The following is a 57,498-nucleotide window of genomic DNA, read 5'->3' as shown; positions in this document are numbered from 1 at the left end:
AGCATTGCTTGCTGATCCTGATATCGAGGTGATTTACAACCCGCTCCCAAACCACATGCACGTGCCGATGACCATTGCCGCGGCGAAAGCTGGTAAGCATGTGCTTTGTGAAAAGCCTATCGGGCTTGATTCAACTGAGGCTCGCCAGCTGCTGGAGATCCCCGATGATCGTTTTGTCATGGAAGCTTTTATGGTTCGCGCTCACCCTCAATGGCAACGAGCTTTGGAAATTGCGGAATCGGGCGAACTTGGCAAGCTACAGTCTATTCAAGCGTTTTTTGGCTACGACAATCAGGACCCACTGAATATTCGCAATAGGGCTGAGTTTGGTGGTGGCGGTCTGATGGATATCGGTTGCTACCCAATCGTGGCCTCGCGTTACTTCTTTAATGCTGAGCCTTCGCGGGTTGTGAGCCTTGTTGATCGTGATAGGAACTTTGGCACAGACCGTTTGAGCAGTGTGATGATGGACTTTGGTGAGGGACGGCAGGCGCAGTTTACAGTCTCTACGCAGTCAGTTGCTTATCAACGTATCAACCTTGTGGGTACTGCAAAACGGCTGGAAATTCTCATTCCGTTTAATGCGCCAGCGGGCGAAGAGACAATCCTGCGTCTCGATTGTGGAAGCGTGCCGGGTGATGGTGCACTCGAAGTGGAGCGTATTCCGGCCTGTGATCAATATACCTTGCAGGGTGAGCTTTTCTCGCGTGTGGTCAAAGGCCAAGAGGATTTGCCATACGGGATTGCTGATGCGATCCAAAATATGGAAATTTTGGACGCGATTGTGCGCTCTGAACGAAATAACAGCTGGGAGAGCGTTGCGCCTCTCAGCTGATCATATGTGTTGCGTTAGACTTTGACGCCGTCGATGGAATACAGGTTGTCACGATTGAGTGTATTTAGGTCGCGACGGCCACATAGGGCCATGGTGGTATCCAGTTCCTTTTGAATAATCTCCAGCGCCTGAGTGACGCCTTTTTTACCACCAGCGCCCAATCCATACAGGAAGGGCCGGCCAATATAGGTGCCCTTAGCGCCAAGGCATATGGCTTTAAGCACATCCTGTCCGGAGCGAATGCCGCCGTCGATGTGGATCTCCACCTTATCACCCACCGCATCTACGATTTCTGGCAGAATCTCGATTGAAGAGGGAGCCCCGTCCAGCTGACGGCCGCCGTGGTTGGAGACGATAATTGCGTCGCAGCCAGATTCAGCGGCACAGTGAGCATCCTCCTTGTCTAAAATACCTTTCAGGATGAGCGGTCCGCCCCACTTCTTCTTGATCCACTCGATGTCATCCCAACTTAAGCGAGGATCAAACTGCTCGGCTGTCCAGGAGGAGAGAGAGGACAGGTCTTCAACGTCTTTTGCATGGCCGACGATATTGCCGAAGCTGTGATTTTTTGTAGTGAGCATTTTCATGCACCACGCGGGACGCGTTGCCATTTGCCAGATGTGTTTAGGGGTGAACTTGGGTGGGGTGGACAACCCGTTGCGCAAATCTTTATGGCGTTGGCCTAAAATCTGAAGATCGAATGTGAGTACCAATGCAGAGCAGCCTGCATTCTTTGCGCGGTCTATCAATGCGTTGATGAAGTCGCGATCCTTCATCACATAAAGCTGGAACCAAAATGGCTTTTGGGTCTTTGCTGCAACCGCCTCTAGAGAGCAAATGCTCATGGTTGAAAGAGTGAAGGGCACTCCGAACTCTTCCGCCGCCTGTGCTGCAAGGATCTCGCCGTCTGCATGTTGCATTCCGGTGAGGCCGGTGGGTGCCAGTGCGACAGGCATGGATACGTCTTGCCCGATCATCTTGGTGGCAAGGCTGCGGTTGGTCATGTCGACAGCAACGCGTTGCCGGAGCTTTATCTTGCCGAAGTCAGTTTCGTTCGCCTGATACGTGCTTTCCGTCCATGAACCAGAATCGGCGTAGTCAAAGAACATTTTTGGTACGCGTTTGCGTGCAAGTTCTTTCAGGTCTTTAATTTCTAGAATTGGTGCCATCTACGAGCCTCCCCCCGAAACACTAGTTTCTATCTATAGAGGGATTGCACGTCCGAGTGATATGTCAACAAAACAAGCCTTAGACTTGCGTCTACCAGAGCGGTCATCAGTGCTCGAGTTGCCAAATAATCTGGCTGTGGCGCCCAGCTAAACCAAGTAACTGAATTCCGGCTCTCGCCTAAATACCTAGGCTAAATCTGGGGCACGATCTGCTGCGCTTTATTCGTTATTCCAAAAGGAACAAAGGTTTTGTGATTTTACTATCTTGAAATGGGGGCGGGCAATGAAGGTGGTAGGTGCAGTTCTGGATTGGCTTCGTCCTTCGCAGCATATTCTTCAAAAAGTGCTTGGAGTGATTATTTACATTACCGTTTTAGGCCCCGCAGCTGCTGCCCCCATTGAGCGGATCAGTGTCAATGAAGCTGGAGAAGAGGCCAATGGCGAGAGTGCGTTTGCGGTTGCCTCCCGTGATGGTCGCTATGTTGTGTTTGTCTCGAATGCCACAAATCTTGTTGAAGGAGATGTAAATGGCCATCCCGATGTTTTCCTGAAAGACCGCGAAACTGGAGAGGTCGAACTCATAAGTGTTGCCAGTGATAACACTCAGGGAAATGACTGGAGTGGCCATAGCTTTGCAGGTTCTTTTAGAAGAATGGACATAACTCCCGATGGCCGGTTTGTGGTTTTTGAATCTGGAGCATCAAACCTGGTACCTGGTGACAATGCAGATAGTTTATCAGGTGTTTACCTGCGTGACCGCGAGACAGAACAAACAGAACTTATTAGCTTTACAGCGGATGGAGATCCTTCTCCGGCCTTTTCCAATGATGTTGTTGGGATAAGCGATGACGGCCGGTATGTCGTCTACCTGACTGCGGATAGTTCCTACGATACTGGAGACGATGTTACTTTCATTGATGCGGTGATGAGAGACCGGCAAGAGGGAACCTCAGAGCTTGTAAATTTGAACAGCGCGGGGGAGCAATCGGCTCCCGGAGGCGACACCAACGTAAATAATATCGTGAATCTGGATATATCCGGAGATGGACGCTACGTCGTTTTTGATACTCGTGCGCCAAACTTGGTGCTTGATGATACGAATGACGCCAGAGATATCTTCTTACGAGATACTTTAAGTGCAACCACCATCCGGGTGAGTGTTGCGCATGATGACTCTGAGGCTAACGGCCCGAGCCACCTTGGATCGATTGGAGCTGATGGACGGTATGTGGTCTTTACCTCCAGTGCAACTAATCTGGTACCTGATGCAGAGGAAGGGGAGATCGGTCTTTATGTTCGTGACCTGGTTGCCCAAACGACAGAACGAATATTGCTTGATCCAGAGGAGCTCATAGATGGAGAGCTGGATACAGCCTCCCTAAGTTATGGGAAAAACATATCGCAGGATGGGCGCTTTATTATGTTTGATTCTGACTCCGACGCCCTTGTGGACGAGGACGAGAATGAAGAGCGGGACGTATACCGGCACGAACGAGCTACCGGAGAGACACGGCTTTTGAGCCGGGGGCTATTGGGAGGTGCAGGGAGCGAGCAATCAGAGGATACCTCAATCAGTGAGGATGGCAGAGTTGTGGTTTTTGCCAGTGCGGCAGACAATCTAGTCCCAGACGACAGTAATAACCTGCCTGACGTTTTTGCAACTGGCGACATTCTTCCGTCTGCTCACCCATATGAATATGCAGCCAAGATTGTTTGCGGCGATCAGGCGGATGCGGAAAACTTGCAGCTAACCCAAGGCCGTTATGCAACCACTGTGAATGTTCATAATCCTAAGCCCGCAGAGGTCGCTTTCTCTAAGAAACTAGCGCTTTCAATTCCGCCTGGAAGGCAAGAGCCAGGCGCGATTATGCCAATTGATGTTCATGAACTTGAATATGATCAGGCGTTGGCCGTGGATTGCGATGATTTGCGTTTGCGGCTCTTCTCACAGGGGTTCCCTGAGGATTTCATTGAAGGCTTTCTTGTGTTTGAAAGTCAGGGGCCGCTGGATGTGATCGCGGTTTATACTTCTGCGCAAATGGACCCTGAAGCACCTGAACGTGTTTTACAAAGCAGTATCGATATTGAACAGGTCGCTGAACGGCAACGTAGCGCTGACCTTATGGTTACGAAAACGGCTTTTGTGGCACCTTTTGCTGAAGTGTCGGATCAGGCGACCTTTTATATTGCGCTTTACACGATCGGGATCAGTAATACAGGACCTGATACGGCGAGTGGTGTCATATTGCGTGATGAGCTGTTGCTTGACGTTACAAATGCTTTGGGGGCATCAGCAATAGCATTTGATGCGATAGATCTGCCGCCAGGAGCTTCTCTCACAAACTCTGAAATTGTGTCGCCTTCCTTGTCCACTTTTGAAGTTGAAGTTGGTGAGCTTGCGCCTGGTGCTACTAAAACAGTTAACTTTGGAGCGCTGCTGCTCGTCTTCGAGATAAATAATCTTGAACCGAATGCGGCTTTGCGTGACATCGCAAATGTGAGCAGCCTCGCCCAAGACGCCAATCCCGGCAATAACACCAGCGTTATCGAGACGGTCGTCGTGCCTTAAAGCACTATCCTTGAAGTGAGTGATAAAGGAGCATGTAAATGACTGTAAAACCTAAGAGGACTCTTTTTGTGGTGTTGGCGCTCTTCTGGGCAGGTAGTGCAGCTGCGAGTGAGACGAAACCTGGTACCCAGTTTAACGGGGTGTCACAAGAGTGTCAGGACTTGCATGACCGTCTTACCAGTCTCTTAAAGTCGGCAGTTGATCCTTATACTGGCTCAGGCGTTGGCCGAAAAGAAATGGCCACGATCATAAGGAAAGCAGCCGATTTAAAGGAGCTTTCGGAGTATCTTGAGTGTATCCAAGTGACCGACGATTAGTTCTCTCAAAGCTGGCTGCACGGCATGTCTGTCTCGTGTTTCTATCGCTCTACGGGGCGATACGACCTGAAATGCGACAGCCAACCTACAATGACAGGATAACAATCAGCTGACACACTTACTGCGTCCAATGTAGTTTGAGAGTTCTAGATGGGTTCAACGATGTTCTGCGTCGGACGCTGTATGCACAAAGTGGTGACCCCGACAGGATTCGAACCTGTGACCTGCCGCTTAGGAGGCGGCCGCTCTATCCAGCTGAGCTACGGGGCCAAGATACAGTCAGTGTCTGTATGAAGCCGAGATTTTTCAAATATCACGAAAACAATGGGGATGCGAGACTGATTGCTCGGCTGTGAACAGGCTAGGTTTCAGTTGAGTGAGAAGGAGCTTTGCGGTCAGGTTATGAGAACTCCGTTTATCGAGTTCTGAGGGGCGCTCCAGCGCGGTTTGCTTGGTATTATTAGCACCTATCTATGCAGGGAGGGTGCTTATGCTCAAGCAATGCTTAGCTATGGTCAGTTTGATTTTCCTATCTTGGGCTGAAGTTCATGCTGGCCCGTGTGAGGCGGGGCTAGGTGATGAGCAGGTGATGCCGCGTGTCTTTATGGAGGCAGTTTTTGAGAATCCTCAAAGATTCGTGGCAAGTGACGGGGCACCCTATTATCTTTCAGACTTGAAGGTTATCGGGGATGACTCGCCTGAGGTGAAAAAGTTCACGGCTAATAACTTTGTATCTGTGAAACCTTTGGCAGATGAGATGGATCGGTGGGGGCGTAGACCTGCAATTCTTCTTGATCAAAATCGCAGAGACTTGTCGAGTGAGCTCGTGGAAAGTGGAATGGCCATGGTTAGGCCACAATTTAGAGCTTTCAATTGCTTGAAATTCCTTATTAATTTAGAGCGGACAGCACGGCGGGAAAAAGCGGGAATATGGGCCGTTAAAAATGTAATTAATGACTATTTGTCAATAGGCTACGAGCGTTTTGGACTCTATGAGATTTTAGAGGTTAGGTTGATTTCCGTCGGGCAAACACGATCTAAAACCTACCTGAATTTTGGAGAACGCTGGACAGAGGATTTAACCGGGATTATTCAAAGGGGAATGTTGGAAGAATTTTTGGAATTCGGGCATGATCTTTCAGCAATGAGTGGTAAGCGGGTTCGCCTTAGGGGCGTCTTGCAAATGGACCAAGGGCCAATGATTGAGCTTAGACACCCAGCGCAGTTGGAGCTTCTGGATTAGGGTAACAGCCGGAAACAACGATGACATTGAGTAGTGCATTGTCTGGGCTACAGACAAGCCTGAGAATTTTAACGGTATCTGCAGTGGCCGCAACGCTTGTTGCGTGTCAGCTGACCGGCTCTACCAATCTCGGCGCACAAAAACCTGGAAGTTTACGTAGCGGTCTGGCCAGTGATGTTGGGGCGCGTGAGCACCCACGCGTTGTTGCCACATATGGTGGGGTGTACAAAGACGCCAAAGCTGAAACAGCGATTGCGCGTGTTGTTGGCGGTTTGGTTGCCGCATCCGAGGACCCTGGAGCACACTACCGCATTACTCTACTCAATAGCCCTGCTGTGAACGCATTTGCGCTTCCTGGCGGGTATCTTTATGTTACGCGTGGATTACTGGCCCTGGCGAATGATAGGTCTGAGCTTGCTGCTGTTCTTGCGCACGAAATGGCACACGTGACAGCGCGTCATGCTATCAAGCGCCAGCGTCAGGCTGAAGAAGCTGAGTTTGTCACGAAAGTGATGACAAAGATTGGTAAGGACCAACAGACGATTGATGCAGCTGTTAAAGAAAAACAGGTGCAGTTTGCTCGGTTCTCTCAGGAGCAAGAGCTTGAAGCTGATGATGTGGGCGTGAGAACGCTCGCCGGTGCTGGGTATGATCCTTATGCTGCGTCGCGCTTCCTGAATACGATGGCGCAGTTTGCTCGCTATCAGCAATTGGGTGGGCAGAGTAGTTCTGCGCCAGATTTTCTATCTTCCCATCCTAATACGCCAGAGCGTATTCGTCGTGCTGTTCGCAGTGCGCGGCAAATTGGAGCTCCTGGCATTGGCCTGAATGGAAGCGAAGAGTACCTGATAAGTCTGGATGGGATGCTGTTTGGCGACGACCCGCTGGAAGGCTATATTCGTGGTCGCCAGTTCCTGCATAAAGGACTTGGCATCTCCTTTAGTGTTCCCAACGGGTTTGTTCTTGAGAATTCAGCCGAGGCAGTTTTGGCTAGTAATAATTCAGGAACTGCCATGCGCTTTGATGGCGCTGACCTTACCGGATATGCCAGCTTAACCGATTACATGTTATCTGGCTGGATCAACGGTCTGATCGACAACAGCGTTCGGCCAACTACCATTAACGGATTACCAGCGGTGATTGGTTCTGCAATTACAGATGGTTGGTCTTTCCGAATTGGTGTGGTGCGGATAGGGTTAACTGGATATAGGTTCATTTTTGCAAATCGCTCCCCAACAGCTGTATTTACAAGAGATTTTGAAAAGGTCCTCGGTAGTTTCAGGCAGCTTAGCCCGACCGAACAAGCGCGTCTTAACCCACTTCGAGTTAAGATTATTCAGGCGTCGGGTGGAGAGACCGCTCGTAAGCTGGCTGTCGGTATGAGCGGTGTAGAGCCGTCCCGCCGGTTGGAACTGTTTACAATCCTCAATCAAGTGAAGGCAAACCAGCGTATGAAGTCGGGTGAGCTCTTGAAAGTTATTACAGACTAAGGACCTGCTGCCTTGGCGTGGGTTCGCCATCTGGTGATTTATTGAGCGTCCGTAAGCACAAGGGCTAGTCTGAGCTTATCCATTGCTTTCACTTCTATCTGACGAACTCGTTCTTTGGATACACCCAATTCTTTTCCCAGGGCTTCTAAAGTGATTCTCTCTTCTTTGAGTTTGCGATCACGGATTACGCGTTGCTCACGGGGCAGCAATGTACCGAGGGCGTCGTTCAACTTGCGCTGTGAGCGCTCTGCGTCCAGTTGTAGTTCTACAATCTCATCTGGGAGAGGATCATTTGTTGCAATCGTGTCCTGAAGTTCAAGTTTTGCGTCGCTGTTTTTTATGGCTGCATTTAGGGAAGTATCTGTTTTTAACCTGGCAGACATCATACTAATCTCATTGACTTTAATGCCTGTCTTTTTTGAGATCTTGTGGTGCAGTTGTTCCTCGCAAAGATCAGGATGCTTGGCAGCAGCGTCTGCATGCATGCGTTTGTAACCGAAGAACAGCCTTTTCTGCCGCGAAGACGTACCGCTTCTGACAATGGATTGATTGCGGAGAACAAAGTCTTGGATGAACGACTTGATCCACCACATCGCGTAGGTCGCGAACCTGACGTCTTTTGACAAGTTAAAGCGATTGGCGGCCTCCATGAGACCCATATGGCCTTCCTGAATCAAGTCGGAGAGGGGAACGCCGAAAGACCTAAAACGCAATGCTTGTGCTATCACCAACCGGGAATGTGAGAGTGATAGTTGATTAAGGGCGTCATCGTCTCTGTCCATAATCCAGCTTTCGAGCAGCTGGTACTCTTCTTCCTTAGTCAGATAGGAAGCTTTTCTTGCTGTAAGAGCAAGGCGGCTGAGCATTGTATCTCTGTCATATTGTGCCATAAAAGCCTCCATCAATGTTTTAAATACGACAGCTGCTTGACTTTGGATCTCCAGAGACAAAAAAAGCCCCGCACAAAAGGCGGGGCTTTTAAACCGGTAGCAAGTAAGAAAGCGCTGATTAAGCGGCTTCTTCCTGACCTCCGCCTTCACCGTCGGTCGTAGGCGCAACTTTCGCTGCACGACCTGGAGATGTGGCAAGGACACCTTCAATCTGACGAACTGCTTCTGTATCAGTTTGCTTTTGAACTGCAGCAATTTCACGTGCCATGCGGTCCAAGGCAGCTTCATAGAGCTGTCGTTCAGAATAGGATTGCTCTGGCTGAGACTCTGAGCGGTATAGGTCCCGAACAACTTCGGCGGTTGAAACGAGATCGCCAGAATTGATCTTTGCTTCATATTCTTGAGCGCGACGGCTCCACATGGTGCGTTTTACACGCGGCTTGCCAGCAATGGTTTCAAGTGATTTTTTAACGGTAGATGCTTCAGAAAGCTTGCGCATTCCAACCGATGCAATTTTTGCAACAGGGACGCGGAGCGTCATCTTATCCTGTTCAAATTCGATTACGAGAAGTTCAAGAGAATATCCAGCTACGGTCTGCTCTTCGAGTGCAGTAATCAATCCAACACCGTGAGATGGATAAATGATGTGCTCGCCTGTTTTAAACCCCTGACGCTGCGCGGTCTTTTTTGCGGGTGTGGCCATACGCTATACTTCTCCTGCGCAGTGGTTGCTCATTGTCCGGGAGACAAAAACAACCTAGATGCAGCGCGTTCGCCGCATCTTTCTCCTAAGAAAAACGTGAAACGTTCAATATGTGCGAAAAGCTTCCTCTCGCACTATTTGATTCCGCGTTCAGATGTGATCAGTCGAATTCTCTGTGTTGGCTATTTCAGCGAATGCCGGGCTCAATTCTTGACCGCTTTTCTGCTGAACTGCGATCATAAAAAAACCTCCGAGCGGGAGGATGCAACCAGCCTGCCAAATGACTGTAAAAAACTGTATAGCACATTATCCACGGATTTCCAACCTCTCTCAAGAAAGAGAGGAATTCGGACACCCGCGGATACTGTTTGGCAAATGATAAATATCTGGTCAGGCCAGGGATACAGCGAGCTTAGTCGCCAGCGCCTGGTTTTTCAGAAAAGTGCTTTTCCAGTTTTTCTTTAACGCCATCAAACTCAGCTGCTTCTGGAAGCTGCTCTTTCTTGACGGTCAGATTCGGCCACTTCTCAGCATACTCTGCGTTGAGCTCGACCCACTTTTCTAATCCAGGCTCTGTATCTGGAAGAATCGCGTCCGCAGGGCATTCGGGCTCACATACGCCACAGTCGATACATTCATCTGGGTGGATGACGAGCATGTTCTCGCCTTCGTAAAAGCAATCGACCGGGCAAACTTCAACACAGTCGGTGTATTTGCACTTAATGCAATTGTCTGTGACGACGTATGTCATCGCAATCCTCTTAGTCTTTGGCGCTGCATGCTTGTCTGAAGACAAATGGCATGGGCTTTCATCGCCCTGACGGTTTTTTCGTCCATTAAACTTTGTGCTCTTTGCTACCGGTTTTCATTAGGTAGCGCAAGCGCTGAACTGAGCGAAGAGATTGTATTATTGGGGCAAAATTTGCGCAAAATCGGCACTAAAAAGGATCGATTTCGTTGAACCCGCGAATACGTGCGATCTGGCGGCGATCTTTCTTGGTTGGACGTCCTGCACCAGCTTCTCGCTTGGCAACTGGAATGGCTTCTTCTTTGGGGGGAGGCGGCGGTGACATGTCTTCGTAAAGCGTCTGCGCTTCGGGGGCAGGGCCTCGACGAGTTCCAAGCTGCAAAACCTTAAGGACCAAAAGGCGCCGAGGCATGGTGATCGTAAGGATATCACCGGGCTTGACGGCTTGTTTTGCTGCCGCGATCTTCTCTTTGTTTAGTCTCACATGCCCGGACACTGCCAGCTTTTGTGCCAGTGTCCGTGACTTTGTAATGCGCGCATACCAGAGCCACTTGTCTATACGAATAGTGCCTTGTGGCTCTGGATGTGTCATATGCCCTGTCCTGATGGGGTGACTATTTGTCGCCCTTTTCCAAGTTTTGTTTTAGGGACATTAGCGCTGCAAATGGAGAATCCGGATCCAATGGCTTGTCTTTGCGCGGAGCAGGTTTCGTCGCCTGATGGCTACGGCTCTGGTCCTTGCTAAATCCACGGCCTTTGCCGCCCGGTTTACCAACGTTGCGACGCTGCTGGTTATTGTTGCTGCGCGGCGTTGCAGCACCGCGGCGTTCGGGTGCACCGCGCGTATTGCGTTGCTGACGCTCGTTGGTGTTGCGACGGCCTCCGAAGCGACCTGGACGCCAGATTTCAACGGTAACCGTTTCCATTTCTGGTTCGTCTGAGCTGCCTTCAGAAGCAACATCTGCAGCCGCCTCATCAGAAGCCACTGTCTTTGCTGTTTCGTCCGCTGTCTGCACAGCACTCTCTTCAGCAGCAGGACTAGCTGGCTCTGCGTCGGTCTGCTCTACTGGTTCTGCATCAGCAACTTCAGTTGCATTCGCCGAAGCTTCAGCAGGCTTGATGACCGGGCGCTGTTCTTCGCGTGTTTCCAAACGATAGCCGAGAGATTTCAAAATACTCGAGAAATCTTCGCCAGCGCAACCCAGCAGGGAGGTCATGGAGACTGTGACAGTGAATGCACCGCCAGCTGCCAATGCGCCTTCAGGGGGCTCAACGCCTTCTTCGAGAGGCTTCCAGGCAACCAGCGGACGAATGATGTCTGCCAGACGCTCCAAAATATCAACGCGAACTGCACGTGGGCCACAGACGCGGAAACCAACCACACGATAAAGCGCAGCTTCGATTTCAGGGTCTACAGGTACCGATGTGCGGCCAGACGCAGACAGTTGAGGGAGTTCAGTCAGGCCTTTGATGTCGCCTTTGCCCTCTTTCAGTGCCCAGAGCTGAGCAAGCAGCTGGCTTGGCGCTGGTTTCAAAAGAGCAGGGACATAGATGTGGTAAGCGCCAAAACGAACACCGAGTTTGCGGAGTGAACCGCGCATCTGCTGGTCGAGCTGACGAATATCATCCGTAATTTCCTGGCGCTCTAGGATCCCGAGATTCTCGGTTAGGCGGAATGCCACTCCACGAGCAATACCTTCGACTTCCTCAGCCTGTTCCAAATCGAAAAGCGGCTTGAGCAGCGTTTCAATTTGGGTCTTGATCCAAAGGTCAAGCCGTTCCTGCACTTGGTCGCGCGCAGGCCCTGTCAATTGCTCATCAGCAAGAATGATCAGGGTCGGGCGTAAAGTCTGTTCACCAGCTGTCAGGCGGGCGATAGATTCGCCTTGCCATCTTAATGTGCCGTCTGCGGAGAGAATGAACTCTTCGTTAGGCGCGCGAGATAACCGCTCGGCGCGGTTTTCTATCTCACTAGCTAGTGCTTTTTGTGCCGCAGCACGGACAGCTTTTTCTTCCTGTCCTTCTGCCGTTGCATCCGGAGCAAATCGGAAACCATGAAGCTGGCCGATGTGCTGTCCTTCAACAAGGACGTCTCCGGTTGCGGTGATCTCCGCTTCGAGCATTTTGTTCTCTCTCAGACGTCGCATCAATACGCTGGTTCGCCGGTCCACAAACCGCTGTGTAAGCCGTTCGTGAAGGGCATCTGATAAACGATCTTCTATGCCGCGCGTCACGCCTTGCCAGTGAGCAGGGTCGTTCAGCCAATCGGCACGGTTTGCCACAAAGGTCCACGTACGGATATGTGCTATCCGGTTCGCCAATGTGTCGATATCCCCATCTGTCCGATCTGCCAGTTTTATCTGACTGTTGAACCATTCATCTGGAATGGCCCCATCTTTGACCAGATGAGAATATATCCCTGTGACGAGATCTGCATGGTTTGCCGGGGCTATCTTGCGATAGTCTGGAACCTGACAGGTATCCCACAGTAATGAAACTCTCTCTTGTGTTGTCGCAAGGGAAAGAATGTCCCTGTCACGATTGGCAAGTTCGAGAACTCCGATATCCTCCGCCGGAGGGGCTTTGGTCAAGCCCTCTTCTTGCGGAGAATGCTCCAAACTGCGCAAAAGTGCACGAATCGAGGAAAAATCTAAGTTTGGGTTGCGCCACTGCAGCACTTTAAGTGGGTCAAACTGATGAGATTCGAGTTGATGGACGAGTTCGTCATCAAAACCAGGGACTCGCCCAGTTACTCCAAAAGTACCATCTCGCAGATGTCGTCCTGCACGACCGGCAATCTGTCCCGTTTCTGCAGGGGTCAATTGTCGGTACTGATAGCCATCGAATTTGCGGTGCCCTGCAAAGGCAATGTGATCCACATCCAGATTCAAACCCATACCGACGGCGTCGGTGGCAATCAGCCAATCAACGTCGCCATTTTGGAAAAGGTCGACCTGGGCGTTTCGTGTTCGCGGAGAAAGGGATCCGAGGACAACAGCGGCTCCACCACGTTGGCGGCGGACCAGTTCTGCAATGGCGTAAACTTCATCTGAAGAAAAAGCGACGATTGCGGAACGGCGCGGCAGACGGGTGATCTTTTTTGAGCCTGCGTATGTCAATATGGACATGCGCGGTCTGGTAATTACATCCAGCCCTGGGATCAGCTTTTCAAGCAGCGGGCGAATTGTTGACGAGCCGAGCAGGAGTGTCTCTTCTCTTCCGCGCAGGTTTAGAATGCGATCTGTAAAGACGTGGCCGCGTTCCAGGTCGCCCGCAAGCTGCACTTCATCGATAGCAACAAAGTCTACGTTCAAGTCTTTGGGCATCGCTTCCACGGTGGAAACCCAGAAGCGAGGAGACTTGGGGATGATCTTCTCTTCACCTGTGATCAGTGCAACAAGATCAGCGCCTTTTTTCTCGACGAGGCGGCCATAGACTTCCCTTGCCAGCAAACGGAGCGGCAATCCGATCAATCCAGATGAGTAAGCGCTCATCCGCTCGATGGCCAAGTGCGTCTTGCCGGTGTTGGTTGGCCCCAAGATTGCTGTGACGGATCGGGATCGGTTCGTTCTGTGCAGCATGTTTTTATTCATCTAGAAATGCAGTTCCGTATTCTATGGCCAAATGTATCTCGGCACTTAAATTTTTGGCTGGGATACTGAAAATGCCCGTGCGGTGCCTCGCCCAATGAAGTGGCATTTATATGGCAGAGAAAAGCGCTGTAAAGCTCTGGAATGAAGAAAGCCCCAAAATGCTGATGATGAATGCTGGTATGAACGGCAAGATTAATGGCGTTTCAAAAGCGCCTTTTAAGTATACGTTATATTCGCTCCGCAGTTGTAGCTGAATATGATGTGACCTTTTAATGGAGGCATGTGACCTATTGGTCATGCGAAACTGCGCGATATTGCGCCAGAAATTCAAGCGTTCTTGAGGTTGCGCTCATTGCTCTATAACTTATTGCTAACCTATTTTATTAATAATTGCTTAGTATTAGGTAAAATTTCTCTAATCCAATTTGCCTATGAATAAGTAAGTAACGGGGGCAAGTTGCCACTTCTGTTTTAACCAGTAATTTTTTTCGGGAAGAAGTTATCCCCGCTTTCCCCTTGGATCTATCGTTAAATTTTTTGCATCTATGCAGGGCGAAAAGAAACATGAAATTCAACCGAAAACTACTGCGAAGTTGGAGAATAATATTCCCAAATTACATGCGCATGCATCTTCTTTTGCTGCTTAAATATGGTTAATAAAATGTTAAACCGCTTCTAGCAATGACTTTTTCGGCCATGCTCCATATTTTTATTTTAACTTTAAAGGTTTGGGACACGCGATTTTCAGAAAAAAACATAGTGCAATTTTACAATGTTAAAATATTTGGACGTAAATATACGGGTAGTTTAGATAAATCGAATAGATTTATTTCCCTATATGAAAGCAACTAACCAAGAATTGAAGATGGGTTATAGATACACCTTCTATATTAGGTGGATATTGCGTAGAGTAAGGTTGTTGGAGGCATAATATGTAGGGGTGTATAAAATGAATCCGTTGACTGCTGCACTTGAATTTGTTGAATCTATTAATAACGAAGAAACTCCTGATGGTGTTTCAAAGCGAATTGGGGAACTTGGTCAATCTTTTGGCTTTACGAGTTTCTGTCTCGCTGCGATCCCGGAATCCGGCGCATCTTTTGATGGGTCTATTATGTTGAGTGGTTGGCGTCCTGAGTGGCAGCAACGTTATCTCGACCGTGACTATGTACAAAACGATCCTATTGTTGCGAAAGCACGGACAGCCAGTCGTCCATTCTTATGGTCCAGCGTAGCTCGTGATCGCAATCTTTCCGCTGCTGCACAGCAAGTCCTAACTGAAGCCCGTGATTACGGAATGTATGACGGTGTTTGCGTACCAGTTCATGGCCTGCAAGGTTATCAAGGTATGCTTATCTTTGGCGGGCCGGAAGTGCGTCTGAATGAGCGTGAAATCAGCGTTCTTCATCTCGTCGGCATATATGCGAGTAACAAGGTACGTGAGCTGGTTGGTGCCAACACCAATCGCCCTCGCCATCGCCTTACACCTCGCGAGCTTGAGTGTCTGAAGTGGTCTGCTGCTGGTAAGACAAGTTGGGAGATCAGCCAGATCCTTAGTATCTCACAGCATACTGCCGACTGGTATCTGGCTTCGGCAGCTAGGAAATTGCATGCTGCAAACAGAACTCATGCAGTGGCAGAAGGATTCCGACTAGGCCTTATTCGGTAGGCTTGATTGGCGTCTTATAAAGTGCTTGGCAGGTTTCGCATTGCGAGGCCTGCCAAGCACACGTGGCGAGCTCTATTCAGCCCGCTCATCTTTGTTGGGGGAAGTAGAAATATCTACTGAGATATATTAACGAAGACAAAATTTGATGTATCTGTGTATATATTTTTACGTGTTTAGATTTTCTCAATGGTACGGCAAAATCCCTTGGACTTCGCCATTTCTTCAGTGATTTTTGCGGCATTAAATATAGTAATGACAATAGTGACTATAAATTAATCTTTTCATAGAGGTGTTTACTCGACTATAAAGCCCCAAAATACATAGAGACTGGGGGACATACTTTGACTATTCAACGAATATTGGTCGCTAACCGCTCAGAGATTGCAATTCGCGTTTTTCGGGCAGCTAACGAACTTGGTCTCCATACAGTTGCTATATTTGCAGAAGAGGACAAGCTCGCTCTTCATAGGTTTAAAGCAGATGAGGCTTATCAGGTTGGCAAAGGCCTTGGACCTATCGAAGCCTACTTGTCTATCGACGAGATTATCCGTGTTGCGAAAGAGCAGCGCGTAGATGCAATCCACCCAGGTTATGGCTTCCTCTCCGAAAGTCCGGAATTTGCCGAGGCTTGTGTTGAGAACGGCATTATCTTTATAGGCCCATCGCCTGAAACAATGCGCCGTCTTGGAAACAAGGTCGCTGCGCGTGAGCTTGCTGTCAATGCCGGTGTGCCTGTGATGCCAGCGACTGATCCTCTCCCTGATGACATGGAATCTGTAAAGCGGCTTGCTTTAGAGATCGGATATCCGGTGATGCTGAAAGCATCCTGGGGCGGTGGCGGCCGTGGTATGCGCGTTATACGCGACGAGCAAACTCTGGTTCGTGAGTTTGTGGAAGCGAAGCGTGAAGCAAAGGCGGCATTTGGTAAGGACGAGGTCTATCTTGAAAAACTCGTTGAACATGCCCGTCATGTTGAGGTCCAGATCCTGGGTGATCAACATGGCAATCTTGTTCACCTTTTTGAGCGTGATTGTTCTATTCAGCGTCGACACCAAAAGGTCGTTGAACGTGCACCTGCTCCCTATCTTGATGATGAGCAGCGTCGTGAGTTATGTGACTATGGACTGAAGATCGGCCGTGAAGTCGGCTACTGCGGTGCTGGGACTGTTGAATTCCTAATGGATACCGATAGTGGGAAGGTTTATTTCATTGAAGTGAACCCGCGTATTCAGGTGGAGCATACGGTTACCGAAGAAGTTACCGGGATTGATATTGTTCGTGCGCAGATTCGGATTGCGGAAGGCGGCCATATTGGTGACAAAGCTGTTACCGGCGTGCCTGAGCAAAACAAGATTGAGCTGAATGGCCATGCTCTCCAGTGTCGTATTACAACAGAAGACCCTGAGCATAACTTTATTCCAGACTATGGCCGCTTGAGTGCTTACCGCGGAGCAACCGGTTTTGGAATTCGTCTTGATGGCGGCACCGCTTATGCGGGGGCTGTGATTACACGTTATTACGATCCTCTGCTTGAAAAAGTGACCGCCTGGGCACCTACACCTGAGGAAGTTTGTGCACGTATGGACCGCGCTTTGCGTGAGTTCCGTATCCGTGGTGTTGCAACGAACCTGATTTTCCTGGAGCGGATTATCACTCATGCCTCCTTCCTGAATAACTCTTACACAACACGCTTTATTGATAATACACCAGAGTTGTTTGAGAATATTAGGACGGCTGACCGTGCAACCAAACTGCTGAACTATATTGCAGACGTGAGTGTGAACGGGCACCCTGAAACAAAGGGGCGCGCCAAACCACCGGCAGATGCTGTGGTGCCAGTGGCGCCGAAGTTCAAACTGCCAGTGATGGACGGTACACGTCAGAAGTTGGAAGAGCTTGGCCCGAGGGAGTTTGCCAAATGGGTGAAAGCCCAACCTCAGGTTCTGGTGACTGATACGACTATGCGCGATGCCCATCAGTCTTTGCTGGCGACGCGTATGCGCACCTACGATCTGGCGCAAATCGCTAACAGTTATGCGGAAGGCCTGCCAGAACTGTTCTCTCTGGAATGCTGGGGCGGTGCAACATTTGATGTATCCATGCGTTTTCTGACAGAGGACCCATGGGAGCGACTGCGTCTTGTGCGTGAGAAAGCGCCAAACCTTTTGATGCAGATGCTTTTGCGCGGCTCCAATGGGGTGGGCTACGCAAATTACCCGGATAACGTTGTCACACACTTTGTACAGCAGGCTGCGGAAGCTGGCGTGGATGTTTTCCGTGTGTTTGACTGCCTCAACTGGGTTGAGAACATGCGAGTGTCGCTTGATGCGGTTCAGGAACAAGGCAAGCTGTGTGAGGCGGCACTTTGTTATACGGGCGACATCTTAAACAGCGCTCGGCCTAAATACGATCTGAAGTATTACGTCAATCTGGCGAAAGAGCTTGAAGCTGCAGGTGCGCATATTCTTGGCATTAAGGATATGGGCGGCGTATTGAAGCCGCAGGCTGCGAAAGTTTTGGTCAAAGCGTTGAAGGAAGAGATTGAAATCCCGATCCATTTCCACACGCATGATACATCCGGCATTGCAGCTTCAACTGTACTGGCTGCGGTTGAAAGTGGTGCTGATATTGTTGACCTTGCGATGGACTCCTTGTCTGGCCTGACGTCTCAGCCTTGCATGGGGTCTGTGGTAGAAGCGCTCAAAGGTACATCTCACGATAGTGGTTTGAACACTGACCGTATTCAGCAGGTTTCGTTCTACTGGGAAGCTGTCCGCACACAGTATCGTGCTTTCGAAAGCGACCTGCGTTTTGGCGCTTCTGAGGTGTATTTACATGAAATGCCGGGCGGTCAGTTCACAAACCTGAAAGAACAGGCGCGCTCTCTTGGCCTTGAAATGCGCTGGCATGAGGTGGCGAAAACCTATGCCGACGTAAACATGATGTTTGGTGATATCGTGAAGGTTACGCCAAGTTCCAAGGTTGTTGGTGATATGGCTGTGATGATGGTTTCGCAGGGTATTACGCACGAAGATGTTCTTGATCCAAACAAGGAAGTCTCGTTCCCGGAATCCGTTGTAAACATGATGCATGGTGATTTGGGCATCCCTCCTGGCGGCTGGCCTGCTGAACTGCAAAAGAAAGTCTTGAAAGGACAGAACCCAATCACCGTTCGCCCGGGTTCTTTGCTCGGCGCTGAAGACCTGGATGCGAAACGGGTTGAGCTTGAAGGTGTCTTGGGCCGTAAAGGCTCCGAGCAAGAGCTGTCTTCCATGCTCATGTACCCGAAGGTGTATACCGAATTTGCCAAGGCTCAGGACAAGTATGGTCCAACGAGTGTTTTGCCAACGCCTGTTTACTTCTACGGGCTCAATGTTGGTGATGAGATTATGGCTGAGCTGGAGCCGGGCAAGACGATGGTTATCTCTTGCCTCGCGATTGGCGAAACTGACGAAAAGGGCGAAAAGCGGGTCTTCTTTGAGCTCAACGGTCAACCGCGTAACATCCGTATCATTGACCGTGCACACGGAGCGTCAAGCACGCTTGCACGGCGCAAGGTTGATGAGGACAATGAGCTTCAGGTTGGCGCGCCAGTTCCAGGTGTGATTTCCACGTTGACTGTCAAAGCTGGACAGAGTGTGAAAGCTGGCGACCTTCTGGTTTCCATTGAGGCGATGAAGATGGAAACATCCGTTCATGCGGAGCGGGATGGGGAGATCAGCGAAGTTTGCGTTAAACTGGGTGACCAGCTTGATGCGAAGGATTTGATCGTGACTTTTAAGGGTTAATCGCTCTCACGCGAGACACCATTTGGGGCTCAGACAATTTGTTTGAGCTTGTTAATTGCAAATAGCCAGCAATGCGTTTGGTGCATGGGCACTATGCGTTGCTGGCTATTTTGTCTTGTGTTTAAAATTATCTATATTTTACAATCTATTAAAAGGAATAGAGTTGCTCTTTTGTGAGTTAGGTATTGCTACGTTACGTAGTAGTGCGGTTGTCGCTATGTGAGCCCTTATGTATTGAGCGCCCCAGCTAAATAGAGAGTTTTTCCCAATTTCTGTTGTCAAGGAGCTTACGTCCTACCACGATGGGGTTGGGTTTTTTATTGAGGGTGCGAACGTGCAAACTAAAACAGGAAACCCAGCAGTTATTGGTCTGGCTGGATTTGGTATGACGACCTTTGTTCTGCAAATGGCAAACATTGGTCTCCTACAGAATATGGGGCCAGTTCTCTGGTTGGGTGTCTTCGTTGGTGGACTGGCACAGTTGGTTGCAGGCTTCCAGACAGGTAAGACTGGTAACAATTTCGGCTACAGTGCATTTACGATCTACGGCGCCTTTTGGCTGGCTTTTGCAGGTATTCTTACAGGCAATGAGCTGGGCTTTTATGAGTCAACGCACGCCGATATTGGTTTCTTCCTGATTCCGTTCACCATCTACACTGGCATTATGTTCTACGGTGCATTGCATGTGCACAAAGGTGAAGCTTCTATCTTTGGCAGCCTTTTCCTTGGCTTCTTCCTGCTGGTTCTTGGCCACTTTGGTCCAGCGTTCTTTAACGTAATCGCAGGTTATGTGCTGATCGTATGCTCTTTTTGTGCCTGGTACGTGATGGCGCACATCATCTACAAAGATGTATGTGGTCGTGATGTCCTGCCTGTTGGATCTCCAATCTTACAACCGGGTGAAAAAATGCCTTCACCTGAAGCAGTTGCAGCAGAATAGTTAAATCAGAAAATTTGCAGAAAAGCCCGGCATATGACCGGGCTTTTTTTTATCTGCAGATGTTGGAAGACCAGTTTCCAGCAGGTTCGGATGCGTAACCGATCCACTGGTCCATGAATGTCTCAAGCCAGTGAAGAACGGAAGGGTCGTGCACGAAGCGCTCGCGGAAATGTTCTCCACGTTTGCGTGCTCCAGGGAGCACCAGGCGACTTGCAGCGCGGGTCGTCCAACGGTTCATCATGGCGTATGTAAGTTCTGGGTGGAACTGAATGCCGAATGCATTTTTGCCGACACGGATAGCCTGATTTTCGTAGGTCGGGCTGGAAGCAAGAAGCTCTGAACCTGAGGGAAGCGAGAAACCTTCGCGGTGCCATTGGTAGACTTGTTTGGGCCAGTCCATCAGGCTCGTCCCTTTCTGCGTTGGTTGCAAAGGGTAGTAACCAATTTCGACCAGGCCATCATCACGGCCAGTCACGTGTCCGCCGAGATTTTTAGAGAGCATTTGAGCGCCCAGGCAGATACCAAGGAAAGGTTTGTTTTCCTTTAGTGGGACGCTGATCCAGTCGATTTCTTGTTTTACAAAATCATCGCGGTCATTGGCGCTCATCGGGCCGCCAAAAATGACAGATCCTGCGTGATCGGCCAGCGTATGCGGGAGTGCATCACCAAAGCGAGGGCGACGAATATCCAGCTCAAACCCACGTTTGACCAGCTGTTGTCCGACGCGACCTGGGTTTGAGTTTTCCTGATGCAGCACAACGAGCATTTTGGGTTTGTGCTGGGTATTCCGTTCTAACATTACAAACTTATACCTTTAATCACAGAAAGAGCTAGCTGCCTGAATGGCGCCGAGCCACCTGTTGTTTAAGCTGCATACGGTCTCTGGATGATACGCCCAAAAGCTCTGCAACCCGCCAAATTGTATTGTCTTCAAATTCGTGAACGGACCCGTCAGCGAACCCCATCTCCCAAAGTGACTCGATGACCTTCAGGCGTTGTGCTGGTTCTAGCTTGCGTTTGAGAACTGAGGTGAAGCGGTAAAGATCAACGGCTTCTTCATCACGTTCTTTTGCGAGCTGCATCAGCTCTTTTGTGTCTTCCTCATTCAGCTCGTATTGTTGCTGTAAGACGCGTTTTAACTGATCTAGTTCTTGCTGCTCAATATCACCATCCACCGCAATAATATGGAACATCAGCGCGGCCACTGCCAGTCGCTCATCATCCTCAGAAAAACGATTTGTGTCTTCTTTATCTATAGACAGCTCTTTGAAGAACTTTTTCAGGGCGTCTAGCATGCATGTGCTCCGTGCATCTATTTGTTTTGTTGCACTTATATTTAGTGCTTTTTGGAGGTGCTTAAAGGTCAATCAGGTCTGAATGAGATATTATTGATACGCAAAAATAGTTACAATTGCCAAAGAAAAGCACCAATATACGCCAATTTGCAGCCACGCATTACTACGACAATTGGGAGCAAATATGATAGGGGTTTGTCGTTCAGATTACTTAGTCCTTTTATGCGCAGTCATGAAAGGCTTTAACTAATCATAATTTAGACGTTTTCTACGAGCTTGTTGCGCTGTATTTGTTGAGTGAAAGCTGCTTACATTAGAGACCCTCCCGGGCCTTGCTGAAATCGTCCATTAGGATACTGAGACTAGATGAAACGCTCGCTTATTATTTTTGGAGCTCTTGCCGCCCTTGTGGTTTGTGGCCTGGTGCTTGCACCGCTTCTCGTTCCACAACAACAACTCAAGGCCCAAATTGCGCAAACTTTCGAGACTGCAACTGGATGGAAGCTGCGCCTTGATGGCAGAACGAGCGTTGACCTGTTTCCTACATTGGCAATCGAGATTGAAAATGTTGGTGTTGCTGGTGCAGCGCGCGCGGATGGAATTGAGTTTGCTCAGGTTGACCGGGCGCGGTTTGAGCTGAATTCTCTGCGTTTGCTGACTGGCGGCAATATCATTCGAAACATCGAGTTGTTCAAACCAAAATGGACTCTTGAGTTTGATCAGGAAGGGAGCGCCTCTTGGCAGCCGTTGCTTTCTGGTGATGGAGAAGGGGCTCATATCGGCGCAAATATTGCGGGCCGCGTTGCAAGCTTCATGCGCCAGCTGGATCTGGATACAGTCAAGCTGAATGATGGAGTCGTTACCTATAGCGAATTGAAACAGGAATCCCCGCTGCTTTTCTCAGAGATCTCGATGATGCTCAACTTTGAGCATGGTGGTGATGCTTTGACAGCGGACGGCGCGTTCACTCAAGGTGGCGAGCGGTATGCTGTTCGTGGCCGTGTCGGGTCGGTTTCCGCATTGAGTGAGGCTCGTGCGACGTCGGTCGAAGCTCATTTGATTGGGCCGTCTCAAGAAAAAGTAGGTTTTACGGGCCAGCTTGCGTTTGGCGCTCGCCCTGTTGGGACCGTGCAAGTCTTAGTTGAAGTGCCAAGCCTTTCGGAAGTGGCGGCACAGCATAACGTTGAGCTTCCTGAGGATGTTGGCAATGGAGTGCTCACCAGTGAAGTGCAGTTCCGGCAACGTGGGATGCGAAGCAAAGACCTGTCAATCACGATTGGCTCGGTTGGGTTTGGTGGCGATGTCGCTTTGAATTATCTGGAAGACGGGTTTGAGCTAAAGGGGCAAGTCAATGGCAAGTCCTTGGACTTTGAGCAGCTCATTCGCTTGGCAGGCTTAAACTTTCCTGCCTCAGGTTTTGCTAATGTTGATGCCTCCTTCTACAGCGTTGGGCAATCTTATGATGAACTGGTCTCTGCTCTCGAAATTGATGGCGGGGCGATTTTGCGTAAGGGCCGTATTGCCAGCATTCAATTGCCTGAACTGCTTGCTGTTGAAGACCGGCAGGAAGCTCTTGATGATATGGACCTAAGTTTCGTTTTCTCAGGGCTTTCTAACCCGTTGGAGCTGAAAGGAACTGCCCGCTGGCAGGGGGAGCAGGTTTGGTTGCAGGGAGGGTTGCGTTCTGATGCAAATATCGACCTTGCGTTCTCAAGCGAGATGTTCTCAGGAAGCGTGACTGGACCTTATTCTCTGAAAGACGGGTTTGGCGGGATACTTGCGTTCCAGACAGATGATTTTAGCAATTTTGCGCGGTGGTATGGACGGCCGCTTCCGCGATACCTGCATGGGAAACAATTGGAGCTGGCGGGCGTTTTTGATGCAGATGCAAATGGTGTGGCCTTTAAAGATGCACAATTTAAGCTGGATCAGACCACCATTAAGGGAAGCGGGCGCATAGATACTGCTGAAGTTCCCAAGATCAGTGGTAGGCTGGAGGTCGCAAATGCCTCATTTGATAAGATGTTCTCTCGTTCCGATGCCAAAAACGCAAAGGGAGAGAGCGCTTATGATTTCTCTGTTTTACGAAGTTTTGATCTCGATGTCGATCTATCCATCAAGGACCTGAAGCTTGGTGCTTTAAAGGGGCAGAATGCTGATTTGAAAGCTGAGCTCTCTGATGGGCGCCTTGCTTTAGAGGTTACCCAAGTGGACCTTTATAAGGGTGAAGGGGCAGGTAAGCTTCTTTTGAATGGCGCAACTGTTAAACCGGGGATCTCTGCAGAGTTCTCATTGCAAGGTATTGATGCTGCTCCCTTCCTTGCATCTCTTGGCGATATGCCACGCGTTGACGGGAACCTGTATGCTGAGGTGGATGTGAATACATCTGGCCAAACACCAAGTGATCTTTGGGTCAACATGGGCGGAGCCCTGAGTTTCCAGCTTGGCAACGGCACGCTACACGAGCTGGATGTTGACCGTCTGGTCGCGTCGGTGGGCAATGGTGGCATTACTGGTTGGCCGTTTGAGGAAGCTGACCGAACATCGTTCTCCAGCTGGGGTGCAGATGTTATCTTTGACCGTGGTACCGCAGAATTTCAGGCTTTGACGTTGCAAAGTAAAACTGCACTTGTTGAAGGGCGTGGGGCGATCAACATCAAGGATGGCGAAGTTCTGTGGTATTTGCAGCCAAGCCTCCTGGATAAGTCCAAGCTGAACGGTGAACCTTCAACGCAGACCTCTGATCTGGCGCCACTTAAAATCCGAGGCTCGATCGGTCTTCCAAGCTTTGAGAAGGTTGGCCATCAAGAGTATGCGGATGCATCCTTTGGGGATGTTAAGGAAACAAAGAAGGTCTCCGAGAAATTAGCGCAGGATCTTGTGACAGCCAAGACGGTTAAAGATGCGCAGCGTTTAAGAGCTTCAGCGGCGAAGGAAGCTGCGGATCGCTCACAGCTTGCTTCTGGAGCGGAGCTTGTAAGCGCATCAGACTTGGAAGAGGGGACCGAGGGGGAAAATACGGCCTCTATCGGTACAGGAGACCTGCCACTGCTTGCAGATGGCGAGATACCAAGTGCTGACGCTTCTTCGGCTATCGTGATACCGGTTGCCAAGCCAGAAGGGACTGCGGTTGCTGCAAATGAGGTGAAGACTCCGCGAAAGAGCAAGCTTACAGGGGCACCAAAACGCGACTTGAAGCGCCGTGATGTTGTGCCGCGTGGGCCTGGCAATGTTGATGTTGAGGCCGTGGCAGCAGGAACCGCCGACACGGATGCAACGTTGACGTCTTTAGAGGAAGCTTTTGGAATGCCAGCTGGCTTTTTGACTGACTAAAGCAGTTCGCATCTGAGTTGAAATCCTTGAGCTGATTTTGCCCGTGTTCGGTGGAGTTGTATCTTAAAACCGGGTCGCACTTTTATGCGCTACGCTTTAGGGCAGGTTGCAATAGACAACAAAAAGCCCGGAGTGGAATGCTCCGGGCTTTTTGTTTGGTGTTAGATGAAGTCTATTTCGTTGCTGAGTGGCATTTGCCTGATGCGTTTGCCTGTTGCAGCAAAGATTGCGTTTGCCAGAGCTGGAGTAGACGGAGGTGTACCTGGTTCACCGGCTCCTCCCATCTTTGGAGAGTTCTCGAGAACCTCAACCGTAATCTTTGGGGCCTGATACATCCGCATAGCGTCGAAAGTATCGAAGTTTGCTTGCTCGACTTCTCCGTCAGACCATGTGATTTCCTCGCCGAACGCTTGGCTGAGGCCGAAGTTGATGCCGGACATGATCTGATCTTTGAACAGGCCAGGGTCCAGTACAATGCCGGGGTCGGCAACGGCCCAAACTTCTTCAATCGTCACTGTTTCGTCAGTAACATCCACCTGAACCACTTGTGCTGTCCATGTGCCAAAGGAAAGCACATGTGCAACGCCTCGGCCTTTTCCAGCTGGCAGGGGCGTTCCCCAGCCTGAGATTTCTGCGACCCGCTTCAACACTTCCCGAGCTGGCATGAACTCGTCATTCGTCATTTGAGCAAGGCGGAATTCTACCGGATCTACGCCTGCTTTGTGGGCAGCTTCATCCATAAAGCTTTCATGGAAGAAGCCATTGACGGAGTTGCCGACCGAGCGCCAGAAACCCACTGGTACCAGAAGGTCTGACACATGCGCTTGGTAGCGCTGGTTCTCTGCATCAAGCGGCTGGTTGAATGCTCCATCCAAGACAGAGTTATCTGGACCGACTGGGCTAAGCCCTGGGAAGGTTCTTGCCATGACGCTTTTGACGATGGACGGAGAGGCCACGTGCATATCAAAGGTTTTGAGAGTTCCCGATGGTGTGATCTGCCCTTTGATTTCGGCTATGGCCATTGGGCGATATGTATCATGCTGGGTATCCTCTTCTCTTGTCCAAGTAACCTTTACCGGGTACGGCGCGGTCGCTTTTGCAATCACGGCAGCGTAAAGTGAGAAGTCCACTTCAAGGCGGCGGCCAAACCCACCACCAAGACGGGTTGTGGTGATGTCGATATCTGCGCTGTCCATGTCAAAATGGCTGGCGACAGCTGACTGAACCAGCCCTGGGGCTTGAGTTCCTGTCCAAATATAGATTGTGTCACCCTCATGCTGTGCCGTGGCATTCATCGGCTCCATGGTTGCATGGGCAAGGAAGGGCACACGGTACTGCGCTGAAAGGGTCTCTTTCTCTGGAATTGAGGCGAAAACCTCTGGATCGGATCCGGTTCCTCCCAGCTCGAAAGTTGCCTCTTTTGTAAGAGCGGTCTCCAGCGCATTCCACATTTGGTCAGAGTTTTGAAGAGTGAGTGGGTCGTCCCATTCGATTACCAAAGCTTGTGAGCCTTGGAAGGCAGCCCAGGTGTTCTCGGCGATAATCCCGAGGCCCTCGCCAGTAGCAGTTTTGATTTCTACAACGTCTTTAACGCCCGGGATCGCAAGAGCTGCGGTCTTATCGTAGCTTTTGAGGCTGACACCCTTGCGTGGCGCCATTCTTACGGTGCCGTACAGCATGTCCGGCAGTTGCATATCAATTCCGAAGATCCGGCCGCCGGTGACCTTGTCTTTGAGTTCCACGCGGTCCTGGGATTTGCCAAGAATTTTCCAGTCGCTGGCCTTCTTCAGTTTCATCTCAGTTGGCGGGGAAATAGCGACAGCTTTGCTTGCGAGTTCACCGTAAGTTACACTTTTGCCAGACGATTTTTCGGTGATTGTCGCATCAGCCACGATCAGATTGTCTTTTGTTGTGCCAAAGTGCTCTTCAGCTGCTTTAATCAGCACGTATCTTGCTGCATACCCAGCTTCGCGCATTTTAACGAAGGCGTCTGTTGTGGAGGTTGAGCCACCAGTGGCATTGATGCCCAAAAACTTTGCGACGATCTTCATAGAGCCGCGCGCCAATTCCGCCAAAACACTTTCGTCGTAAAACGGGAAGGGCGTGCCATCTTCCAGCAATGCAGCGTTAAAGTAGGCTGGGCTGGATGGCCCGTGCTCCACTTTGACCTGCTCAAGCGGAACTTCCAGCTCCTCAGCGACGAGTGCTGCCAGTGTGGTGTGAACGCCTTGGCCCATCTCTGCTCGTGGAGCGATGATAGTGATGGTGTTATCTGCATCAATCATCACGTATGGGTTAAAGGGCGTCTCACCTTCTGCCTTCTTTGCATCAAGAGGGTTTGCATAGGGTTTCTGGTAGAAATAATAGCCAACAGCGAGGCCACCAGCTGCTGCAACACCTAGCCCAAGAAAGGCCCGGCGGGTGTATTTTCCCAAACGGCTCATTGTTAGGCTCCCAGTGCTTGTGCGGCGTCTTTGATAGCTGCGCGAATTTTTGGATACGTTCCACAGCGGCACAGATTGGTCATCGCATCGCTGATGTCTTCATCAGTCGGATCCGGAATTTCCTCCAGCAGCGCGACTGCAGCCATGATCTGGCCAGACTGACAGTATCCGCATTGTGGGACAGAGTGCTTCACCCAGGCTTGCTGAACCGCGTGCAGTTCATCGCCCTGTGAAATCCCTTCGATGGTCGTAATCGCGCCTGTTACATCGCCAACAGGCTGGACACAGGAGCGTACAGCTTCCCCGTCAATCATAACGGTACACGCGCCACAAGCAGCGATACCACATCCGAATTTCGGGCCTTTGATATCGAGAATGTCCCGAAGTGCCCAGAGCAGTGGCATTTCTGGATCGGCTTCAATCTCTTTCGTCTGGCCATTCACTGTCAGGTTTTGTTTCGGGTACATTTGTTTCGCGATCCCGTAAAATTACTATTAGGAGAATGTCGTTCTCTTAACTTATGATCTAGCGGTAGTTTGTCAATGCAGTCTGCCACGATTTATTGACAGCAATTTGATTGGGACCTATCACAGGCTTATGACCTACCAGAATTTTCAGCGCGCTAGATCAGCTGCCGCAAAAGCGCAGCGTCATGAGGATCTTATACAGGCCGCGACCGGTGTTCTTGAGCAGGACGGCGTCGATGGGCTGACTTTGCAGGCGATTGCCAGCCGTGCCGGTGTTGTAAAGTCCAATATCTATAGATACTTCGAGACACGCGAAGCAATTTTGGTTGAGTTGTTGTTGCGTGATTTTGTTGAAGTTATCGAAGAGCTTGAGAAGCAGGTCACAAAAGAGATGACACCAGCTGCTATGGCGCAACTGCTGGCAGACCTGTTTGCCTCTCGCAAACGCTTATGCGAGTTGATGAGCCAGATTGCGCCAACACTGGAAAAAAACGTCTCCATTGAATGTGTTCGCCACTTTAAGCGAGCCTTGCTGGCTGAAGCTGAGCGGGCATCTGTTGTATTGCAGCGGGGGCTGCCCTGGCTACGTGGAGAAGAGGCGATGGCCGTCTTTCTCAGCATTCATGTGTTTGTGGCTGGCCTTTGGCCAATCACAAACCCGTCTCCAATTCTGGTCACACTGTATAATGAACAAGAGTTCGCCCCGTTTCGTCAGGAGTTTGCGCCAGCTTTATTTGGCCTGATCACTGCGCACCTTCTAGGCCTTGAAAGTGTGAAAGAGCTTAGCGCATAAATGCTTTGATTGCTTGATCCAGACGTTCAATTCCAATTTGAGGGGCGGCTGTGTTCTGTATCTCCACCATGTGAGGGAGATCAGGCAGGGATAGATCGGCTCGTTGCAAGCGTTGTTCAATATCTTCGACTGTTTCTCTGCCTCTTTCAGCAAGGCGTTTTGCTAGAATATGTATTGGAGCCGTGATGTGGACCACCAGTAGCTTCTGGTATTTGGTCACAGCTTGTGCAAGCGCGCCACGAGAACCATTGGCGACAGCAATTCCGCCCTTGGCGATGTGCTCATCTACGCACTTTGGAAGGGCGTATATTAAGCCATGGGCTGGCCATGATAAGGCGACACGCTGTTGGTCAATGAGCAATGACATTTCCTGATGATCGATCGCCTTGTGCGGCTCAGAACCGGCATCTTCCGGACGTGTGATGAGGCGTTGCGCGAACAAGATGTTTTCGTCATTTGCGCAACGCTCTTTGTAGCCATAGATCAGCGTGTCTTTGCCCGCTCCACTTGGCCCGACAACCATAATGAGAGCGCCTGGGCCAAGCTTATTTGTTCTTCGCGGTGTGTTTGCCATGAATGTCACGACTGTTTTCCCCTTTACCCGGTGGCGTTAAGCCACCCGGTACCCTTCGCGCCAGACACCGCGAACGATTGGTACGTCGCCCACCATGCGCACCTGTATCAAATCGGCCCGGCGGCCTTCTTCCAACGCGCCACGGTCTGACAGGCCAACGGCTTGCGCAGGAATGCGGGTTACCTTCTGTACGGCTTCTGGAAGAGAAATGCTCTCGATTTGCTGTTCGAGTCGAAATGCAGCCTGAAGCAGAGAGACGGGCACGTAATCGGAGGAAAGAACGTCAAGGTATCCAGCCTCTGCCAACTCTCTGGCTGAGATGTTGCCGGAATGAGATTTCCCACGCACCACATTCGGTGCACCCATAAGCACTGCCATGCCAGCTTCATGAGAAGCTTTTGCAGCCTCCAGAGTCGTCGGAAATTCTGCAACATTGATGCCGAAGTGGGTCGCCTCTTTGACATGAGCAAGTGTTGCATCATCATGGCTTGCCAGCATCATACCGGCGGCTTTAGCTCGCTCTGCAATCGCCAGTCGGTTCTTGTTGGAGTTTCGTTTGGCACGGGTTTGCATCTGTTCCGTGAACTCTTTCATTTGCTGATCAGAAAACCCTTTTTGGGTTTTGTAGTAGAGCTCAAACTGGTCCAGTGATGTAAATTGGCGTTGACCCGGTGTGTGGTCCATTAAGGAGGCCAGGCGAACGCGCGGGTCATCCTTGAATAGATCGAAGCCGTCCACGCAATTGTCTGCTGAAACTTCGCAGCGTAGGTGGATGAAGTGGTCTGCGCGCAACCGACCTTCCCGCTGACCAATTTCAATGGCGTCTGCCATCTCACGCATGTCGCGAGCGGTCAGGTCTGCGTCATCTTCCATACCAACACGAAGTGCATCAAACACAGTGGTGATACCTGAACACGCGATCTGCGCATCGTGGGCCTGTACTGCTGAAACAGCATTCCAAGTTACACCTGGGCGAGGCTTGTAGTGGCTTTCCAAGTGGTCCGTGTGTAATTCTACAAGACCGGGGAGCAGGTAGTCCCCTTCACAGTCCAGAGCGTTTCTTGCCCCGCCTTTACTTAGGTCGCAGATCTTGCCTCGATCGACTGCCAGTGTCCCATTAATTACTGTTTCAGGCAGGACCAGTTTTGCATTGCTAAAAACCATCGGTGTATGTGGCTTTACCAGAGTTGATGTCTGGTATGGCGCTTCGTTTACAATCACGTCGCTCATCCTGTGGTTCCTTCCAATGGTGCTATTTCAATGATTTGGAACGGTGACCCGGCCTCTCTCTCAATGCACAGAGCGAGGTGGGAAATTGGGAATGGTTGGTTGGTAACGTGCTTGAAGTGGTCCTCGGCAGCGGCTTTAAGGGCTGTGCGTTCGGATTCATCTTCAAGCTGTTTTGACAGTGTCATATGAAAACGGAAATACTCGAAAATGTATGGGTACCCCCAGGTCTGCATGTAGGCATCCTGTTCTGGGGTTAGGTTGGCCTGACGGCGACGTTCCATATCCTGGGTGCGTAAAGGTGCGCGCAGGTGGTCAAACTCAGTGATGCACCGTGCTGCAAGGTCATCGAGTTCTGATGATCTCTTCGTCGGGGTGAGTGCAAGAAATTTGCCAAGAAGGTTGGGTGCAAGTCCCTCTATGATGAAGGGTGCGGTCTTCTTGGCAAAGCTATGCAAGGCTGCCTTTACATCCTCAAGTGTTTTGCCTTCCGCTAGATGAAATGGAGGTTTCATCGTGGCGTGGAACCCGTAACGCCGCGCCTCTTCGGTTAAGCTGTGTAAGCGCTGGCGCGTTACCTCTCGCAAAGAAGGCTGAGGGAGGGCGCTGTTGCAAAAAGCAGACCTGCCAAGCCACTGACTGCCCAGTTGAGTTAACTCAGCAGTATGCGGATGGCTGAAATAGATTGAATAACGCATTAGTAAAACATCCTTGCCCTTCGATTTACCAGAGGGTCAGTGTCTGTATGATGACACTTTAGGCAGGTTCGAAATGTTCCAGAAATCTTTCCACGGGCATCGATTGAAAGAGTGGCAGACGCTCAAAAATTTCATCTTGTGCCCAGTTCCACCATTTGAGGGTTAGCAAACGATTTGCGATATCCTTCGAAAACCTAGGTTTTATTGTTTTTGCAGGAACGCCGCCGACGATTGTATAGGGCGGGACATCCTTCGCGACGACGGCTCCTGCTGCCAAAACTGCCCCATCGCCTACAGTCACGCCCGGCAGAACCGTGACACCATGTCCAATCCAGACATCATTACCAATGATCACCCGGTCTGCACGTCGTTTGGCAAAGAATGTATGATCTCTTTCTTTGTCCTTGCGATAATATTCTGGCGTATATGTAAAGCGGTGTTGGGACACTCGCTCCATAGGGTGATTGGGAGGGCCCAAGCGGACATTGGATGCGATGGCCGTGAACTTTCCAATAACTGTGTCTGCAACTGAGCTGTTTGGGCCAATGTAGGAAAAGTCGCCAAGCTCACAATATTCCAAATGGGTTGGACCAAGCACCTCGCACTGCTGCCCGATCTGAGTTTCGCGCTGAGAAACGGTTGGCTCTACGACTGTCTTTGAGATTTTTGGAGGCTTTATCATCCTGTAAATTCCCGTTTATGCCGCTGATGCGAATGAGGTGACGTCTACGATCCGGTCTGCAATTGCATCGCGTACGTCGTGGTCGTGCAAAATGCCAACCATTGCCACGCCTTGCTCCTTCTTCTCCTCCACGAGCTCAACAACGACGGCTCTATTGGCCGCATCGAGTGAAGCGGTAGGCTCATCAAGAAGGAGAATTGGGTAATGGGCGATAAAACCTCTTGCGATGTTTACACGCTGTTGTTCCCCACCAGAGAAGGTTGCGGGCGGCAGCTGCCACAAACGCTGTGGTACGTTAAGGCGCGCAAGGAGCTTGCCTGCACGTGCAAGTGCTTCTTCCTCAGCAACGCCTTGCGCTATGAGCGGCTCTGCTACCAACGTTAAAGCTGGTACACGGGGAATGGCGCGCAGGAACTGGGAGACGTAGCCAATTGTGTTTTCGCGCAGGCGGATGATCCGGCGCGGTGTTGCTTGCGCCACGTTGATGATCTCATCTTGGTCCGTGATGAGGATTTGCCCTTTCTGGCAGCGGTAGTTGGCATAGATCATTTTAAGGATTGAACTTTTGCCCGACCCAGAAGGGCCGCCCAGCACGACGCACTCGCCGCTTGCGACAGAAAAATTTACGCCCGATACAACCGGAATTTCCAAACCATCCTGCAAGTGCATTGTGAACGTTTTTGCTAAATCTGAGACTAGAATTTTCGTCTTCGGAGTGTTTGACATTGTTCTGTCCTCAAGGCTGTAGAATTGATGACACAAGAAGCTGGGTGTAGCTTTGTTGCGGGTCATCAAGCACTTGGTCTGTCAGCCCGCTCTCAATTACATGTCCGTGTCGCATGACAAGAATGCGGTGTGAGAGGAGGCGGGCGACTGCCAGATCATGGGTAACGATGATAACGGAAAGGCCAAGGTCTGCGACGAGGCCGCGTAGCAAGTCGAGCAGGCGAGCCTGTACCGAAACATCAAGACCGCCCGTTGGCTCATCCATGAAAATCAGACGCGGACTTGTAACCAAGTTACGTGCGATTTGAAGGCGTTGGCGCATGCCACCAGAGAATGCACGCGGATCGTCGTCAATGCGGTCCTCTGCGATTTCTACACGCCCGAGCCAATCTGTCGCCGTGTCTCGAATGTTGCCATAGTTGCGCGCACCAACGGCCATCAACCGCTCACCCACATTTGCACCAGCTGAAACCGTCATGCGAAGGCCATCGGCAGGGTGTTGATGCACAAAACCCCAATCCGTGCGCATGAGCATTCGACGCTCAGCTTCACTCATCTCGTAGAGGTTACGCATCTGATCCATGCGGTTGCGATAGCTTACAGAGCCTGAGGTTGGTGTGAGGCGTGTTGCAAGGCAGTTGAGCAGTGTTGTTTTGCCCGAGCCACTTTCACCTACAATCGCCAGTACCTCACCGGGATAAAGGTCGAAACTGACATCTTTACAGCCAATGCGGCCCCCGTAGAGTTTGGTTGTGTTGCTAACCTGAAGAAGCGGAAGGTCTTCAGTGCCTTGATTAACTGCGGACATCAGTCGTTTCCTTCAGCTTCCAGCGGATTGGTTCCAAGGTGACCAACATGGCCTGCTGCACGGCGGTCTTCACAAAAATCGCTATCTGAACAAACGAACATGCGCTTTCCATGGTCATCCAAAATGACCTCATCCAGATAAGCGCCTTCGGCACCGCAGATTGCACAGGGTTCTTCAAACTGGTTCACTTCAAAGGGGTGATCTTCGAAATCGAGGCTGACAACCTTCGTGTGCGGCGGGATCGCGTAGATGCGCTTCTCGCGGCCTGCTCCGAACAGCTGCAGTGCTTCCATCTGGTCCATCTTGGGGTTGTCGAACTTGGGGGTTGGGGACGGGTCCATGACGTAGCGGTCCTGCACCATAACCGGATAGGCGTAAGCGGTGGCGATATGGCCGTATTTCGCAATGTCTTCGTACAGCTTCACATGCATCAGACCGTACTCTTCCAACGCATGCATTTTGCGGGTTTCTGTTTCGCGAGGCTCAAGAAAGCGCAGTGGTTCAGGAATTGGTACCTGATACACAAGCACCTGATTTTCCGTGAGAGCTTCCTCTGGAATGCGGTGGCGGGTCTGAATGATTGAGGCTTCTTTGGTCTTCGTCGTTGTCTCCACACCGGTGGTTTTAACAAAGAAGGTGCGTAGGGCGACTGCGTTGGTCGTGTCGTCTGATCCCTGATCGATCATCTTTAGGCAGTCCTGTTTGCCAATGACAGCAGCCGTGACCTGAACGCCGCCTGTGCCCCAACCGTATGGCATTGGCATTTCGCGGGCTGCGAATGGAACTTGATAACCAGGAACAGCAATGCCCTTTAGAATTGCGCGCCGGATCATCCGCTTCGTTTGCTCATCCAGATAAGCAAAGTTGTAGTGCTGGCTGGAGATGTCTTGTGTTTTTGCTGTTTGTGTCATTGTGCAGCCTCCCCCAGAAGCTCTTGCCCAGCAGCGTCCTGCTTTTCCTGCCACTCTTTGCGGACTTTGCGGATGAGTTCTAATTCTGACTGGAAATCAACGTAGTGTGGAAGCTTCAGGTGTTCGACAAAGCCTGTTGCCTGCACGTTGTCTGAGTGAGAAAGAACGAATTCCTGATCTTGCGTAGGGGAGTCTATTTCCTCGCCCAGCTCGTGTGCCCGTAAGGATCGATCGACCAAAGCCATTGCCATGACTTTCCGTTCTCCTTGGCCTGGGACCAGTCCGTAGCCGCGTGTGAACTGCGGAGGTGCAGTTGCGGAGCCCTTAAACTGATTGATCATTTGACATTCAGAAACAGTCATCGTGCCTAGAGGCACTTCAAAGCCGAGTTCTTCCATGAAGAAATCCAGTTCCACTTCACCCAAGCGAATTTCGCCTGCAAATGGGTGTGTTCGGCCGAACCCTCGTTGTGTGGAGTAACCGAGAGCGAGCAAGAAGCCTTCATCGCCACGGGCGAGGTTTTGCAAACGCAAGTCGCGAGCTGCTGGAAACGTTAGCGGTTCTCGGGTCAGGTCACCGACCGGCGTATCTGGTGCAGGTGCTTCGTCCACTTCGATCAGACCTTCGTCGTTAAGAAGGTCGGTTACACGTGGGACGACTTCCGTCTTCTCGAAGGTTTGCGTTTCTGGGCTTGGGACTTCAGCATCGGCTGCAAGCTTAAAATCTAGAAGGCGCTGGGTGTAATCAAAGGTTGGGCCAAGCAGCTGGCCTCCTGGTAGATCTTTGTAAGTTGCTGAAATGCGTCGGCGAATGAGCATTCTTGCTGTGTCTATTGGCTGGGAATAACCAAAGCGTGGCAGTGTTGTCCTGTAAGCACGCATCAGGAATGCAGCTTCGATCAGGTCACCACGGGACTGCTTTATGCCAAGAGCTGCAAGTTCTGCGTCGTATAAAGACCCTTCGGCCATGACACGAGAAACTGAAAGGTAAAGCTGCTCTGAAAGCTGCTTTAAGCTGACTGACGGGACCTTTGTATCACCACGGCGATCACGTGCCATGAGCTTGTGAGCATTACGGATGGCTTTCTCGCCACCTTTAACGGCAACATACATGAGTTAAGCCTCTGTTCCGGTTATTTTGGTGGAGCGGGGCAGACCAGCAAGCTGATTGTTTCCGGCAAAAATCACATCAACCCCGAGTGGATAGAGTGTGCTATTTGCTTGCATCTGTTGCCAGAACGAGGCTTGTAGCGGGTGTGCTGAAAACAGATTTTGGTTCTTGATGCCGGGGCCTTTCAGAGTGACGCCGCTACCCGATACCATGTCATCTACCATCAAGATGATCGTGGTTGAGCGGTCTGGATATTCTGGAGTTCCTGCTGCAAAGCCTGCAATAGCTGGCAGGTTTTCGGAATTGGAGGCCAATGCGAATGTTGCTTCTGCGGCGCTCTTTGCAAACGGTGCAGCGGTATGGAATCGGATATAGCTTCTGACCGTCTCGTTTGCCGCCAGATCGGGGTCCAACCACAAAGGCGTATCGTAATCGCAAAGTGTTAGAACCAGCGCTGTTGCTGAGGCTGAAAGCGGTGCGGGAGGTGTAAGTGCAAGCTCGCTAAGCTGGTGAATCGTTCCTGGCTGCGCAAGGGCGTTCATGGCAGCGCGAAAGACTGACTGCGCATCATGGACGGCATCTGTGAAGCCGGGGGATGGTGCCTTGGCAAATATTGAGGAAGCAGCTTGTGAGGTCATGATTATTCTCCCCGTACCATGGTGAAGAAATCAACCTTTGTGGCGGCGACTTCAGCTCGAGTTTCCTGCTCTGCAAGTTCTTGAGATTTTGCGAGCGGTGCCAGAACTTTGCTCTCAATACTGTCGCGATGAGCCGGGAGCTGCCAAAGTGCATCAATCAGCGCTGTTTGCAGGACTTTGGTTTTGTCGCGGCCTAATGCCTGACCAAAACCGGTGGTGCCATCTTCCAGTGCGACAACGCATCTGGTGACAGTGGCCTCGCACAAATTGAACGGTGCGCCGGTGCCGCCTGAACGGCCACGTACCATCACAAGGCCGATTTCTGCTGGCCGTATCACAGAGTAGCTCGGTTCAATTCCGAGGGTTTTCCAGACATCGGAAATTTGTTGTGCTGATGCCTTTGCCAGAATGCCCATCGCATTCTGTCTAGCTGCAATTTCCGGTGAATGCTGTTTGAGCGAACTTGCCCTCATCTCAGCCCCTTTAGACTACCGGAACCAACTGGGGCTCCGGGCATTGTTGTTGTAACGCTTGTTTGTTCTGGATCACCGCGCCCGTGCGGTGGGTTACAGTTGCTAAGTAAAATACAATGTTGTCTAGTTGTATATACAAATATCTTGCTCGACACTTGATTAGTGTTGTTTCATGACGGAGGCATGACGAAGCCGATGAAATTTGAGTTTTCTCCAATCGAGCGACGCAACGGTGTCGCGATGTGGAAACAAATCGCTGAAAATCTGCGAGCCGTTCTTTCACGGTCAGAGGTGTCTTCAGGTGAAAAAATACCGACGGAGCAAGAGCTTGCGCATGCTTTTGGAGTAAACCGACATACTGTCCGACGCGCCATTTCAACGTTGATTGAGGAGGGGTTTTTGCGGGCAGACCAAGGGCGAGGGACCTTTGTCGTTAAAGCCCCACTTGTCTATCCGATTGGCCCACGCACGCGCTTTACTGAAAACCTGTCGGGTCAGGCTCAAGAGGTTTATGGGGATATCTTCCGTGTCTCAGAGGTGGTTGCTGATGCTTACACAGGGGAGCTTTTGAACGTGGAGCTTGGCACGCCCTTGTTCAAATGTGAATCAGTAAGCTATGCCGATGCTACGCCGCTTATTGCAGGAACACGTTGGTTCGAGGCATCGAGGTTTCCAAACCTTCCCGCTGATTTGAAGGAAACCAGTTCGATCACCAAAATCATGGAGAAATATGGTTTGGGAGAATACCGACGCAAGGAAACGCGAATAACAGCAGCGCTGTGCAGCGCAGAGAATGCTGAATTGCTCAAAATACCGGAGGGGGCGCCGGTGCTTATAATGGAATCCATCAATGTGACTGAGGGTGGTAAAGCGATACAGGTTGGCCGAGCTTACGTTGCTGCTGACAGGATGCATCTTACAGTCAGGAATGAATGAGCAACGATTATAGCCAGTAGTAGGGAGCGTGAACAGCGGCGTTCCACCGCTCTTGCGCTTCGAGCCATGCGTTATCAGCTCTTGCCTGGTGCCAACCAGCTACAAAACCGATCACTGTTGAAACCTCGTTGTTTTGTAAGGAGTGGGGAAGCTTCATCGCGACCAGGCGCTCTGCCATGGCAACGTCGTTCAAATAACCAAAGGTATTTTGTAGCTTCTTCAAACATTTAAGGAAAATGCGAAGGTCATTAGGCTCATACAGTGAATGGAAGAACTCAACGGAATAACGCATTTTTTTGAGTGCTTTTCGCAGGTCGTGGCGCTGTTCAATAGTTAAATCCTGTAGGTTCTCAGCGCGCCTCTCACAGGCCTTCCAGCGTTTACCTAGGGCATTTTGTGCGAAGTCTTTGATTGGCTGGTTTAGTTTTTTAGCGTGCTTGATTTGAATGTTATCTGCCCAAACGGGACTTTCGGAGATCTCACCCAGATCAAGAAGGAATGTGTTGAGGCTTGGATCGACGAGGTCTTTCTTCAGCTCAACCTGTGCTTCTTCGTGTGCAAGCTGGATCGCCTCCAACAAAGGTTCAAGCGAATGTGTTTTTGGCAACAAGGGGATAACAGGCGTAATGATGTCTTCCAATAAGACATCTATGTCCCGTTGATTTCCTGCTGTTGTCGCCAGCTGTTTTGCGCGGGTATCTAACCGGGCGATTATGGCGTTTGCGGGCATAACTGATTTGTAGATATTGAACGCACTTCTTAATCGGCGCAGGCCCACACGTAGCTGATGGGGGCCTTCAGAAATGTTTTGCTGTAGGATACAGGAGCGGTTGGCAATGATCTGGTTCAGGCATTCACGCAATATTTTTTGAAATGTTGAGCCTACTGTGTCTTCATCCGTCAAAGATATGCGGTTTGCATGGAGTGCATCTGATTGTAACTCCGGTGGTTCTCCGCTTGCGAGGCGGTATCCAATGCCTGCCTTATTGGTGTTGGAGAACAGGATTGTCCGCTCTTTCATCAGCTCATTTGCAAGGCGGTAGAGGTTTTCTACGGGGCCGGATTGAAGTTCCAGCTCGACCTCATTAATTGGGTGCTGTTGGTTTTCCGTTTTTGCGAAACCGGTATCCATGGCAACTTCAATGCGTGTGTCGGCTTCGTCTGTGTAGTAGATGAGGGTGCGTGTGATTACGGTTTCAAAAAGGACACCCAGCTCTTTCCCCGCCAAAAGACTCTTCAGGTATTTGCGAATGTCTGGGTCTGATATCGCTGCAAAGTCTGGTTTATCCCCGGCGATGGGAACTTCAAGTTCTACTCTTCTGGAAAGGCCAGATTGCATGCCTCCGCCTTGTTTGACGGTCTGTATCCAATTGGTCCCGTTGTAGCGTGTTCTAAGAGAAACCCGGGCTTTTCGGAGAGTGTGGTCGGGAGTGTCATAATAAACTGATCGAAGTCGGTTTATGGATTGCTCGTTTGCAGCAAAACCCTTTGGTGGTTCTGCCTTTATCAGGCGCGTAAGCGTTGCTTTGTCGACTGAAAGTTTCAGTTCAATCTCGTGCATGATCTCAAGACCACCCTATGCACAGCGTGCGAGCGGAAGATCATTCCATCCCACTCCTGTTGGTTTTACCTAGTAAGCATCTCGCGAAGCTCTCGCTGTGTAAAGGGCGCAGTAGGTTTATGGAAAACTATCTCAAGTGTAATCCCCATTTGGCTGTATTCTAGCGCTCCATGTGTGAGCATCTTATTGATGCTCTCTTTTGCCCCTGGACGTGTGACTATCGTGATGCTGGATTGGCTGGTTGAAGGGCAGATACAAAACAGCCCTTGAAACTGGGTTTCAAGGGCTATGTTCTTATATCAATTCATGTTTTTCGGCTTCCATCGCCGCAATAGCATAGCGTTGGTGACGACTGAGACCGAGCTCATTGCCATAGCCGCACCTGCGATGACGGGGGAGAGTAACCCGAAGGCTGCGAGCGGGATGCCGATGATGTTATAGATAAAGGCCCAGAATAGATTCTGCCTTATTTTCCGGAGGGTTGCCTTGGAAATATCTAGCGCTGCCGGGATCATTTTTGGTTCGGAACGCATGAGGGTAACTCCTGCGGTTTCCAATGCAACATCTGCGCCTGAACCCATTGCAATACCCAGATCAGCTGCGGCAAGTGCAGGGGCATCGTTGATGCCATCGCCAACCATGGCTACTCTATACCCTTGTTCCTTCAAGTCATTTACGACTTCGTTCTTACCTTCTGGTTGAACGCGGGCCTGGAACTCATCAACTCCAACTTGATCGGCAATGTTCTTTGCAGCAAGCTCTGTATCGCCGGTGATCAATACGGTGCGAATGCCCTGATTTTTCAAGGTTTCTATAGCTTCGCGTGCTGAATCTCTGGCTTGATCGACAAATGCGAGAACGCCGATGGCTCGGTCTCCGAGAGCGACAGTTACAGCGGTTTTACCAGCAGATTCGTAAGTCTTTACAAGACCATCGCCCGTCATTGAGGGGGTGATTTGCAAGTCGTTCATGAGTGCGGCGTTGCCGATGGCGACTTGTTGTCCTGTTAGCTCAGCTATGATCCCTTTACCGGGGACAGCTTTGATGAGCCGTGGGCGTGTGAGCTTCAGGTTCTTCTCTTCTGCTGCGCGGATAAGTGCGCTTGCAAGTGGATGCTCACTTCCGAGCTGAACGCTGGCTGCAATTGTAAGTAAGCGCTCGTCATTGCGGTCAAATGCCTGAGCATCTGTAAGAACTGGCTTGCCGACGGTTAATGTGCCGGTTTTGTCAAAGAGAATAGTGTCGACTTGGTGTGCCCGCTCCAGCGCTTCGATATCGCGAATAAGTATCCCTGCCTTGGCGGCTGCGCCAGTGCCTGCGACGAGCGCTGTTGGGGTAGCAAGTCCGAGCGCACAAGGGCAGGCGATGACGAGAACTGCAACACTAGCGCCTAGGGCGGTGCTAATGTCGCCTGAGTACAACATCCAGCCAGCGAAGGTTGCAAGTGCGATCAGCACAATAACGGGAACAAAAATCGCGGCGACTTTGTCGACTAATTTTTGTAGGGGCGCTTTGGTTGTCTGTGCACCTTCAACAAGGCGGATAATCTGCGCTAAGCGCGTTGATTCTCCAAGAGCTGTGGTGCGCACAAAAATAGCGCCTGAGCCGTTGATTGTTCCACCGGTTACTTGATCTCCTGTGTTTTTGTGCACTGGGAGGCTTTCGCCGGTGAGCATAGATTCATCCAGCTCACTCTCGCCCTCTTCGATCAGTCCGTCGGTTGGGACACGCTCGCCAGGTTTGACAACTATGTAATCGCCCAGGCGCAGGTCAGAAATGTTGACGGGGACAATTTTGTCGCCAACGATCTTATTTGCTGTGGTGGGGCGAAGTGCAATCAAAGAACGTACAGCTGCTGAGGTGGATCTTTTTGCGCGAATTTCCAGATACTTACCCATCAAGATGAGGGTTAGGATAACAGCTGAGGCTTCAAAATACAGGTCCGTGCTTTGAGTTCCGCTTGCGAAGAAAACGTTATAAACGCTGTATAAGTAAGCAGCTGATGTGCCAAGCGATACGAGAACATCCATGTTGGCACCGCCGTGCCTTAGTGATGCAAACGCGCCCTTATAGAATCGTGCCCCAACAAAAATCTGGATTGGTGTTGCCAAGGCAAACTGTAACAGGCCTGGGAGTTCGAATTGCACCCCAAAAACCATCAGGACCATTGGAATCACAAGAGGAATCGCAAGTAGCGTTGAAAGTGTGAAAAGTTGAAAGGTTTTGCGTTCTTCTGCGTTGCTTTGTGCGTCGCGCTCTTCATGAGCTCTTTTTGCAGCCTCTGCCTCATCCCGGCGTTGTTTGGCTTCGAAGCCAGCTGAGGAGACCGCGTCAACAAGATCGTTTGCGACAATCTGAGGTAGGTGTTCTACCTCTGCAGTTTCGAGCGCAAAATTCACGGTGGCATTCACCACACCTTCGGTTGCTTGCAAGGTTTTTTCCAAGCGGGATGCGCAACCAGCGCATGTCATTCCCGAAATATCGAGTTTGACGGTTTGGGCTGCAGAGGCTGTGTGTGCGTTCATCAGAGCTATCTTCGGTTGCCGAGTTTAGACCATCTGGACTTATTACCATTGGCGATGGTGGGTCAAGTGGCTGGAGGGAAGATGAATACGTAAGATTCCCTATGTGATGTAGAACTGCCGTGATATGGATCAAGTAAGCCGCCCACAATTGATCAATTCTTCGGGGAAACGTTGAGCTTCTGCTTTGTTGGAGCTGCTGGGGGACCTGTGCTTTTTGTTGTTTCACTGTGGATAGTCTTCACTGAGAGCAGATGGACTGACTGCAGATGCCGGGGCTGCGCGCAGATAATGGGATGACAGCCAGCCGTGGTTTTAAGATTTGTCTGCCGATAACGCCTCTGAGAGCAAGTCAAAGACCAGGCGGATGCGCCGTGAGGTGTGAAGCTCGCGGTGGGTAGCCAGCCAGATTGGGACGGGGAAAGGCTCAAAGCTCGGTATAACCTGTTCCATATCCTCAAAGTTCCTGCCGATATCCTCGAGCATGATGATGATGCCAAGATCGTTTCTGGCAAGTTCCCAACCGACGACCCCGCTCATTGTTGTGAGTTTGAAGTTTTGCGTTGTTAAGGGCAGGTAGATTTCGCTGAAGTGCTTTAAGAAACGATCAGGTCTGTCGAAGCCAATGAATTCGTGGCCTACGAAATCATCGATGGTTTGCGGACGTCCGTTTTTGTTCAGATAAGCTTTGGAGGCGTAGAAGCGAGCGAAGGATTCGCGCACCAGTTTTGCGATGAGGTCCGGCTGCTCTGGGCGCACATGGCGGATCGCTATGTCAGCTTCGCGTTGCTGAAGGTCACTTACCGAATTTGTGGCAAGGACTTCAATTTCGATTCCCGGAGCAGCTTCTCTGAGTTGCTTGAGGATTGGGGGCAGGATGTAGGAGGACACCGCATCACTGGCACTGATGCAGACATGACCGTCGATTCCCTGAGATTGGCCGGATGCAGTGAGTGAGATGCGATTGGCGGCTTCTCCCATAGCCTTCACATGGCCCAGCAATTCCAGACCTGATTGGGTGAGAGTGAGCGAGCGGCCGACCCTTTCAAACAGGGTTACTCCCAATTCCGCTTCCAATGCAGAGACTTGTCGGCCCAGTGTAGGCTGGGTGAGTCCAAGAGCTCTTGCTGCAGCGGACAGGGAGCCCTCCTCAGCAGTGACGAGGAACGCACGGGCTTGATTCCAATCGAAAGAGACGGACTGCCAATTCATGCATATTTGTATAACCAAGCTGCGTATTTTGGCAATTTGTTTTGCGAATATGCATGGGTACAGTGGAGGGCGAGGAGGACTTTTGATGCAAGATTCCATGAAGTTTTGGGACAAACACGCGGCGGGGTATATTGCGCGGCCGATAAAGGATGTGGGCTCCTATGAGAAGGCAATGGACCGTGTACGCTCCTACCTTTCACCAGACCTACAAGTGCTGGAGCTGGGATGCGGAAGTGGTTCAACAGCTCTGCTTTTATCAAAGTATGTCAAACACATAACGGCGAGTGATCTTTCTGAAAAGATGATTGAATTTGGCCGTGAGAAAGCGCGTAAAGACGGGATAGAGAACGTTAGTTTTGCACATTCTTGCGCGCAGAATACTGCCTCTGACGGTCAAACCTATGATGTTGTGATGGCTTTTAATGTGCTGCATCTCATCAAGGAAATGACTGGGGTCCTTCAGCAAATACATGCTCAGTTGAAACCCGGTGGTCTGTTTATTTCGAAAACGCCGTGCCTGGGGGATGTTGCATTTTACTGGCGCGGGCTCATTCATGCCATGCGTGCTGTTGGCTATGCGCCATATGTCTCTTACCTACAGCAGACAGCGTTGGGACAAAGCATCGAGCAAGCAGGCTTTAGAATTATTGAGACCGGCAATTACCCTGCAACGCCAATGGGTCGGCTGATTGTTGCACGCAAAGTCTATGGCGAGTTGCCTTGCTGAGCCTCGTACTGCTTTCATATTTGGGATTTCGCTCAAGAGGACATCAGTTTCGCCGGGCAGGCAGGTGGGGTGTGTTTTAACCTCATAGATTGAGTGTGTTAAGCTTCTGCTGAACGTGTGCGTCGAGATGTGAAGCACCAGTGGCGTACCTGTTTAATCTCATGCTGTGGCGTGTGGGTGTTGATGAAGTCTTCCCGCTGAATTAGGTTTTCTGGTTAAACGCGATTTGACACTAATCGGAAATGCAGAAGGGGACGGCTATGGTGCCCTTTTGTACAGGTAGCTGCTGCTGCTGAGTGCGGGGGGCTCATTCGTCTACCGGCGGGGGAACCTGCGGACGATGATGGAGGTAATGCCCAAAAATATCGTTGCAATCTTCAAAGTACTTAGCAGTAAAGAGTATGTGTGTGTGCCAAACGATATCGACAGCTTTGGAGGGCCAAGCACGCGCATCATGTTCTCGCTCATCATCATACTGGAAACTCAGTTCCAACGCTTCGATTAAAAAACTGCGATAGTCATTAACGGCTTCACGGGCGTTTTTGAGAGACCACTCGTAACCGCCAGTTGCGACGGGGGCCGTAAGCTGATTGTAAACGCACTCCAGATCAAGGGCCGCAATTTTCTTACGGCCTTCTTCATTGTGAACGCGCTTTGCTGAATACCAGTCCATGATATCTGCTTCCGTCGCAAGGGGGAAAGTGATCAGCTTACAAGAGCGTTTCAGTTTTACTTTTGGTCAGATTTGTTGCTTGAGCGCCTCTGGTGAGACTTTGTTCTTGTTGGTGAAACCTGGAGCTTTTTGTATTGGTTTGATCGCTGAGCGAGCGAAGGGGTTCTAGGCAGCCGCATATCATTTGCTTAGGTCAGTCATTTGGGCGTCCATATTGACCGTATGATGTCTAGGTTGATCACAAAGACCCCATCAGGCCTAGCGATCAACCGTCTCATTTTCTTTTTTCTTAGGCTTTCCAGAAAGGAAGTTCTCTGAGCCGATGACGTGCTTTTGCGCTGAAGCGCTCAAAATAAGAACAAGCGGGCTTTGTTTTGCTACATGCCACTTGTTCAGGTTTGCGATGGCGCTCTGCCTTTCTGCTGTTGGTAATAGGTTTATTTGCTATGGATCGTGATACGACCACGGCATGTGCCGTCTGAGAATACGCCAACAACAGGGCTCTCACCGAGTAGGCCTGCAGCAAACATCTGAAGCTCCACCGGATCTTTTTGCTCAGAGTCGGGGAAAACAATCTCAAAGCTGTTGGTTAGGGCATAAATGCCTTCGCCTTCAGTGCCATCTGTTTCTGTTATGAGAATGTCATGACCTTTATCGGTAACCGCCTTAGTCTGACCAGCATCATTCTTTCCTTTATCAGTGGCGGTATACCCACTTTCATAACGCGTTTTACAGGTACCATCATCAGGGCTTCCATCGACAAGCGACAACTCAGTGAACTCAACTTTTGTCTGGACTGCTTTGCTTTCATCATGGTCATCTGCAAATGCCGGAGACGCGACGAGGGCCAGTGCACCAAGGCCAAGGATAGACGCAGTTGTTCTTTTCATTTTTCTGCCTGCTTTGATTAGGTTAAGTCCACATTCGTAGCTTTTGTATCCTAGAGGATGAAGGGAACTTAGAGATGAGAAGATTAACAAAATATTGCCAGATAATTTATGGCATTTGATATAGTAAATATATGATTGTTGTTGTTTTGTGCAGTTTATGTGTTCTTGAGTAAAAGAAATATGAAAAGTATAAATCGCATATATATTATTAAATGTACTTTGTTTATATAAGAATTGTTCGTTTTTTGATTTGTACTTGAGTAATATAGAGTGAAGTGACTGCGTGGCCTGTAATTATTTTTAAAATTGCGCGGTCAATTTGCGATTTCGCAAGGGCTGATTTGCGGAGAATTTTTTATGTCAATGGGCATGCTCTTCAACAAACGAAGGGCCCCGGTGGGGCCCTTTGCTGTGCTTAAGAGATACAAATGGAGCTTAAGCGAACTGTTTTTCCAAGTTTTGGCGTGACAGACCATCCATACTTGGCATCAAAGACAGCAGCTCGGCTGTGTAAGGGTGCTTTGGCTTATCAAAGAGCTCTTCTGTTTCTGAAACCTCCAGAAGCTGACCGTGCCGCATGACGCCAATACGGTTACACATTTGCCGGATGACGGCGAGGTCGTGGCTGATGAAGAGCATGGTGAGGCCAAGCTCATCTTGAAGGTCTTTCAGCAGGTTTAGGATTTGTGCCTGAATGGAAACGTCCAGCGCAGAGGTTGGCTCATCGCACACAAGGAAGCGTGGGCGTGTTGCCAAGGCGCGGGCGATGGAAATGCGCTGGCGCTGTCCTCCGGAGAACTCGTGCGGAAACTTTGCAGCTGCTGCAACACCCAGTCCAACGTGTTCCAGAAGGTCATCGACGATCTGGCTTACTTGGCTGTTTGAGCTTGCAAGTTTGTGGAACTTGATCGGCTCTGCCACAATATCGCGTACGCGCATGCGGGAGTTGAGCGAGGAGAATGGATCCTGAAAGATCATCTGCATCTGACGACGCATTGCCAGAACCTGTTTCTTGTCGGTTAGGCTGGTGAGTTCTTGACCTGCAAAGTGGGCGGTGCCGCCGGCTGGGTGATACAGACCGGTGATAACGCGTGCTACGGTTGATTTGCCGGAGCCACTTTCGCCCACAAGACCGAATGTCTCGCCTGCGTGAATGTCAAAACCGACCTTATCCAGTGCGGTGAAGTATTCTCTGTTCTTTGACCTCCAGGCATCCTTGGTGAGGAACTTCATCGTGATGTCTTTGACAGAGAGTAGCGGGCCGTTGACGGCTTTGTAATCGCGTGCCTTACCAAGCCAGTGGGTGGAAATGTCGATCTGCTTGAATGGCTTTGCCGAGCCTTCGATATAATCCACCTGCGGGAAACGATGAACCTTCACATCTGGGCGCGGAACTGCTGCAATCAGGCTTTGCGTATATGGATGCTTTGGAGCACCAAGCACCTGCTTGGATTCGCCGTATTCGACCAAATCACCGCGGTACATAACCGCTACATGGTCGGTCAGGTCTGCAATCACACCCATATCATGGGTGATGACCAGCATCGCCACATTCTTCTCGGAGCAGAGCTTTTTCATCAGGTCCAGAATTTGGGCCTGAATGGAAACGTCAAGTGCGGTGGTTGGTTCGTCTGCGATGATCACTTCAGGGTCTGCGCACAGAGCCAGAGCGATCACAACGCGTTGGCGCATGCCACCAGAGAACTGGTGTGGGTACTGGCCAATGCGCTCTGCCGGATTTGGAATGCCGACCTGATCCAGCAATTCAATCGCACGTGCTTTTGCTTCCTGCTTGGAAAGTGGCAAGTGCAGGCGAATGGTTTCCATTAGCTGAAATTCAATGGTTTGCAACGGGTCCAGTGAGGTCAGCGGGTCCTGAAAGATCATGCCGATGCGCTTGCCGCGCAGTTCACGATATTTCTCGGGTGTCAGGTTATCAATGCGCTGACCTGCGAGGTGGATTTCACCGTGCGCAATGCGGCCCGGGTGTTCCAAAAGACCGATGGTCGCGTTTCCGACGGTGGACTTGCCTGCGCCGCTCTCTCCCACGACACCAAGGATCTTACCTGGATCAACGGAGAGATTTACATTGCGGGATGCCACGAAATTTTCTTTGCGGCTAGGGAACTCAACGGTGAGTCCGCGAATATCTAAGATGCTCATGGTCTCTTCTCCCTAGCGCAGTTTCGGATTTAAGGCATCACGAAGCCAGTCGCCCAGCAAATTTACTGCCAGTACGAGGATCGCCAAGGCCAGTCCTGGGAAGATCGCAATCCACCACTCACCTGAGAACAGGAAGTCGTTACCGATGCGGATCAGTGTACCCAATGAAGGCTGTGTTGATGGAACACCAACACCAAGGAAGGAGAGGGTGGCTTCTGTGATTATAGCCAGAGCAAGGTTGATGGTTGCAATAACCAGCACAGGGCCAAGAACGTTTGGCAGAACGTGACGGATCATGATGATCCATGCAGGAATGCCGATAACACGGGCGGCCTGCACATATTCCTTGTTCTTTTCTACCAGTGTGGAGCCACGCACAGTACGTGCGTATTGCACCCAGAACGACAGGCCAATGGAGAAGGTCAGAATCCAGATCGCCCATGTTTCACGGTCGATGCTGCCAAAGATACCATTTGCAATGCCATCAATGAGCAGGGCGAGCAGGATTGCCGGGAAGGTGAGCTGAACCTCTGCAATACGCATGATGATAGCGTCTGTGCGGCCTCCAACATACCCAGAAATCAACCCGAGGGAGATGCCGAGGACTGCTGCAAAGGCAACAGACAGGAAGCCAACAGCTAATGAGATGCGCATGCCATATAAGATGCCGGAGAGAAGATCACGGCCTTGATCATCGGTTCCCAGAACGTAGCGCGGGTCAGACCATTCCATACCGATTGGCGGGATGCGGGCATCCATGATGTCGAGCTGAGCCAGATCAAATGGATTAAAGGGAGCGATGAGCGGCGCAAACAAAGCAGCCAGCATGAGGATCGCAGTGGTCAATGCAGCGAGAACTGTGACCTTGGAGCTTAAGAAGCTGTGAAGCAGGTCGCTGTCAAGAAAACGCGCCATGGCGGAGCGGGAGGCTTGTGGGACCCCGCTGCCGGGAATGGTCGAGTTGTTATCTGTCATGTTTCTTATCCTTGCCGCGTCTTATGCGCGTGAGCGTTCGGTGCGCAGGCGCGGGTCGATAACGATGTAGAGAATATCGACAGTCAGGTTGATGACAACGAAGATGAAAGCGGTAAGTAGCAGGTAGGCTGCCATGATCGGAATATCCACGTTCTGCACGGCTTGCAGGAACAAGATGCCCATACCTGGCCACTGGAACACAGTCTCTGTGATAACCGCAAAGGCGATGATTGAGCCAAGTTGCAGGCCGGTGATAGTGATAACCGGAACCATCGTGTTTTTGAGCGCGTGGATGTAATAGACCGAGCGGTTTGGCAAACCACGAGCACGGGCAAACTTGATGTGGTCTGTGCGCATGACTTCCAGCATCTCAGCGCGGATCAGGCGCATGATGAGAGTCATTTGGTACAGGCCCAAAGTGACGGCTGGCAGGATCAGTGCCTTCAGACCACTGATGGTCAGGAAACCGGTATCCCAAAATGGCGCGATCTGCACGACTTCACCGCGACCAAAACTTGGCAGCCACTGCAAGGTTACTGAGAAGAAGAAAATGAACAGGATGCCGATGAAAAATGTCGGCAAGGAGATACCTACGAGAGATACCGACAGGAACATCTTTGAAAGCCATGAATCACGGTTCAGGCCAGTGTAAACACCCATTGGAATGCCGAGCAATAAGGCAAAGATTGCTGATGCAAAGGACAGCTCCAGTGTTGCAGGCAGACGGCGACCAATCAGGTCTGCTACGGGCTGCTTGAACTGGTAGGAGTTGCCGAAGTCAAACTGGATTGCACCCAGGACATATCGGAAAAACTGAGTAAATACAGGGTCATTCAGACCAAGGCGTTGGCGCAGGGCTTCACGCTGTTCCGGGGTTGTTTCAACTCCAACCATCTGGTTGACAGGGTCTCCAACAAAACGGAAGAGCAGGAAAGAGATTAAGGCTACGACAAACATGACCACTAGAGCCATGGCGATACGCCGAGAAATAAAGCCAAACATTTTTCTAATTATTCCTGAGTAAGGGAAGCCCGGCACCAGTGGCGCCGAGCTTTTCTCTATGTGTTTGCAGGCTTATTTGAAGTTCACGTATTTCAATAGGAACTTGTTGTCCGCGCGCTGTTTGAGAGTAACCTTGTCGGATACACCCCAAGCCAGTCCCTGCTGGTGCAGAGGGATGTGGGACACTTCGTTGTTAATGATGGTGTAGGCCTCGGAGATCAGAGCGTTGCGCTTCTCTTCGTCGTTTTCAGAAAGAACCAGCTTGGTCAGCTCATCGACCTTCGGGTTACAATAGCCACCCAGGTTGAATGGGCTGGCCGTACCTTTGTCTTCACGGCAGTTGTTCAGGTTCTTGAGGATGTTGTAGCTGTCAAAGGAACCTGGGGTCCAACCGAGCATGTAGAAGGAGGTGTCGAAGCCACCAGAGGCGAGAACCTTAGCGAAGTATTTTGCTTTAGGCTGGGCGTTCAGGTTGATCTTGATGCCAACGCGAGCGAGGAACGCAGCAGTTGCCTGACAGATTGCTTCGTCGTTCACATAGCGATCGTTCGGGCAGTCCATGGAAACTTCAAAGCCGTCTGCATAACCTGCCTCTGCAAGGAGTTCTTTTGCAGCCTCTGGGTCGTATGGGTAACGAGAGAAGTCACCAGAGTTTGCAAACAGGAATGGTGAGATCAACAGAGCAGCCGGTTCGGACAAACCACGCATGATTTTCGCTTTGATCGCGTCAACGTCAATTGCCTGATAGAACGCCTTACGAACGCGTACGTCCTTAAACGGGTTTTTGCCTTTGATGTTGGAATAGGTCAGCTCATCGCGGCGCTGGTCGAAACCAAGGAAGATAGTGCGTAGTTCTGGGCCTGTCAGAGCAGAGGTGCCCGCATTGTTGTCTACGCGCTTGATGTCCTGCACCGGGATTGGGTAAGCCATGTCTAGCTCACCGGAAAGCAATGCTGCAACGCGGGTTGCATCAGATCCAATTGGAGTGAACTCAGCGCCCGTCAGGTTGTGTTGTTTCTCGTCCCACCAGTCTTCATTGACAGTGTAGGTCGTCTTCACGCCTGGCTCATGGGAAGCGAGCTTAAACGGGCCGGTGCCGTTTGCATGCAGAGATGCATAGTTTGGATTGGTGTCAGAAGCGGAGGTTACTTTCACCGCATCATTTGCTTCTGTCCATTCCTTGTCCATGATGGGCCAATTTTCCCATTCAGAATGCAGAATTGGGTTCACTGCCGGAAGGATGAAGTCGACGGTGTAATCATCAACCTTTTCGACCTTTACGTCTGCTGCCAGAACCTGGGTCAGGTCAGAGCCTTCTGCACGCACGCGGTCTGCGGAAAAGATCACATCGTCTGCATTGAAGTCATTACCGTTGTGGAACTTTACGCCCTTGCGAAGATGGAAGCGCCAGCGGGTGGGTTCGATGACTTCCCAGCTCGTTGCAAGTGCCGGCTCAGGCTTTAGGTCTGCCGAGCGTTGCACGAGAGTTTCATAGACATTGCCATGCATACTCAGCGAAAAAGTTTCGTTCAGGCTGTATGGGTCCAGCTGGTTGTAGGTTCCCTGAAACGCGAACTTAAGCGTTTCCGCATTCACCTGAGTTCCGGCGGTAAGCGCCATTCCCAATGCAACGGATGCAATTTTTAAACGCATTCTAATTTTACTCCCCTTGTCCCCTTATGCAGATTCTAATGGTTCTGCAGGGCCCCTCTCGTTTCGCCGACCACTTGATTAGGCGGATTCTGGCGATTTAATGATATTACCAAAATGAATGAATGCGTCTAGGGGGCAGTGCGTAGTAGAAACGAGGACTTAACGAGCCTGTAACGCTATTTCATAGCGTATTCAGCGGCTAAGCTATGTATTTCTTGATTTTTAATGCGCGTTGGTTAAGAGATAAACTAAAGCTAAGGTGAGTATATTTCATCTAAGGTGTGAATTTAGAGGGCTCTGATCTTGTTGATTGTGTATGGTATCCGCAACTGCGATAGTGTTCGCAAGGCTTGTAAGCTTTTAGATGAATATTGTGTTGACTACAATTTTCACGATTATAAGAAAGCTGGCGCTGATGAGAGTGTTCTCAGCGATGCTTGTGAACGGTTTGGCTGGGACGCTGTTTTGAATAAGCGCGGGACCACGTGGCGCAAACTGGATGATGAAACAAAAGCAAGTGTTACGGACCAAGACCACGCTATCGCCTTGATGGTGCGGGAAACGTCATTAATTAAAAGGCCGCTGGTTTTGTGCGGCAAACAACCTTTATTGGGGTTCAATGCTGTCTTGTGGAGAGAGATCTTGGAAAAAGGAGAGCTTTGATAACTCTTCTTTCATGGAGCGGAAAGTTCAGGGGTTGGATGCCCTTAGGCCGTGCTGCTCCTTCCAGTGGTAAAAGGTGCAGGCGATACCGACACAACAAGTGTGATAGACCAGCTGGTGTCTTTTATCGGGGAAGTTTTCTTGTAGCTGGTCATGGCACTATCCGAAATGTGATGGTGCTTGCTTTTCAGGTGAAGCGGGCTTTGAGCTGGTGTTGGCCCGCTGCTGGTATCCCTTGCTTTACCGTGCGCTTCGGGGGGGCAATAGGGTTCCTCTTTTCGATGCTCTTGTAGAGTTCGCGTCTATGATCGCGGCATGCATTATGCATCGCTGTGGTATAATTTCATCGTTTTTGATGAGAAAATTTAGTCTATTTTCGTTGAACGCAGAGAAACCTCAGTTATGAGCTTTAAACCCCTGTGTATGAGAGTGAGTAATTCATATAATTCATCAATTTATTTATGATGGTGTTCATTTTTGCTTGGATTTTGCTGTGAGATACGGACGTTCAGGTATGAATGTACTTTGCATGAGAATACCATTTACCGTTCAAATTAAGGCGTCGTTTGCTGCTTAGATCTTGGATAAGCTTGTCAGATCAAAACGCTGTACATCCCTCAGGAGCTTTATAAACTCTTGTGAGGCGTGTGTCAGCGAGGCTTCTCCTTTTTCAGCGGAGGCCAAGGCTGCATTGCCAAGTGCGCCAGCCTTGTTCAGGTCCTCGCTCATCCACCCGTACTGGTGACGACCATGGGCGCGCAAGTGTGCATCAGTGCTGATGTGGTTGGTTTGCGTTGAGGTGAAGTCAGTGGCTTTGTCCATGCGCACCAGGTCTGGACGCAAGGCCAGCATAATTGAGGTTTCGATATCTCCGCCATGAATGCCATAGCTGAATTCGTCAGCAGAATAGAGGCCTTCGGGTTGGCCAAATCGGAGCCAACTGGATTCCACCGCGAATATGTTGTGCTTCATGCGCAGTTCGCGGGTGATAATGTCCATTAGTGATGAGTTGCCACCGTGGGAATTGGCGAGCACGAGTTTACGAATACCAGTTTTGGCGACACATCCGCCGATCTCAATCCATGCTTTGATCGCTGTTTCCCATGAAAGGCTTAAGGTGCCGGGAAAGGAGAGGTGCTCATCTGATTTTCCAATGGCTTGTACGGGCAGGAACGTGACTGGCAAATCACCTGGCAACAGCTCAATTGTACGGGCGATCTGGCCTTCTGCAATGCAGGTGTCTGTGTAGAGCGGAAGGTGAGGGCCGTGCTGTTCAATCGCCGCGATGGGCAGAACTGCGATCCAGTCGCTGGTGTCGTTCTGCGAGAAGTCTGTTGTCGTCATTTCGTGCCAATGGCGGCGGGGCAGGGCGCTCATGTTTTATCCGGTCTTTGTTGTCTTAGCAGCAGAATAGCGTGTTGTAAGGCTGGCGTCATCGGTTGTGGTGGTTGCTACTCGGATTTTTCAGTGGTTGAGGGTAGGAGGGCGTTTACTTTGGTACTGAAGCGATAGCTCTGAGAACTCACAGAAGTTTCTGCCCCCTGTCTTTCTTGGTGACCAACAACAAGAAGGAGAAGCTGATTATGTTTTCTAAAAAGACACGAAAAGGACTGGTTGGCGGTGTCGCTTTAACGCTGGCTGGCGTGATGGCTGGTGAGGCAAGCGCTGCCAAGGCAATCTTGCTCGATAAAGGGATTTGTAAAGACCATGCTGTCCCTGTCATGGTGGAGTGGGGGAATGCAAACGGTTACGACAAGCGGTTTTTCATGATGGACAATGGAGATATCGTGAAAATGGATGATGGTTTGGAGTTTAAAGATGTCACTGACCTACTGGTGGCAGGACATGGTGCTTCTGGTAATGCAATGGGTTTGGAGGCGGTGAAGTTTGCAGATGCAATACGTGCCGGAGGAGCTGAACCTGCTAAGCTCGACAATGTTACCATGGGGATGTGCTGTTCAGCTGGGGCTAATGGTGATGAGAAGAGTGTAATTGTCGCTCTTCAGGAGAAGTTTCCAGACATCAAAAAAATTGTGGGGTCACCAGATACTGTATATTTGGCCGGGTACAAGAAAGCTGATTTCAAATCAGCGGAGCTGTCTGGTGGGTATCAATCTGGCAGCGAAACGGCTCTTTCCGTTCTAAATACAAATATTGATGTTATCTGGAGGCAGACAAGCAATGTCTTTAATGGAGCTGCATATAGCTTTGCAAACAGTTGTGAGAAACTGAAGGAGGCAAGCTCCAAAACGGCTGGTGACCTTCCGCAAGGCAAAATAGATGCAGTTGCGTGGGCTAAGTTTATTTTGGAGAGAATACACGCGATTTATATGCCAGCGGACAAAACCAGTGAGCCTCAACGCAGCTTCTCGATGTACACCGAGAATATTAAGGCAAAAAATCCAATGTTTACCTGTGGCAAGAGTGTTGTAAGCGAAAATCCAGTCGCTAAAAAGAAATGCGACAGTTTTTGATCTCCTGTAAAAGCAAGAGAAGTTTAGTAAGACGGATTGAATAGATGTATGGCTCCCCCCTCTTGTCCCTTATGGGCATATCTAAGACCTTTCAGAATGGTACCACTGCGCTGGATGGGTTGGACCTTGATGTGCAGGCGGGGGAGTTTTTGAGTATTCTTGGGCCGTCAGGGTGCGGCAAGTCCACTATTTTGAGGCTTATTTCTGGTTTGGAAGAACAGAGCTCTGGTGAGATTGTTCGCACTGGCGAGGATGATGTTGGCTTTGTGTTTCAGGAGCCGACCTTGTTGCCGTGGGCAACTGTCGCTGACAATGTCTACTGGCCGTTGAAGGTGAAAGGTGTCTCCAAGCGGGATGCTACGGAGCGGGTTGAAGAAGCGCTGGAAATGGTTGGGCTTTCTAACTTTGCTGCACATATGCCTTCTGAGCTTTCCGGCGGTATGAAAATGCGGGTTTCGATTGCACGGGCGCTTGTTACCAAGCCGAAGCTGTTGTTGATGGATGAGCCATTTGCAGCACTGGATGAAATTACGCGCAACAAGTTGAATGATGACCTGCTGGACTTGAAGTCCAAGCATGACTGGACGATTCTATTTGTCACCCACTCTGTTTATGAGAGTGTGTTTTTGTCTTCCCGCATTGTGGTTATGGCTGCACGGCCTGGGCGGATTGTTCATGATATGTCGCTTGAAGCCCCGTTCCCACGGTCTCTCAACTATCGGATGGAATCGCAGTACGCCTCTTATTGTCGTGAAGCGGTTGAAGCGCTGGAAACTGCGATGGCGCATCACGAAAAAGTGCCTGCATAAGCTTCAGGCCCTGCATTTTTTGAATTGAAAGTTTTTAAACGCCTAAGAAATCTCATTAGGTCACTAATTAATCGCCGAACTGTCATCTGACGTATATATTCGGGGGCTATCACTGCTGTGTATTTGCCAGTTACTGGTGTTTTATGTGATTTGAATAGCAGCGAGATTAATAAGACCATGGGCTTTAACTTCAAGAAAAGCACGACTTTCCGTCTTGCGCAGGCCGCGAAAGCGCAGCGAGCACGTTCTGGAGCACACCTTTCTTGCATTGGATTGCATCCTGGACAGGAAGCTGTTCTGAAAATTTTGAATGAAGAGGACGGAAAGACCATGAGTCAGTTGGCTCTGGCGCTTGGGGTGCAGCCGCCGACTGTGACGAAGATGGTGACGCGACTTTCTGCGCAGGGGTTAGTGTTTCGTCGCGTTTCCGAAAGCGATGGCAGGCTTGCCCGTGTCTTTTTAAGTGAAGAGGGTCGTGACCGCACTTTACAGGTCGATCGTGTCTGGAAGCGACTTGAAAAAGAAGCTTTGGTGGGCATTGACGATAAAGACCGCAAGAAGCTCCGCCGTTTGCTTCGTCAGGTTGAGAAAAATCTATCCGCCAGTTTTGAAGATGATCCGGGACTGGAAGCAGAGCTAGAGGCGGAAGCTAAGACAGCAGAAGCGCAGGCGAACAATCTGCGCGACCTTGAGGACGCGGACTAACATAGGATTGGTGACCCGCTTTGGGTGCAGGCCTTTGTGCTTTTTTGAAGTTTATGCATCTTGGCAGAGGAACAGAAGGTCTGTGTCCGGCGTTTCCAATCCAAACTGGGTAAGCAGCGCTGTTATCTGCCCTCTATGGTGGGTTTGGTGGTTGAAGAAGTGCAGCAAAAGATCCCCGACGTTCTTGATTGCCGGAATGCCCTTCATATTCGTGTAGGACAGAGCGTTGCTGGTGTGGGCTGCGGTTATGCTCCCTGCAAACTCTTCAATGATTGCATCAAGTTTTTGCCGTGCTGCTTTTAACTCATCCCATTCTTCAAAAAGGATTGATGTCAGGGCAGAGGGCACCGGGAATTGATCAAGCCCTTGCAAATTTTCAGAGGAGCTTGACTGTTTTGCAAAGCGGCGCAACCATGCAAGGTCTGCCACCATAATGTGATTAAAGGTTGCCAGAACCGAGCGAAAGAAAGCGCCACGGTCTTCCTTGAGCTGTTTGTCATCTAATTGTTCTGCGCACTCATAAAGGCGCGCATTCACCCAAGTATTGTATTGTGCTAGCAATTTGAAATCAGAATACATAGTCGAAAACCTGTCATCCACTTATGATTTACGGAGAGACATATTAGGGTATCTTATGAATTGAGCAATTGGCTGAACCTTGAGAAATCATAATGAATTCTCTTTGTGGGCATTGTGGAGTATTGCTATTTCTTGGTGTTGCTGCGCATAAGTGCCTAAGAATACTAAATGGATCCGGCTGGATATGCGAGGAAATCGGCATTGAGCGGCACAGGTAAACCACTGAGACTAGGCGATCTTGCCGAGAAACTGGGTGTTTCGACGGCTACTGTTTCTTTGGCATTGAGGGATTCTCCACTGATTGCCAAGGCCACAAAAGCGCGGGTGAAAGCCTATGCTGAAGAAGTTGGCTATATCTATAACCGCTCCGCTGCATCTTTGAGAACCTCTCAATCAAATATGATTGGTGTGGCTGTTCACGATATTCTCAATCCTTACTTTGCCGAGGTGTTTCGCGGGCTTGAAGAAAAGCTTGCCGAGCAAAACAAAACCATTTTGATCTGTAATCACAGGGACATTGCAGAGCGGCAAAAGCACTTTACTGATACGCTTTTACAGCACCGCGTGGATGGTTTGATTTTGTGCGCTTCTGTTGGCACGACCTCTAAGGATATCAATTCTATCGTCCATCAAGGTATACCGGTCACACTAGTTTGCCGCGATGTTGCTGGCGCAAACGCCCCGTGTGTGCGCGGTGATGACTTTCTGGGCTCTTATCGGATTACGCAACATCTCATTGAGCAGGGGCATACGCAGATTGCCATGGTTGGTGGCCGAAGAGGAAGCTCGACTGGTCGGGACCGAAACCGCGGCTGGAGATCTGCTTTGGAAGACGCCGGGATTGATGTCGATGCGCAGTTAGAGATACCCGAGTTGATGACGCAGGCCGATGGCCGGTCAGTTGCCACTAAAATTATTGAGGCTGAGCTGAGGCCGACGGCAGTTGTGTGTTTTAATGACCTTGTTGCACTGGGCCTCATGAGCGCTGTTCGTCGACTGGGTGTTGAGCCGGGGCCTGACCTGGCCATTGTGGGCTATGATAATACCGAGGGGACGGAAAATCGGAGTCCTGCGCTGACCACTGTGGACAACGGGGCAGCGACCATTGGCGTGAAGGCTGCAGAGCTCATGCTCTCGCAAATGAACGGCGAAAAAATCAATAATGATCTGATGTTAATTGAACCCAAGCTCCGCGTCCGTGAGAGTGCGCCTTCTCCTGGGGAACGTTTGACCCCTGTGGGCGGGTTGTGCGTGAACCCTGAGTAACGCTGAACTCACAACAGGCAAGGCTGTTGGAACCGTGAAACTGTCGCGTTGAAACTCTATGTTTACTATGCCGCGTTTATCTAGGCGGTATATTGTTTTGCGTTTGGAGTTTCGTGATGGATAGTTATCGCGGTAGTGCCGAGGACTACAAAGACTTGAAGATGTTCGGCTTTTTTACGCTTGCTATGACTTGTATGGTCTTGCTGGTAGGCTGACATCTCTTTTGCGACTCGCCCTAGTTCATTGGGACGCAGGGTTGGCGTGTACGTCTTTACTCCGGCTTGTGCTCGGTCACGAAGACCAAGCTTCCACTGGCCGCGTTGCGAACAAGAGCGTATTGCCTGCTCAAGATATGGTGAGAGCGCCTCTTATAACATCAAGCGTTCCCTAGGTTATGGTGAGGTGACTTCTTTGATCCAATCCAAATAAGTGCCAAGGCCATTATTGATGTTAAGCTGTATGATCTCAGGCGTCTCGTATGGATGATTGTCTGCGATGAGCTGTTCAATTAATTTGTAATCCCGTTGTTTGCACTTAATCAGCATCTGGATCTCG

Annotated in this window: 49 protein-coding genes and 1 tRNA gene (2 of these 50 only partly in view); 17 read left to right on the top strand and 33 right to left on the bottom strand. The window is 50.4% G+C overall.

Annotation, left to right across the window (positions count from 1 at the left end; translation table 11 throughout):
• Positions 1 to 835 carry the 3' portion of a Gfo/Idh/MocA family protein gene (locus BMZ51_RS16315; protein ID WP_068003641.1) on the top strand. Its footprint begins 170 nt before the window's first position, so only the last 835 of its 1,005 coding nucleotides appear in the window; its start codon lies beyond the left edge, outside the window; its stop codon occupies positions 833 to 835.
• A 14-nt stretch (positions 836 to 849) separates the two neighbouring features.
• Here the strand turns inward: BMZ51_RS16315 and BMZ51_RS16310 are convergent, their stop codons facing one another.
• The gene (locus BMZ51_RS16310; RefSeq protein WP_068003643.1) at positions 850 to 2,004 is read right to left on the bottom strand and encodes an alpha-hydroxy acid oxidase; all 1,155 of its coding nucleotides are present in this window, start codon (positions 2,002 to 2,004) and stop codon (positions 850 to 852) included.
• Between the two features lie 283 nt (positions 2,005 to 2,287).
• Here BMZ51_RS16310 and BMZ51_RS16305 point away from each other — a divergent pair, with 283 nt between their 5' ends.
• Both BMZ51_RS16305 and BMZ51_RS16300 read left to right on the top strand, forming a co-directional pair.
• Positions 2,288 to 4,573, top strand: coding sequence for a DUF11 domain-containing protein (locus BMZ51_RS16305; protein ID WP_068003648.1), 2,286 nt, complete (start codon positions 2,288 to 2,290; stop codon positions 4,571 to 4,573).
• A 38-nt stretch (positions 4,574 to 4,611) separates the two neighbouring features.
• Complete coding sequence (locus tag BMZ51_RS16300; protein ID WP_068003651.1) at positions 4,612 to 4,890, top strand: hypothetical protein; 279 nt, start codon at positions 4,612 to 4,614, stop codon at positions 4,888 to 4,890.
• A 193-nt stretch (positions 4,891 to 5,083) separates the two neighbouring features.
• Here the strand turns inward: BMZ51_RS16300 and BMZ51_RS16295 are convergent.
• Positions 5,084 to 5,160: transfer RNA gene (locus BMZ51_RS16295), tRNA-Arg, on the bottom strand.
• A gap of 220 nt (positions 5,161 to 5,380) precedes the next feature.
• Here BMZ51_RS16295 and BMZ51_RS16290 point away from each other — a divergent pair.
• Both BMZ51_RS16290 and BMZ51_RS16285 read left to right on the top strand, forming a co-directional pair.
• Positions 5,381 to 6,133, top strand: coding sequence for a thermonuclease family protein (locus tag BMZ51_RS16290; RefSeq protein WP_244271363.1), 753 nt, complete (start codon positions 5,381 to 5,383; stop codon positions 6,131 to 6,133).
• A gap of 20 nt (positions 6,134 to 6,153) precedes the next feature.
• Entirely contained in the window at positions 6,154 to 7,623 is a 1,470-nt protein-coding gene (locus BMZ51_RS16285) for a M48 family metalloprotease (RefSeq protein ID WP_068003655.1), read from the top strand.
• 38 nt (positions 7,624 to 7,661) lie between these two features.
• Here the strand turns inward: BMZ51_RS16285 and BMZ51_RS16280 are convergent, their stop codons facing one another.
• The 5 genes from BMZ51_RS16280 to BMZ51_RS16260 all read right to left on the bottom strand — a co-directional run bounded on the left by BMZ51_RS16280 (position 7,662) and on the right by BMZ51_RS16260 (position 13,557).
• Positions 7,662 to 8,513 carry a sigma-70 family RNA polymerase sigma factor gene (locus BMZ51_RS16280; RefSeq protein WP_068004184.1) on the bottom strand — a complete coding sequence of 284 codons (852 nt, stop codon included), beginning with the start codon at positions 8,511 to 8,513 and terminating at the stop codon, positions 7,662 to 7,664.
• A gap of 118 nt (positions 8,514 to 8,631) precedes the next feature.
• The gene (locus tag BMZ51_RS16275) at positions 8,632 to 9,216 is read right to left on the bottom strand and encodes a CarD family transcriptional regulator (protein ID WP_068003659.1); all 585 of its coding nucleotides are present in this window, start codon (positions 9,214 to 9,216) and stop codon (positions 8,632 to 8,634) included.
• A gap of 412 nt (positions 9,217 to 9,628) precedes the next feature.
• Positions 9,629 to 9,967 carry a ferredoxin FdxA gene (gene fdxA / locus BMZ51_RS16270; RefSeq protein WP_068003665.1) on the bottom strand — a complete coding sequence of 113 codons (339 nt, stop codon included), beginning with the start codon at positions 9,965 to 9,967 and terminating at the stop codon, positions 9,629 to 9,631.
• A gap of 187 nt (positions 9,968 to 10,154) precedes the next feature.
• The gene (locus tag BMZ51_RS16265) at positions 10,155 to 10,556 is read right to left on the bottom strand and encodes an RNA-binding S4 domain-containing protein (RefSeq protein WP_068003675.1); all 402 of its coding nucleotides are present in this window, start codon (positions 10,554 to 10,556) and stop codon (positions 10,155 to 10,157) included.
• A gap of 22 nt (positions 10,557 to 10,578) precedes the next feature.
• Positions 10,579 to 13,557: a helicase-related protein gene (locus BMZ51_RS16260; RefSeq protein ID WP_068003693.1), complete on the bottom strand. Its 2,979-nt coding sequence runs from the start codon at positions 13,555 to 13,557 to the stop codon at positions 10,579 to 10,581.
• Positions 13,558 to 14,506: 949 nt separating this feature from the next.
• Here BMZ51_RS16260 and BMZ51_RS16255 point away from each other — a divergent pair.
• The 3 genes from BMZ51_RS16255 (at position 14,507) to BMZ51_RS16245 (ending at position 19,954) form a co-directional block, all read left to right on the top strand.
• The gene (locus tag BMZ51_RS16255) at positions 14,507 to 15,226 is read left to right on the top strand and encodes a LuxR family transcriptional regulator (protein ID WP_068003708.1); all 720 of its coding nucleotides are present in this window, start codon (positions 14,507 to 14,509) and stop codon (positions 15,224 to 15,226) included.
• 341 nt (positions 15,227 to 15,567) lie between these two features.
• Entirely contained in the window at positions 15,568 to 19,014 is a 3,447-nt protein-coding gene (gene pyc / locus BMZ51_RS16250) for a pyruvate carboxylase (protein ID WP_068003710.1), read from the top strand.
• Between the two features lie 334 nt (positions 19,015 to 19,348).
• On the top strand, positions 19,349 to 19,954 hold the full coding sequence (locus tag BMZ51_RS16245; protein WP_068003712.1) for an acetate uptake transporter: 606 nt from the start codon (positions 19,349 to 19,351) through the stop codon (positions 19,952 to 19,954).
• 49 nt (positions 19,955 to 20,003) lie between these two features.
• Here the strand turns inward: BMZ51_RS16245 and BMZ51_RS16240 are convergent, their stop codons facing one another.
• Complete coding sequence (locus tag BMZ51_RS16240) at positions 20,004 to 20,753, bottom strand: glutamine amidotransferase (protein ID WP_068003714.1); 750 nt, start codon at positions 20,751 to 20,753, stop codon at positions 20,004 to 20,006.
• Positions 20,754 to 20,784: 31 nt separating this feature from the next.
• Positions 20,785 to 21,249 carry a tellurite resistance TerB family protein gene (locus BMZ51_RS16235; RefSeq protein ID WP_068003716.1) on the bottom strand — a complete coding sequence of 155 codons (465 nt, stop codon included), beginning with the start codon at positions 21,247 to 21,249 and terminating at the stop codon, positions 20,785 to 20,787.
• Positions 21,250 to 21,615: 366 nt separating this feature from the next.
• Between BMZ51_RS16235 and BMZ51_RS16230 the strand changes: the two genes are divergently transcribed.
• The gene (locus BMZ51_RS16230) at positions 21,616 to 24,582 is read left to right on the top strand and encodes an AsmA family protein (protein ID WP_068003719.1); all 2,967 of its coding nucleotides are present in this window, start codon (positions 21,616 to 21,618) and stop codon (positions 24,580 to 24,582) included.
• 161 nt (positions 24,583 to 24,743) lie between these two features.
• On the opposite strand, the gene BMZ51_RS16225 is transcribed toward BMZ51_RS16230, so the two are convergent.
• Together BMZ51_RS16225 and BMZ51_RS16220 are read right to left on the bottom strand one after the other, a co-directional pair.
• A complete protein-coding gene (locus BMZ51_RS16225; protein WP_068003721.1) occupies positions 24,744 to 27,026 on the bottom strand; it encodes a xanthine dehydrogenase family protein molybdopterin-binding subunit in 2,283 nt (760 codons plus the stop codon).
• A 2-nt stretch (positions 27,027 to 27,028) separates the two neighbouring features.
• Entirely contained in the window at positions 27,029 to 27,493 is a 465-nt protein-coding gene (locus BMZ51_RS16220; RefSeq protein ID WP_068003724.1) for a (2Fe-2S)-binding protein, read from the bottom strand.
• A gap of 130 nt (positions 27,494 to 27,623) precedes the next feature.
• On the opposite strand from BMZ51_RS16220, the gene BMZ51_RS16215 reads away from it, so the two are divergent.
• On the top strand, positions 27,624 to 28,286 hold the full coding sequence (locus BMZ51_RS16215) for a TetR/AcrR family transcriptional regulator (protein ID WP_068003725.1): 663 nt from the start codon (positions 27,624 to 27,626) through the stop codon (positions 28,284 to 28,286).
• Here the strand turns inward: BMZ51_RS16215 and phnN are convergent.
• The 10 genes from phnN to phnG are packed head-to-tail and all read right to left on the bottom strand — an operon-like array spanning position 28,276 to position 36,133.
• Entirely contained in the window at positions 28,276 to 28,860 is a 585-nt protein-coding gene (gene phnN / locus BMZ51_RS16210) for a phosphonate metabolism protein/1,5-bisphosphokinase (PRPP-forming) PhnN (protein WP_244271364.1), read from the bottom strand. The two genes, BMZ51_RS16215 and phnN, sit on opposite strands and share 11 nt — an antisense overlap.
• A 36-nt stretch (positions 28,861 to 28,896) precedes the next feature.
• Positions 28,897 to 30,090: an alpha-D-ribose 1-methylphosphonate 5-triphosphate diphosphatase gene (locus tag BMZ51_RS16205; RefSeq protein ID WP_082825567.1), complete on the bottom strand. Its 1,194-nt coding sequence runs from the start codon at positions 30,088 to 30,090 to the stop codon at positions 28,897 to 28,899.
• Complete coding sequence (locus tag BMZ51_RS16200; RefSeq protein ID WP_068003740.1) at positions 30,087 to 30,785, bottom strand: DUF1045 domain-containing protein; 699 nt, start codon at positions 30,783 to 30,785, stop codon at positions 30,087 to 30,089. Before BMZ51_RS16200 ends, BMZ51_RS16205 begins: the two co-directional genes overlap by 4 nt.
• 58 nt (positions 30,786 to 30,843) lie before the next feature.
• Entirely contained in the window at positions 30,844 to 31,467 is a 624-nt protein-coding gene (locus BMZ51_RS16195; RefSeq protein ID WP_068003746.1) for a DapH/DapD/GlmU-related protein, read from the bottom strand.
• A gap of 15 nt (positions 31,468 to 31,482) precedes the next feature.
• A complete protein-coding gene (gene phnL / locus BMZ51_RS16190) occupies positions 31,483 to 32,193 on the bottom strand; it encodes a phosphonate C-P lyase system protein PhnL (protein ID WP_068003750.1) in 711 nt (236 codons plus the stop codon).
• A 10-nt stretch (positions 32,194 to 32,203) separates the two neighbouring features.
• Complete coding sequence (gene phnK / locus BMZ51_RS16185) at positions 32,204 to 33,001, bottom strand: phosphonate C-P lyase system protein PhnK (protein ID WP_068003752.1); 798 nt, start codon at positions 32,999 to 33,001, stop codon at positions 32,204 to 32,206.
• A complete protein-coding gene (locus BMZ51_RS16180) occupies positions 33,001 to 33,912 on the bottom strand; it encodes an alpha-D-ribose 1-methylphosphonate 5-phosphate C-P-lyase PhnJ (protein ID WP_068003755.1) in 912 nt (303 codons plus the stop codon). The genes phnK and BMZ51_RS16180 overlap by 1 nt, the downstream gene beginning before the upstream one ends.
• Complete coding sequence (locus BMZ51_RS16175) at positions 33,909 to 35,024, bottom strand: carbon-phosphorus lyase complex subunit (protein ID WP_068003758.1); 1,116 nt, start codon at positions 35,022 to 35,024, stop codon at positions 33,909 to 33,911. Before BMZ51_RS16175 ends, BMZ51_RS16180 begins: the two co-directional genes overlap by 4 nt.
• A 3-nt stretch (positions 35,025 to 35,027) precedes the next feature.
• Positions 35,028 to 35,660 (bottom strand): phosphonate C-P lyase system protein PhnH, encoded by a 633-nt coding sequence (gene phnH / locus BMZ51_RS16170; protein WP_068003760.1) that lies wholly within the window; start codon positions 35,658 to 35,660, stop codon positions 35,028 to 35,030.
• A 2-nt stretch (positions 35,661 to 35,662) separates the two neighbouring features.
• On the bottom strand, positions 35,663 to 36,133 hold the full coding sequence (gene phnG, locus BMZ51_RS16165) for a phosphonate C-P lyase system protein PhnG (RefSeq protein ID WP_068003763.1): 471 nt from the start codon (positions 36,131 to 36,133) through the stop codon (positions 35,663 to 35,665).
• 183 nt (positions 36,134 to 36,316) lie between these two features.
• Between phnG and phnF the strand changes: the two genes are divergently transcribed.
• On the top strand, positions 36,317 to 37,069 hold the full coding sequence (gene phnF, locus BMZ51_RS16160) for a phosphonate metabolism transcriptional regulator PhnF (RefSeq protein ID WP_068003769.1): 753 nt from the start codon (positions 36,317 to 36,319) through the stop codon (positions 37,067 to 37,069).
• Positions 37,070 to 37,076: 7 nt separating this feature from the next.
• On the opposite strand, the gene BMZ51_RS16155 is transcribed toward phnF, so the two are convergent.
• The 3 genes from BMZ51_RS16155 to BMZ51_RS16145 all read right to left on the bottom strand — a co-directional run bounded on the left by BMZ51_RS16155 (position 37,077) and on the right by BMZ51_RS16145 (position 42,364).
• Positions 37,077 to 38,630: a CYTH and CHAD domain-containing protein gene (locus BMZ51_RS16155; protein ID WP_068003770.1), complete on the bottom strand. Its 1,554-nt coding sequence runs from the start codon at positions 38,628 to 38,630 to the stop codon at positions 37,077 to 37,079.
• Between the two features lie 299 nt (positions 38,631 to 38,929).
• Positions 38,930 to 41,155, bottom strand: coding sequence for a heavy metal translocating P-type ATPase (locus BMZ51_RS16150; protein WP_068003772.1), 2,226 nt, complete (start codon positions 41,153 to 41,155; stop codon positions 38,930 to 38,932).
• Positions 41,156 to 41,467: 312 nt separating this feature from the next.
• Entirely contained in the window at positions 41,468 to 42,364 is an 897-nt protein-coding gene (locus BMZ51_RS16145; protein WP_068003774.1) for a LysR family transcriptional regulator, read from the bottom strand.
• Between the two features lie 85 nt (positions 42,365 to 42,449).
• Here BMZ51_RS16145 and BMZ51_RS16140 point away from each other — a divergent pair, with 85 nt between their 5' ends.
• Positions 42,450 to 43,091, top strand: a complete 642-nt coding sequence (locus tag BMZ51_RS16140) for a class I SAM-dependent methyltransferase (RefSeq protein ID WP_068003776.1) — start codon at positions 42,450 to 42,452, stop codon at positions 43,089 to 43,091.
• A 307-nt stretch (positions 43,092 to 43,398) separates the two neighbouring features.
• Here the strand turns inward: BMZ51_RS16140 and BMZ51_RS16135 are convergent, their stop codons facing one another.
• The 6 genes from BMZ51_RS16135 to BMZ51_RS16110 all read right to left on the bottom strand — a co-directional run bounded on the left by BMZ51_RS16135 (position 43,399) and on the right by BMZ51_RS16110 (position 50,447).
• Positions 43,399 to 43,764, bottom strand: a complete 366-nt coding sequence (locus tag BMZ51_RS16135) for a glycine-rich domain-containing protein (protein WP_068003778.1) — start codon at positions 43,762 to 43,764, stop codon at positions 43,399 to 43,401.
• Positions 43,765 to 44,201: 437 nt separating this feature from the next.
• Complete coding sequence (locus BMZ51_RS16130; RefSeq protein ID WP_068003779.1) at positions 44,202 to 44,654, bottom strand: hypothetical protein; 453 nt, start codon at positions 44,652 to 44,654, stop codon at positions 44,202 to 44,204.
• A gap of 435 nt (positions 44,655 to 45,089) precedes the next feature.
• On the bottom strand, positions 45,090 to 46,817 hold the full coding sequence (locus tag BMZ51_RS16125) for a dipeptide ABC transporter ATP-binding protein (protein WP_068003781.1): 1,728 nt from the start codon (positions 46,815 to 46,817) through the stop codon (positions 45,090 to 45,092).
• Between the two features lie 12 nt (positions 46,818 to 46,829).
• Positions 46,830 to 47,792, bottom strand: coding sequence for an ABC transporter permease (locus BMZ51_RS16120; RefSeq protein WP_068003783.1), 963 nt, complete (start codon positions 47,790 to 47,792; stop codon positions 46,830 to 46,832).
• 21 nt (positions 47,793 to 47,813) lie between these two features.
• Positions 47,814 to 48,794 carry an ABC transporter permease gene (locus BMZ51_RS16115; protein WP_068003785.1) on the bottom strand — a complete coding sequence of 327 codons (981 nt, stop codon included), beginning with the start codon at positions 48,792 to 48,794 and terminating at the stop codon, positions 47,814 to 47,816.
• A gap of 72 nt (positions 48,795 to 48,866) precedes the next feature.
• On the bottom strand, positions 48,867 to 50,447 hold the full coding sequence (locus BMZ51_RS16110; protein ID WP_068003787.1) for an ABC transporter substrate-binding protein: 1,581 nt from the start codon (positions 50,445 to 50,447) through the stop codon (positions 48,867 to 48,869).
• A gap of 312 nt (positions 50,448 to 50,759) precedes the next feature.
• On the opposite strand from BMZ51_RS16110, the gene BMZ51_RS16105 reads away from it, so the two are divergent.
• Positions 50,760 to 51,110, top strand: coding sequence for an ArsC family reductase (locus BMZ51_RS16105; RefSeq protein ID WP_068004188.1), 351 nt, complete (start codon positions 50,760 to 50,762; stop codon positions 51,108 to 51,110).
• Between the two features lie 573 nt (positions 51,111 to 51,683).
• On the opposite strand, the gene BMZ51_RS16100 is transcribed toward BMZ51_RS16105, so the two are convergent.
• Positions 51,684 to 52,487, bottom strand: coding sequence for a creatininase family protein (locus tag BMZ51_RS16100; RefSeq protein WP_068003789.1), 804 nt, complete (start codon positions 52,485 to 52,487; stop codon positions 51,684 to 51,686).
• 206 nt (positions 52,488 to 52,693) lie between these two features.
• On the opposite strand from BMZ51_RS16100, the gene BMZ51_RS16095 reads away from it, so the two are divergent.
• The 3 genes from BMZ51_RS16095 to BMZ51_RS16085 all read left to right on the top strand — a co-directional run bounded on the left by BMZ51_RS16095 (position 52,694) and on the right by BMZ51_RS16085 (position 55,098).
• Positions 52,694 to 53,584, top strand: coding sequence for a hypothetical protein (locus tag BMZ51_RS16095; RefSeq protein ID WP_139201405.1), 891 nt, complete (start codon positions 52,694 to 52,696; stop codon positions 53,582 to 53,584).
• Between the two features lie 44 nt (positions 53,585 to 53,628).
• Positions 53,629 to 54,393, top strand: a complete 765-nt coding sequence (locus BMZ51_RS16090) for an ABC transporter ATP-binding protein (protein ID WP_068003795.1) — start codon at positions 53,629 to 53,631, stop codon at positions 54,391 to 54,393.
• A 177-nt stretch (positions 54,394 to 54,570) separates the two neighbouring features.
• A complete protein-coding gene (locus BMZ51_RS16085) occupies positions 54,571 to 55,098 on the top strand; it encodes a MarR family winged helix-turn-helix transcriptional regulator (protein ID WP_068003797.1) in 528 nt (175 codons plus the stop codon).
• Positions 55,099 to 55,149: 51 nt separating this feature from the next.
• On the opposite strand, the gene BMZ51_RS16080 is transcribed toward BMZ51_RS16085, so the two are convergent.
• Positions 55,150 to 55,677: a DinB family protein gene (locus tag BMZ51_RS16080; protein ID WP_068003800.1), complete on the bottom strand. Its 528-nt coding sequence runs from the start codon at positions 55,675 to 55,677 to the stop codon at positions 55,150 to 55,152.
• 201 nt (positions 55,678 to 55,878) lie between these two features.
• On the opposite strand from BMZ51_RS16080, the gene BMZ51_RS16075 reads away from it, so the two are divergent.
• Entirely contained in the window at positions 55,879 to 56,943 is a 1,065-nt protein-coding gene (locus BMZ51_RS16075; protein WP_068004190.1) for a LacI family DNA-binding transcriptional regulator, read from the top strand.
• Between the two features lie 392 nt (positions 56,944 to 57,335).
• Here BMZ51_RS16075 and cutA read toward each other — a convergent pair whose 3' ends face one another.
• Positions 57,336 to 57,498 carry the 3' portion of a divalent-cation tolerance protein CutA gene (gene cutA / locus BMZ51_RS16070; protein WP_068003803.1) on the bottom strand. It continues 149 nt past the right edge of the window, so only the last 163 of its 312 coding nucleotides appear in the window; the start codon falls outside the window, past its right edge; the stop codon is at positions 57,336 to 57,338.

The organism is Pseudovibrio axinellae, assembly GCF_900110875.1.
Classification (GTDB): Bacteria; Pseudomonadota; Alphaproteobacteria; order Rhizobiales; family Stappiaceae; genus Pseudovibrio; species Pseudovibrio axinellae.
Note: the sequence above shows the minus strand (reverse complement) of the source record. Positions and strands in the feature narration are given on the sequence as shown.

Excerpts from the sequence above, each read along its gene's own strand:
- BMZ51_RS16195 (WP_068003746.1), bottom strand. The coding sequence starts at position 31,467 with ATGATAAAGCCTCCAAAAATCTCAAAGACAGTCGTAGAGCCAACCGTT.
- BMZ51_RS16285 (WP_068003655.1), top strand. The coding sequence starts at position 6,154 with ATGACATTGAGTAGTGCATTGTCTGGGCTACAGACAAGCCTGAGAATT.
- BMZ51_RS16235 (WP_068003716.1), bottom strand. The coding sequence starts at position 21,249 with ATGCTAGACGCCCTGAAAAAGTTCTTCAAAGAGCTGTCTATAGATAAA.
- BMZ51_RS16180 (WP_068003755.1), bottom strand. The coding sequence starts at position 33,912 with ATGACACAAACAGCAAAAACACAAGACATCTCCAGCCAGCACTACAAC.
- BMZ51_RS16280 (WP_068004184.1), bottom strand. The coding sequence starts at position 8,513 with ATGGCACAATATGACAGAGATACAATGCTCAGCCGCCTTGCTCTTACA.
- BMZ51_RS16230 (WP_068003719.1), top strand. The coding sequence starts at position 21,616 with ATGAAACGCTCGCTTATTATTTTTGGAGCTCTTGCCGCCCTTGTGGTT.
- BMZ51_RS16090 (WP_068003795.1), top strand. The coding sequence starts at position 53,629 with ATGTATGGCTCCCCCCTCTTGTCCCTTATGGGCATATCTAAGACCTTT.
- BMZ51_RS16275 (WP_068003659.1), bottom strand. The coding sequence starts at position 9,216 with ATGGCCACACCCGCAAAAAAGACCGCGCAGCGTCAGGGGTTTAAAACA.
- phnL (WP_068003750.1), bottom strand. The coding sequence starts at position 32,193 with ATGTCAAACACTCCGAAGACGAAAATTCTAGTCTCAGATTTAGCAAAA.
- phnF (WP_068003769.1), top strand. The coding sequence starts at position 36,317 with ATGACGAAGCCGATGAAATTTGAGTTTTCTCCAATCGAGCGACGCAAC.
- BMZ51_RS16220 (WP_068003724.1), bottom strand. The coding sequence starts at position 27,493 with ATGTACCCGAAACAAAACCTGACAGTGAATGGCCAGACGAAAGAGATT.
- BMZ51_RS16120 (WP_068003783.1), bottom strand. The coding sequence starts at position 47,792 with ATGACAGATAACAACTCGACCATTCCCGGCAGCGGGGTCCCACAAGCC.
- BMZ51_RS16260 (WP_068003693.1), bottom strand. The coding sequence starts at position 13,557 with ATGAATAAAAACATGCTGCACAGAACGAACCGATCCCGATCCGTCACA.
- BMZ51_RS16095 (WP_139201405.1), top strand. The coding sequence starts at position 52,694 with ATGTTTTCTAAAAAGACACGAAAAGGACTGGTTGGCGGTGTCGCTTTA.
- BMZ51_RS16310 (WP_068003643.1), bottom strand. The coding sequence starts at position 2,004 with ATGGCACCAATTCTAGAAATTAAAGACCTGAAAGAACTTGCACGCAAA.
- BMZ51_RS16145 (WP_068003774.1), bottom strand. The coding sequence starts at position 42,364 with ATGAATTGGCAGTCCGTCTCTTTCGATTGGAATCAAGCCCGTGCGTTC.
- phnH (WP_068003760.1), bottom strand. The coding sequence starts at position 35,660 with ATGACCTCACAAGCTGCTTCCTCAATATTTGCCAAGGCACCATCCCCC.
- BMZ51_RS16305 (WP_068003648.1), top strand. The coding sequence starts at position 2,288 with ATGAAGGTGGTAGGTGCAGTTCTGGATTGGCTTCGTCCTTCGCAGCAT.
- BMZ51_RS16240 (WP_068003714.1), bottom strand. The coding sequence starts at position 20,753 with ATGTTAGAACGGAATACCCAGCACAAACCCAAAATGCTCGTTGTGCTG.
- BMZ51_RS16300 (WP_068003651.1), top strand. The coding sequence starts at position 4,612 with ATGACTGTAAAACCTAAGAGGACTCTTTTTGTGGTGTTGGCGCTCTTC.
- BMZ51_RS16130 (WP_068003779.1), bottom strand. The coding sequence starts at position 44,654 with ATGAAAAGAACAACTGCGTCTATCCTTGGCCTTGGTGCACTGGCCCTC.
- BMZ51_RS16255 (WP_068003708.1), top strand. The coding sequence starts at position 14,507 with ATGAATCCGTTGACTGCTGCACTTGAATTTGTTGAATCTATTAATAAC.
- BMZ51_RS16080 (WP_068003800.1), bottom strand. The coding sequence starts at position 55,677 with ATGTATTCTGATTTCAAATTGCTAGCACAATACAATACTTGGGTGAAT.
- BMZ51_RS16215 (WP_068003725.1), top strand. The coding sequence starts at position 27,624 with ATGACCTACCAGAATTTTCAGCGCGCTAGATCAGCTGCCGCAAAAGCG.
- BMZ51_RS16115 (WP_068003785.1), bottom strand. The coding sequence starts at position 48,794 with ATGTTTGGCTTTATTTCTCGGCGTATCGCCATGGCTCTAGTGGTCATG.
- BMZ51_RS16200 (WP_068003740.1), bottom strand. The coding sequence starts at position 30,785 with ATGCGTTATTCAATCTATTTCAGCCATCCGCATACTGCTGAGTTAACT.
- phnN (WP_244271364.1), bottom strand. The coding sequence starts at position 28,860 with ATGGCAAACACACCGCGAAGAACAAATAAGCTTGGCCCAGGCGCTCTC.
- phnG (WP_068003763.1), bottom strand. The coding sequence starts at position 36,133 with ATGAGGGCAAGTTCGCTCAAACAGCATTCACCGGAAATTGCAGCTAGA.
- BMZ51_RS16175 (WP_068003758.1), bottom strand. The coding sequence starts at position 35,024 with ATGTATGTTGCCGTTAAAGGTGGCGAGAAAGCCATCCGTAATGCTCAC.
- BMZ51_RS16100 (WP_068003789.1), bottom strand. The coding sequence starts at position 52,487 with ATGAGCGCCCTGCCCCGCCGCCATTGGCACGAAATGACGACAACAGAC.
- BMZ51_RS16150 (WP_068003772.1), bottom strand. The coding sequence starts at position 41,155 with ATGAACGCACACACAGCCTCTGCAGCCCAAACCGTCAAACTCGATATT.
- BMZ51_RS16110 (WP_068003787.1), bottom strand. The coding sequence starts at position 50,447 with ATGCGTTTAAAAATTGCATCCGTTGCATTGGGAATGGCGCTTACCGCC.
- BMZ51_RS16125 (WP_068003781.1), bottom strand. The coding sequence starts at position 46,817 with ATGAGCATCTTAGATATTCGCGGACTCACCGTTGAGTTCCCTAGCCGC.
- BMZ51_RS16205 (WP_082825567.1), bottom strand. The coding sequence starts at position 30,090 with ATGAGCGACGTGATTGTAAACGAAGCGCCATACCAGACATCAACTCTG.
- BMZ51_RS16135 (WP_068003778.1), bottom strand. The coding sequence starts at position 43,764 with ATGGACTGGTATTCAGCAAAGCGCGTTCACAATGAAGAAGGCCGTAAG.
- BMZ51_RS16225 (WP_068003721.1), bottom strand. The coding sequence starts at position 27,026 with ATGAGCCGTTTGGGAAAATACACCCGCCGGGCCTTTCTTGGGCTAGGT.
- BMZ51_RS16085 (WP_068003797.1), top strand. The coding sequence starts at position 54,571 with ATGGGCTTTAACTTCAAGAAAAGCACGACTTTCCGTCTTGCGCAGGCC.
- BMZ51_RS16265 (WP_068003675.1), bottom strand. The coding sequence starts at position 10,556 with ATGACACATCCAGAGCCACAAGGCACTATTCGTATAGACAAGTGGCTC.
- BMZ51_RS16290 (WP_244271363.1), top strand. The coding sequence starts at position 5,381 with ATGCTCAAGCAATGCTTAGCTATGGTCAGTTTGATTTTCCTATCTTGG.
- BMZ51_RS16155 (WP_068003770.1), bottom strand. The coding sequence starts at position 38,630 with ATGCACGAGATTGAACTGAAACTTTCAGTCGACAAAGCAACGCTTACG.
- BMZ51_RS16140 (WP_068003776.1), top strand. The coding sequence starts at position 42,450 with ATGCAAGATTCCATGAAGTTTTGGGACAAACACGCGGCGGGGTATATT.
- fdxA (WP_068003665.1), bottom strand. The coding sequence starts at position 9,967 with ATGACATACGTCGTCACAGACAATTGCATTAAGTGCAAATACACCGAC.
- phnK (WP_068003752.1), bottom strand. The coding sequence starts at position 33,001 with ATGTCCGCAGTTAATCAAGGCACTGAAGACCTTCCGCTTCTTCAGGTT.